The sequence below is a fragment of the Salinicola peritrichatus genome (assembly GCF_003206715.1).
GTDB classification, from domain to species: domain Bacteria; phylum Pseudomonadota; class Gammaproteobacteria; order Pseudomonadales; family Halomonadaceae; genus Salinicola; species Salinicola peritrichatus.
Window position 1 is genome coordinate 1 of sequence record NZ_PZJU01000022.1, and the last position, 50,760, is coordinate 50,760.

Here is a 50,760-nt window from a genome sequence, read left to right on the forward strand (position 1 = left end):
CTGTCGAACTCGGGCGGGCAGCCCGCTTTGGGATACGCCGTGTTCCCGCATTAGATAGCGCAACACGTCGATATCGGAGGCGTCGGGTAGCGGTCGATGCGTTTCATCATGAGCCTCGATGAATTCTCCCAGGCGCACGGCCAGCCCGGCCCCACATCCTGAAATCATCATCAGGCGCCGGCGGCGTAGGCGTACAACAAGGCTTATCGTGATGCTATAGTTGATGCTTAAACGCATCAAATCTTATGCGAAGGTATGAATCATGCGTACGACTGTCACCATTGACGACGCGCTGTACGAGCAAGCGTTGGAATTTGCCGAGCCGGGCATGGACAAGCCATCGGACCTCTTGAGGGAAGCGATGAAGACCTATGTGCGAGTGCAGGCGGCCCGTCGCCTGTCTGCCTTGGGTGGCGCAGCCCCCGACATGCCGGAAATACCGCGCCGGCGCGAGGAGCCCACGGCCCGATGAGTGTGCTTATCGACACCTCGGTATGGGTGGATCATTTCAGGAAGCGAAACGATACGCTGGTCGAGCTGATCGAAATGGACCTGGCGCTGAGCCACCCTATGGTCCTGGCGGAGCTGGCCTGCGGGACACCGCCTGCACCACGGACTCGGACGCTGCACAGCATCGGCCTGCTGCGGCCCTGCAACCAGGCCGGCCTGCGCGAGGTGGTGGATTTTATCGAGCGGGAATCCCTGTATGGCTTGGGGTGCGGTTTGGTCGACATGTGCCTGCTTGCCTCGACGCTCATCACGCCGGGTGCACAGTTATGGACCCTGGATAAGCGTCTTGCGGATATGGCGGGGCGGTTCGGGGTTGCCTATCAGATGCCCGTACATTGATTGGGCGGTCGAGCAGAGGAAGTTAGCCAGGCCATGAAGCACTCTCTGCCCGGTCAACCGATACCCTGAGTAAGGAAAGCTGAGTGGAGCGTGATCTGATTCGATTTGGACTGGCGCTCAAATCCATCAAGTCGACCAGTCTTCCAGGCGCAAGCCCGGAACACGCTCGAATTCACGCGCGTTGTTGGTCACGATGATCAACCCCATGGAGCGGGCATGCCCTGCGATCATTTGATCGTATGGCCCAATGGGTTTTCCCATCTTGGCGAGCTCCGCTCGTATTTGTCCCGTATGGGATGCCGCTGCCGTGTCGTACGGCAAAACTTCGAGACGGGCTGCGAAGCCCTCTATCACATGCAGATTATGTTCCGGATGGCTCGACTTCTCGGCTCCGTAAATCAGCTCCATGAGGGTGATCGTGCTGATGCATAGGCGCTCATGGTGTCGTTTGAAGGCTTCTCGCACTTGTCTTGGTTTGTTCTTGATCGTGAAGATACAAATGTTGGTATCCAGCATGTATTTCAGCATCAGAAGGCTTCTCGCTCTTGCTCTTCCGGCTGTTCACGGTCGGCCATGAAGTCCGCCGTGACACTATCTTCATCGAACCAGCTGTCCCAAGACTCTCCGGCGGGCGTGATGATCCGTGTTCGGCCCATGGCAATGATCTCGACACGTTTTACATCGTCTGGAAAAGCCGCTGCTTTGGGCAATCGAACCGCCTGAGTGCGATTGGATTGAAATACGGAACCCTGTGCCATGATGGTTACCTCGCGGTGTATACTCGCCGTATATGGCATACGGTAGTCATAAGTTGGGGTATACGCAAGGTATATGCCTAGGTGAGTAGGGATGCGCGACTCCGCACGCTCCGGTTCGGCCCCCACGGTCAACTTCCGTTAGAATATCCGCTTTATCCAATGGGAATTCAGTCAAGCCCATGAAGCACTCTCTGCCAGAGCGTCCCCGGCACATCGGTATCCTGCGGCTGTCCGCGCTGGGCGACGTCTGCAACCTGGTACCGACGGTGCGTGCCCTGCAGCGCCAGTGGCCCGAGGCGCGCATCACCTGGATCGTCGGCAAGGCCGAGCACGGCCTGCTGAATGGTCTGTCCGGCGTCGATCTCGTCGTGTACGACAAATCCACCGGCTTCAAGGGTATGCGTGAGCTATGGCGCCAGCTCAAGGACGTGCGCTTCGACGTGCTGTTGCACATGCAGCAGGCGCTGCGGGCCAGCGTGCTGTCGCTGGGCCTCAAGTGCGACGTGCGGGTGGGCTACGACAAGGCACGGGCCAAGGATTGGCAGCACTGGTTCACGCATCGCCAACTCATGCCGCACCCCAAGGCGCACGTGCTGGAATCCTTCATGGACTTCGCACGCCTGCTCGGCGTCGAGGATACCCGGCTCGACTGGTCGCTGCCGATCCCGGCGTCGGCCTACGACGAAGCTCGCCAACTGAGCGGCGACGCGCCTTATCTGGTCATCAGCCCCTGCGCCAACCCGCGTCTGCGCAATTTTCGCAACTGGTCGGCGGAAGGTTATGCCGCAGTGATCGAGCACGCCTGGCAGCGCCATGGCCTGAAAACCGTAATGAGTGGTGGCGGCAGTCGCCAGGAGCGCGACATGGGCGAACAGATCCGGCGCCTGAGCCCGAACGTCGAGATCGTCGATGCCATCGGCCGCACCTCGCTGAAAGGGCTGCTGGCACTTTTGGACAGGGCGCGGGCGGTGATCGCGCCGGATTCCGGCCCGGTACATATGGCCAATGCGCTGGGTACGCCGACGCTCGGCCTGTACGCTACCACCAACCCGGATCGCGCCGCGCCTTATTGCTGGCGCGAATACGTCGTCAATCGCTATCCCGATGCCGTGCGCCGCTACCTGCAGAAAGCGCCCGAGGATGTGACCTGGGGCACTCGCGTGCGTCATGCCGATGCCATGGCGCTGATTACCCTCGATGATGTGGTCGGCCACCTGGACCGGCTGCTGGATGCCACCGCCGACACCGCCCCCGTGATGGAGCCACCGCATGAAGGTTGATCTCTCGCAATTGGAGCGTGCCCGCCTGCTGGTGGTGGGCGACGTGATGCTCGACCGCTACTGGCACGGTGGCACCTCGCGCATTTCCCCGGAGGCGCCGGTGCCGGTGGTCAAGGTGGAGGATGCCGACGACCGCCCGGGCGGTGCCGCCAACGTGGCGCTCAACATCGCCTCGCTGGGCGGCCATGTCAGCCTGGCCGGCGTGGTCGGCGACGATGACAACGCCGATCGCCTCTCGAGCGCGTTGGAAGCGGCCGATGTGAGCGTTCACTTGCAGCGCAGCCCAGACGTTCCCACTATCACCAAACTGCGGGTGATGAGCCGCAACCAGCAGCTGATCCGCCTCGACTTCGAGTCGCCGTTGTGGAACGTCGATACCGCGCCGCTCACGGCCAAGGTCGAGCGTGCGCTGGCGGAGGCCGATGTAGTGATCCTTTCCGACTACGGCAAGGGCAGCCTCAACCGGGTCGAGATCTTGATCGCCGCGGCGCGCCGTGCCGGCAAGCGGGTACTGGTGGACCCCAAGGGGGGCGATTTCAGTCGCTACCGTGGCGCCAGCGTGATCACCCCCAACCTGAGCGAGTTCGAAACGATCGTCGGCCCCTGTGCCGATGATGCCGAGCTGGCCGGGAAGGGCGAGCGTCTGCGCGCGGAGCTCGAGCTGGAAGCGTTGCTGATTACCCGCAGCGAACGCGGCATGACGCTGATTCGCGAAGGCTATGAACCGCTGCATCTGCCCACTCACGCCCGCGAGGTATTCGACGTCACCGGTGCCGGCGACACCGTGATCGGGGTGTTGGGACTGGCACTGGCGGCGGGCCACGGCTATAGCGAGGCGGTGATGCTGGCCAACCTGGCTGCCGGGCTGGTGGTGGCCAAGCCCGGTACCGCCGTGCTCTCGGTGGCGGAGCTCTACACTGCACTGCACGGCGACAAGCTGGCCGAGTTCGGCGTGATCGACGAAACGCCGTTGATCGAGGCGGTACGCGCGGCGCAGGCGCGTGGCGAGAAGGTGGTGATGACCAACGGCTGTTTCGACATCTTGCATGCCGGCCACGTCGCTTATCTGGAGCAGGCCCGGCGGCTCGGCGACCGGCTGGTCGTCGCGGTCAACGACGACGCTTCGGTGGCGCGGCTCAAGGGGCCCAAGCGACCGATCAACACCTTGGCGCGAAGGGCGCAGGTGCTTGCCGGCCTGGCCGCGGTCGACTGGGTGGTGGCGTTCAGCGAGGATACCCCGGCGCGGCTGATCGAGGCGGTGCTGCCGGATTTGCTGGTCAAGGGCGGCGACTACCGTCCCGAGGAGATCGCCGGTGGCAAGGCGGTGATCGCCAACGGCGGCGAGGTCAGGGTGCTGGGCTTCGAGGACGGGGTCTCGACCACCACCATGATCGATACCATTCTCGACCGCGAGCGCTGATTAAGCTTTGTCTGAAAAATCGACGAGCGATGGCCAGACAAGGCAAAAATCGGCGAAAAAGCGGAGTTTACGAGGGTGTAAATGAGCATTTGGAGCCGATTTTTAACGCTGTATGGACGAGCGCAGGCATTTTTCAGACAAAGCGTAGCGATGACGCCATGGCTTGCGCGTCGGCTTTATACGCTGCTGCTTTATCTCTTTTCGCCACTGATCTGGTGGCGGGTGTGGCGTGAGTGGTTACCTACCCACGCCCGCCGCGAACGCCTTGGCTTCATTCCGGCGACCCGCGAGCACCGTTGCCTCTGGCTGCACGCCGCCTCGGTCGGCGAAGTGGTCACGGCGACCCCGCTGATTCGCGCCCTGCTTGCCGACCATCCCGGCCATGCCCTGGTCGTCACCACCATGACCGCCACCGGCGCCGAGCGGGTGCGCCAGACCTTTGGCGATAGCGTGCGCCACCATTTCCTGCCGCTCGACTTTCCCGGCGCCACCCGACGCTTCCTGCGGCGCCTCGATCCGCAACTGGCGATCATCGCCGAGACCGAACTGTGGCCAAACCTGCTGGCCGCCTGCCGGCGTCGCCAGATACCGGTAGTGGTTGCCAACGCCCGCTTGAGTCCGGGGGCCTTCCGCCTCTATCGCCGTTTCGCCACGCTCAGCCGTGGCATGCTCGAAGACGTGACCTGGATCGGTGCCAAGTCGCCGCGGGATGCCGAACGCTTCGTCGAACTCGGTGCACCGCCGTCTCGGGTGGCGGTCACCGGCGCGCTGAAATTCGACTTGAGCCTCGACGACCGGGTGCGCAAAGAGAGTGAGCGCTTACGCGAGCAGTGGGGCCGGCGCCCGGTATGGATCGCTGGCTCTACCCATCCTGGAGAAGACGAGCAGGTGTTGGCGGCGCATGCCCGGCTGCGCCGACGCTTTCACGACGCGCTGTTGATCCTGGTGCCGCGCCATCCGCAGCGCTTCGATGACGTCGACGCTCTGTGCCGGCGGTACGGCGAGCAAGTCACGCGCCTGAGCGCCAACGAATCCGTGACGACCCGGACCACGCTGCTGCTGGGCGACACCATGGGCGACTTGATGAAGCTCTATGGCTGTGCCGACGTCGCCTTCGTCGGCGGGTCTCTGGTGCCGATCGGCGGGCACAACCTGCTCGAACCGGCCGCCCTGGGTGTGGCGGTGGTGAGCGGTCCGTATCTCGACAACCTGCGCGAGATCGCCGATACGCTCGCGGAGAGCGGGGCACGGCTCGAAGTGAACGACGCCGACAGCCTTGGAGAGACATTGATCGCGCTGCTGGGGAACGACGACCGACGCAGCCGGCTGGGTGAGGCGGGCCGCGCCGTGGTGGCCGCCAACCGTGGCGCGCTGGCGCGGACCCGCCAGAAGATCGAAGGGATATTGAGCGAAGCGTCGTTATTGGAAAGATCGCTACCGAAAAGTTAAAAACCTTCCAACACGACCTTACCCCTTGCTCGGCTGCTCTCGAGCAATGCGTGTGCCTGCTTGAGATTTTCCGCGTTGATCGGCCCCATCGTTTCGGTCACGGTGGTCTTGACTCGACCCTCATCGACTAGTTCGGCCACGCGATTCAGTATCGATCCTTGTTCGTTCATGTCGGATGTCTTGAACAGCGAGCGGGTGTACATCAACTCCCAGTGTATCGAGATGGATTTACGCTTGAATTCGTCGATGACGAACTGCTCGGGGTCGTCGATCAGTCCGTATCGCCCTTGTGGGGCTATCAGTTCGATCACTTCCGACTTATGACGCTCGCTATGGGTGGTGGAGAACACGAATCCCGGCGCTCCCAGCCCGAGGCTTTCGACCTGGGCCGCGAGCGGTTGGCTGTGATCGATGACGGCATGAGCGCCGAGCCGTTCGACCCATTCCCGGGTCTCCGGGCGGGATGCGGTGGCGATGACGGTCAAGTCGGTGAGCGCGCGCAGTAGTTGGATGGCGATCGAGCCGACGCCGCCGGCGCCACCGATGATCAGGATCGCGTTCGCGGCACCGGTTACCGGTCGCTCGACTTCCAGGCGCTCGAACAGCATCTCCCAGGCGGTTACCGATGTGAGAGGCAGGGCCGCTGCCTCGGCGAATCCCAGCGACTTTGGCTTGTGACTCACCAGGCGCTCGTCTACCAGATGATATTCGGCGTTGGTGCCGGGGCGTTCGAGTTCGCCGGAGTACCAGACCTCGTCGCCGGGCTTGAAGCCCTCGACGCCATCGCCAACGGCCTTGACGATACCGGCCGCGTCCCAGCCCAGCACTTTCCAGCCATCGGGTTCCGGCGACACGTTCGCTCGCACCTTGGTATCGACCGGATTGACCGATATCGCTTTGACTTCGACCAGCAAGTCGCGCGGCGAGGGCATGGGGACCTCTTGCTCGATATCGACCAGCGAGTCGGCGCGATCGATCGTGCCCGGTGTCTTATAGGCTACGGCCTTCATGACATGTCTCCCGTTGTGAGGTTCTGTTGTGAAGCCTAGTGCAAGAACATAGAGTAAAAATCCAACCGTGTAATACACACAAAAAACGCTACTAGTATCAAAAAGGATACCGCCATGGCCAAGACTCTCCACTCCCGCTTCGATTGCACACCAGGCTGCTCGGTGGAGGCGGCAGTCAGCCTCATCAGTGGTAAGTGGAAGTGCGTCGTGCTTTGGTACCTTCTTGAAGAAGGGACGCTACGCTTCAACGAATTACGGCGAAGAATCGAAAACATAACCCAGCGCATGTTGACCAATCAGCTACGTGAGCTGGAAATCGATGGGTTGATACACCGCGAGGTCTACGCGCAGGTGCCGCCGAAAGTGGAGTACAGCCTCACGCAGCGGGGACGCGAACTCACGCCGATCCTGATGGCCTTGAAGGCATGGGGCGATGCGCATATCGACCTGTTCGGCAAGGACGGGATCGCGGGGAAACCCTATGCGGTGGCCGCCGACGAGGGAGCGTGAGGCGGCAAATACCGTAAGGTGAACGACCGATGAGAGATAGGGTCCGACATGTCAGACGCTTGTCACGGAAGCCTTCGATAATCCTTGGCTTTCAACAGTCGTTGCACCATACGGATCAATCACTCGGTATCGCGTCATGGACCTACGCTTCAAGAGCCGCAAGCTGCGCTTCTATGCGGGCGGCTTGGCCAGCCTCATGCTGCCCGACGGCTTCTATCGTCAACGCCTGGAGCGCGAGCTGAACGCCTTGCCGGTGTCGGAGATCGATGCCCTGCTGCCGCGGGTCGACTATTACAACCGCCTGGCGGTGCCTTTCGAGCCGGGCGAAACGGCGGTGCGCATCGGCGATTTCCGCTACGAGCGGCGCGGCGCCTACTTTCTCGATGCCAAGCAGGTTGCGCGCCATTTCGATCCCGAAATGCGCTTCGCCTACCGTTTCGGTGATGTCACCTGGAACTGCGAACATCCCGCCTTCGTCAAGAGCCGACCGATCTGCCGCGAGGCGCATGACGGTCAACCGAGCAACGCCAACAACCTGCTGCTCAAGCTCAACAGCGTGCGCCACTTTCACTTCGTCGACGACCGCCTGCGCTTTGCCGACAAGAAGCCCGGCGTGGTCTGGCGCGGCAAGTGCTTCCACGAGCATCGCGCGGCAGTGCTGCGCGAATTCTGCGACCATCCGCGCATGGATATCGGCCAGAGTCATGCCGAGCGTCGCCATCAGCGCGATTACCGACCGTTTCTCTCCATCGGGGAGCAGCTGCGCTACAAGTTCGTGCTGAGTCTCGAGGCAAGGACGTCGCCACCAATCTCAAGTGGATCCTCTCCTCGAACTCGCTCTGTTTCATGCCACCGCCGCGATTCGAAACCTGGTTCATGGAGGGCACGCTCGAGCCCTATGTGCACTACGTGCCGCTGGCCGAAGACTGCAGCGACCTCGAGGAGAAGATGGATTACTACCTCGCCCATCCGCAGGAGGCCGAGGCAATCATCCATCATGCCAATGCCCACGTGGCGCAGTTTCGTGATGCCCGGCGTGAACGGTTGATCGGGCTGCTGGTGATGCGCAAGTATTTCGCGCTTTCCGGCCAACTCGCGGCCGAGCCTTCTCCCTTGATCCGCTCGCGCGCGGTGCGAAACAACTGGGCGTGACCCGTGCCGCCTCGTCGGCTGGCGACTTCCGACCGGCAAGCATTGTACGCATGCCGTGGCTGCGACGACGGGTCTCTGGCGGCGATTCGGAGATTCACTACCCTAAGGGAAGATTCCGTCCGCCGCGAGAGTGATGCCATGCGAGTCACCGTCTATAGTACCCAGCCATACGATCGCCAGTTCTTCGATGAGATCCGCGACGCGCATTTCGGCGACGCCGGCCTCGAATGGATCTACCAGGAAACGCGCCTGGATGGGCAGACCGTGGCGTTGGCGGAGGGCAGCGAGGCGGTCTGTGTGTTCGTCAACGACTGCCTCGACGCCGAGGTGATCGAAGCGCTCGCCGCGCTGGGTGTCCGCGCGATCGTGCTGCGCTGCGCCGGTTTCAACAATGTCGATCTCGACGCGGCACATCGCCTGGGGCTGTTCGTGGCCCGGGTGCCGGCCTATTCGCCGGAAGCCGTGGCCGAGCACGCGCTGGCGATGATCATGACGCTGAATCGCAAGACCCACCGTGCCTTCAATCGCGTGCGCGAGGGCAATTTCGCCCTCGATGGCCTGCTGGGCGTGACGCTCCACGGCAAGACCGCCGGCGTCGTCGGTACCGGCCGCATCGGGTTGTGCATGGCGCGGATTCTGCAGGGACTGGGATGCGAGGTACTGGGCTACGATCCTTATCCCAGCGGGGCCTTCAAGGCCTACGGCGAAATGGTGCCACTGGAGGCGCTGCTGGCGAGATCCGATATCGTCACGCTGCACTGCCCGCTGACCGAGCAGACGCACCACCTGATCGATGCCGAGGCGCTGTCGGCGATGAAGCCGGGGGCAATGCTGGTCAATACCTCTCGTGGTGCGTTGATCGACACGGGCGCCGTGATCGCGGCGCTCAAGTCGCGCCAGCTGGGTGCCCTGGCGATCGATGTCTACGAGCAGGAGAGCGAACTGTTCTTCCACGACCACTCCGCGGAGATCATCGACGACGATCTGTTCGCCCGCCTGGCGAGTTTCCCCAACGTACTGATCACCGGCCACCAAGGCTTCTTCACCGTCGAGGCGCTGCGCGAGATCGCCCAGGTGACCTGCGCCAACCTGGTGGCCTTCTCCCGCGGACTGGAATGTCCCAACCGATTGTGAGCCGCGCCAGCGATCGACCGGCCCCCTTCACGCAGGCTCAGCGGGTAAGGCGTTCGACGCCGCTCTCGCTGCCCAGCAGCAGCACGTCGGCCGGGCGCTTGGCGAACAGGCCGTTGGTGACCACGCCGACGATCGCATCCAGTTGCGCTTCCATCGCTTCCGGCTGGTCGAACAGCTTGTCGTAGCCGTCGAGAATGCGGTTGCCGTTGTCGGTCAGCACGCCTTCGCGATAGACCGGGGTGATCCCCAGCTTGACCATCTCGCGAGCCACGTAGGAACGTGCCATCGGGATCACTTCGATCGGCAGCGGAAAACCGCCCAGCACCTCGACCCGCTTGCTGGCATCGGCGATGCAGATGAAGCGTTCGGCGCAGGCGGCGACGATCTTCTCGCGGGTCAGTGCCGCGCCGCCGCCCTTGATCATGCGCAGCTTGGGGTCGATTTCGTCGGCACCGTCGACGTAGACCGGCACCGTGCCGACGTGGTTGAGTTCGAGCACATCGATGCCGTGGGACTTGAGGCGCTCGGCGGTGGCCTGGGAGCTGGCGACGGCGCCGCGGAAATCGTGCCGCCGCTTGGCCAGCAGGTCGATGAAATGGTTGGCGGTGGAGCCGGTGCCGATACCGATCACTGCGTCGGGCGTCAGTAAGTTGTCGATGTCTTCGAGGGCAGCAGCGGCAACGGCGCGCTTGAGGTCATCCTGGGTCATGTCGATTCCGGCAGGCTGAGAGGGAGTTCGAGGCGTTGGCTCGGCGGACAGTATAGGGCAAGCGCCCATCGCTGCCGATGGCGCTGGACGCTCGGGGCCGGCGTCTGTTAACAATACCGGTCCACTATCACCCGTCTTTCCAAGAGTCTCCTTGGGCGGGAGCGCTGCACGCCAGGACACACATCCATGCTACTCGAAGACATCGTCAAGAAGATCCTCCAGGCCCGGGTCTACGAAGCGGCCCGGGAAACGCCGATATCACCGACACCCTCCCTCTCCCGCCGTTTTTCCAATCGCATTCTGATCAAACGCGAGGATCTGCAGCCCGTCTTTTCGTTCAAGATTCGCGGTGCCTACAACAAGATGGCGCAGCTGAGCGACGAGCAGAAAGCCAAGGGCGTGATTGCCGCATCCGCCGGCAATCATGCTCAGGGCCTGGCGATGGCGGCGCGCCAGATGGGCGTCAAGGCGGTGATCGTGATGCCGCGCGTGACCCCGGACATCAAGGTCGCCGCGGTGCGCGGCTGGGGCGCCAGAGTGGTGCTCAAGGGCGATGCCTTCGGCGAGGCGCTGACGCATGCCCGGGAACTGATCGCCGAGCACGGCTACACCTACATTCCGCCCTACGACGACGAAGACGTGATCGCCGGCCAGGGTACGGTGGCGATGGAGATCCTGCGCCAGCATTCCGGTTCGCTCGATGCGGTGTTCGTGCCGGTGGGCGGCGGCGGCCTGCTGGCCGGCGTGGCGGCCTATATCAAGTATCTGCGCCCGGAGATCAAGGTATTCGGTGTCGAGGCCGAGGATTCGGCCTGTCTCAAGGCGGCACTGGACGCCGGCGAGCGGGTGACGCTGGAACAGGTCGGCGTGTTCGCCGAAGGCGTGGCGGTGGCCCAGATCGGCGAGGCGCCGTTCGAGATCCTGCGCCATACGGTGGATGGCGTGATCACGGTCAACACCGACGAAATGTGCGCCGCGGTCAAGGACACCTTCGACGACACCCGAGCGGTGTCGGAGACCTCCGGCGCGCTGTCGCTGGCGGGGCTGAAGAAATACATCCAGCAGACCCAGGTGCGCGACCAGACACTGTTGTGCATCAACTCCGGCGCCAACATCAATTTTGACCGTCTCCAACATGTCGCCGAACGCACCGAACTCGGCGAGCAGCGCGAGGCGATTCTGGCCGTGGAAATCCCAGAACGGCCCGGCAGCTTCAAGCAGTTCTGTCGCGTCATCGGCCGGCGCATGGTGACCGAATTCAACTATCGCTATGCCGACGCCAGCGGTGCCCATATCTTCGTCGGCGTGCAGGTCAAACCCGGCGGCGAGGATCGCGCCGAGGTCATTCGCAAGCTGCGCGAGGCCGATTATCCGGTGGAGGATCTCACCGATAACGAGCTGGCCAAGTTACATATTCGTCATCTCGGCGGCGGGCGTCCCAAGGAGAGCTTCGACGAAGAGGTCTATCGCTTCGAATTCCCCGAACGCCCCGGCGCATTGATGAACTTTCTCACGCACTTGCCGGCGGATTGGAACATCTCGCTATTTCATTACCGGAATCACGGTGCCGCCTATGGGCGGGTACTTGTCGGGTTGCAGATGCCCAACGGCGATCGGGCGCATGCCGAGGAGCATTTCGAGCGTATTGGCTATCGCTACTGGAAGGAAACCGACAATACGGCCTACCGCTTGTTCATGGCCTGAGCCGGCACTCCCCCCATTGCCTAACTACCTTAGCCGCCGGCCTCCTCGAGAGGCCGGTGGTGTTTAAAAGCCAAAAATAGCTGCCAATAAGGTATTAATTCTTCCTTCAATCTTTTTTTGTAAAAGCCGATAATGTTTGGTAACGAAAAAAGACGTCATTCTGGCTAGAAACCGTCTTGTCAAGATTTCAGCCTGACCCTATAGTCGTGCGCGTTGCTGCGGGGGGCAGCGGCCGAACCGAACGTAGTGGAGTCGAGATGAAACGCAAACCCGACCTGGTGATGGCATTGGTACTGATTTTTGGCGTAGGTGTGGTCGCAACGGGTTACGCACAGACAATGCTTGGCGTTTAAATTTGGTTCTCGGAACCTTTTAAGGCCACGCCGTCGATGCCCGCGGCATCGATTCTGACGGCCGGCAGCGCTTTGGCGCTGCCGGCCGTCGTCGTTTCTGGTCGCTCATGGCAGATTCCACTCAAGCTTCCGTGCGTCGTGGACGAATGGTCTGCCGGTCGCTGACGACGGCGTCCAGCGGTACGTCCCAACTGGCGACGGGCAGCGCCGGGACGCGTTGGCAATCGTGGGCCAGGCCAATCAATACGGGGGCTGGGCGCCGCCAGCGGGCAAAGGCAAAGGTGCGATCATAGAAGCCGCCCCCCATGCCGATGCGCTGTCCATCGCCGTCGAATCCTACCAGTGGCATCAACACCGCATCCAGCGCCCAGGCCGGCAGGCGATTGCTACGTCGGGCACCGAAGCGGGTATCCGGTTCGGCGATGCCGAAGCGGTTGCGGGTCATGCGGGTCCCGGCGTGATAGTGAACGAACCACAACCGGTTCTCGACCAGCGGCCGCAGGACGGGCAGGTAGATCCGTGCGCGGCGACGACGCAACCAGTCGATCAATGGGCGCGGGTCGATTTCGCCGTCGTTGGGCAAGTAGAGGGCCACGCGGCGGGCTCGCTGCAATTCGGGAAGGCGTTTGAGGTGTCGGCAGAGTGCCTGCGAAGCCAGGCGCTGCTGGCGCGGACTCAGCGCGCGACGGCGCTGGCGCAGACGGCGACGCAATTCGCGCCGATCGGCGTGATCATCGACGGGTCTATCAGCGGTAGACGCGTCAAACGGCGATGTCGTGATCGACGATGAAGACAAAAGAGTTCCCCAGAGTGCCGCTGTCGTTCTGGCCCTTGAACCCATTGGTTCAAGGTGGGTGGCCGCAGGCAGGCCTTCAGGCTTTCCGTCGCGCGGACATGCACACGGGCCTGCCTAGCTATTGGCCCCCTGGGTACTGCGCATAGGCTCGAGGGACTTGTAACGACTGGCGAACACCCCAGGGAACGGTACTATCGTAGCAGAGGGTGTCCTTTTGCCCAATCAAGGATCCAAATCCAAGAGAGAGAAAGCACGGAATCCCGCTCCGCGCGAAGCGGTTCACGCGGAAGGTTCCTGCTCTCTCGACGGCTCTCCGACCTTGGCCAGCGCGCGTTCCAGGCGTTCGCCGAGCTCGTTGAGCGTTTGTTCACCGGCGCGGTTGGCATCCAACGCCGTGAGCAGTTCATGGGTAATGTTGAGCGCCGCCATGATGGCGATCTTCTCCGCGCCCAGTACCTTGCCGCGGGCGTGAATGCCATGCATGGCGCGATCCAGGTAGCGGGCGGAGCGCTTCAACTGGTCCTGTTCTTCCGGCGGGCAGGCGATCACGTAGGGTTTGCCCAGCAGGATGACTTCGGTGGTGGGGCGAGACGTGTCGCTCATGGTTCGCTCCGGGGGTGGGCCGTGAAGACCGATGCGGTAAGATGGCGGGCGCTAGCGTCGCGTGTCGATCGGCCGCTATCTCGATGTCAACGCCTCGACGACAATGCTTCGATGGCGAAGCCCCGACGCCGGCCGGCGATTTTCCATGCTGGCGACTATGCTGGGGGCTGCGGCCGCTTACCGCCGCGATTGATCAGTCACTATAGAGAGCCGTTCACAGCCGGTCAACGCGGTGCTCGTCGCGATTTTCATGCACGCCTGCCGGTACGCAACGGCCCTCAATTACGGATGCCGACATGTCGATCATCAACGAGCAGCTCGATTTTTCCACCGTCGCCAATGTCTTTCTCGCCCACGGCAGTCTGCAGTCGCCGGCGTTTTTCGATGGCCGGCTCTGCGCCGAGCTGGCGCTGCATGACCTGAGCGCCGAACGCTGGCTGGAGGAAGTCAGCCTGGCGCTCAACGTCGAACAGCCCGACAGCCGCGAGGATGCCGATATCCTGCTCGGCTGGCGGCGCCAGACGCTCGATGCACTGGCCGCCGCCGAGCTCAACTTCGAGCCGCTGCTGCCCGATGAGCTGTTCTCGCTGGCCGAACGCGCGCAGGGGCTCAAGGAGTGGACGCAGGGCTTCACCGAGGTGGTCAACGAAGTCGATGGCGAGACCTATGAGCGATGGTCGCCGCCGCTGCGGGAAGCGCTGGAGGATCTGGGCCAGTTGGCGGCGATCGAGGTCGATATCGCCGACGATGCCGAGAACGAGAACGACCTCTTCGCCCTGACCGAGCACGCCCGCATGGCGGCGATGCTGCTCTACACCGAGCAGCACCCCGGGCAGCCGCAAGTCGAGCAGGTCGAGGGCGGCGGTGACGACGAGACGCCGCCGCAGACCCACTAGGGAAACAGGAAACACCGCTGACAAGGAGAACGCATGCTACCCGAGCCCCTGCCGCGCCCGGCGCCCATCTCGCAGGAGGAGTTCGCCGCCCGGCGCGAGCGCCTGATGGCCGAATTGCCGGAAGATGCCGCCGTACTGCTTCCCGGCGCCACGCTGAAGACGCGCAACCGCGACAGCGACTACCCCTTTCGCCAAAACAGCGATTTCCATTACTTGTGCGGATTTCCCGAGCCCGATGCGTTGCTGGTATTGCTGCCGGGTCGCGAGGCGGGGGAAGCGATCCTCTACTGCCAGGAAAAGGATCCGCAGAAGGAGGCCTGGACCGGTATTCGTATCGGCCCCGAAGGCGCGGTGCGCGACTACGGCATGGACGAGGCCTTCGACAATACCCAGCGGGCCAATCTGACCGAGTTGCTGGATGGGCGCCGGGCGCTCTATCTGCCGCTGGCGGATGCCGCCGCCATGGGGCTGGCCGAGAGCGTGCGCAGCCAGTTGAGCGCTCGGGTCCGCCGTGGTGCGGTCGCCCCCACGCGCTTCGCCGACGTCAGCGAACTGATCCACGAGCTGCGCCTGACCAAGAGCGAGAGCGAGCTGGCGTTGATGCGTCACGCCGGCCATATCACCGCGCTGGCGCATCGTCGCGCCATGCGGGCCAGCCGGCCGGGGCGCTTCGAGTACCAACTGCAGGCGGAGATCGAGCACGAATTCGTCTGGCACGGCGCCCGCGCACCGGCGTACGGCACCATCGTCGGCGGTGGCGCCAATGCCTGCGTGCTGCACTATGTCGAGAACGCCGACTTGCTGGCCGACGGCGACCTGGTACTGATCGACGCCGGTGGAGAGTTCGACCTTTACGCCGGCGACATTACCCGCACCTTCCCGGTCAACGGCCGCTTCAGCGAGCCGCAGCGCGCGCTCTATGATGTCGTGCTGGCGGCCGAGGAGCGCGCCGTGGCGACGGTGAAGCCAGGCGTCACCCTGGAATCCATCCATCAGGGCGTGGTGCGCGACCTCACCGCCGGGCTGATCGAACTGGGCCTGCTGGAGGGCGAACTCGACGAGTGCATCGAATCGCAGCGTTATCGGCGTTTCTATCTGCACTCGACCTCCCACTGGGTGGGGCTGGACGTTCACGATGTCGGCGACTATCGGGTCGATGGTCAATCGCGACCGCTGGAGCCGGGCATGGTGATCACCATCGAACCCGGGCTCTACATCCCGGATGCCGAAGACATTCCTTCGGCCTATCGTGGGATCGGCATCCGCATCGAGGATAATGTTGCGGTCACCGCCGAGGGTGGCGAAGTGCTGACGGCCCAGGTACCCAAGGCGGCCGATGAGATCGAAGCGCTGATGCGGGAGCGGGATTGATCGATTTTTGATCGGCATCGAATACGTCTCGATAATTACGTAACCGGTGTAGGCCGCCTGTAGGCTGCGTATATAGAGACTTTGGAATTCCCAATCGTAATGGAGTGGCTGGCGCAGATGTCCCGAACGCAGCAAGCAACCACGGTGGACGTGGCGATCATCGGTGGCGGCCTAGTCGGCGCCAGCCTGGCCTGTGCCCTAGGCGCGATGGCCGAGCGGGACGGCCTGCGGGTGGCGATCATCGAAGCGCAGCCGCTGCCCGCCGCTGGAATGCAGGCGTATCAGCCGAGTTTCGACGCCCGCGCCAGCGCCATTGCCCATGGCTCGCGGCGACACTTCTCCCGTTTGGGCTTATGGCCGGCGCTGGCGACCGAAGCGGCGCCGATCCGCCATATTCACGTCAGTGAACGCGGCCGCCTGGGCGTGACGCGGCTGCATGCCGATGAACTCGGCGTCGACGCGCTCGGCTACGTCATCCCCAACGCCTGGATGGGTCAGGTACTGCATCGCCGGCTAGAGACCCTGCCGATCGACTGGTACTGCCCGGCGCGAGTCGAGACACTGGAAGCCACCGGCGCGGGTCATCGGCTCGAGCTCGACGACGGCCGCATGCTCGAGGCGGGGCTGACGGTACTGGCGGACGGCGGTCGCTCGGGGCTCAAGGAGCGGCTCGGCATCGCCAGCGACCATCATCCCTACGACCAGACCGCGCTGATCGCCAACGTGGAAATCAGCCGCGCCCACGGCGGCTGGGCCTTCGAGCGCTTCTCCCGCGAGGGGCCGATGGCACTGTTGCCGCTCGGTGGCCGGCGCATGGAACTGGTATGGACCCATGGGCCCGCCACCATCGACGAGACCATGGCGCTCCCGGACGCTCGCTTTCTCGAGCGCCTGCAGCAGGCGTTCGGCGATCGCGCGGGACGCTTTCGGCGCGTCGGCCAGCGCCACGCCTATCCGCTGTCGCTGGTGACCGCCCGCGAGACGATCCGTCCTCATCTGGCGATCCTGGGCAATGCCGCCCACACCCTGCATCCGGTCGCCGGGCAGGGCTTCAACCTGGCGCTGCGCGGCGTCATGGATCTAGTCTCCGCCATCGAGACGGCGGGGCGCGACGGCCGTTCGCCGGGCGACCCGCGCACCCTGGCGGCGTTCGAGGCCCGCCGCGCCGGGGACCATCGCCAGATCGTGCGCTTCAGCGACGGCCTGATCCGGCTGTTCGGCATCGATAACGCGGCGATGAGCCATGCCCGCGCCGCCGGCCTGATCGGACTCAACACACTGGGACCGCTGCGGCGGGCGTTGGCACGCCGTGCCATGGGTATCGAACGTTAGGAAACACTGTCTAAATGGCTGCGCNNGCTCCGTGCGCCTTGCGACGGAGTGCCGCCCACTTCATCCTGCTCGCCGATTTATTCAGCCTTTCCTTAGGGAGCCGGAAGATGGAAAAAAACGATAGCGACGTGCTGATCATCGGTGGCGGCCTGGTCGGTGCCACGCTGGCGATCCTGTTGGGCGATGCCGGCTGGCAAGTGGACGTATTCGATGCCGCGCCGCCATCGCATGCCGACGAGACCCTGGGCAAGGGGCCGCCGGCACTGCGCGTCAGCGCGCTGACCGCCGCTTCGCAGCGGCTGCTGGCCTCGTTGGATGTCTGGCCGTGGCTCGTGTCCCATCGCGTCTCGGCTTATCACGGCATGCAGGTATGGGATGCCGAGGGCAGTGGCGAGATCCGTTTCGATGCCGAAGACGTCGGTGTCGATGCCCTGGGCCACATCGTCGAGAACGACCTGCTGCTGGCGGTACTCAGGCGGCGTGTCGAGGTGTTGCCCAATGTCGTCTGGCATCACGGCGTACGACTGACCGGCTACGCACGCGACGATCAGCGGGCCACAATCAAGCTCGACAACGGCGAACGCCGGCAGGCGCCGCTGATCGTTGGTGCCGACGGCGCCCGCTCGCCGCTGCGTTCGATGGCTGGAATCCCGGTCTGCGAGCGCGATACCGGCCAGGCCGCCGTGGTCACCAGCGTGAGAACCGAACATGGCCACGGCGGTATCGCGCGCCAGGCGTTCCTGCCCACCGGCCCGCTGGCATTCCTGCCCTTGATGATCGACGGGCGGGACGACCACTGTTCGATCGTCTGGTCGACCACGCCGGCCGAGGCCAGCCGCATGACCGCGCTGGGCAAGACCGGACAGAGCCGCGTCACGCTGGGGGATGAACTCGCGAGCGCGCTCGGCGCCCGCCTGGGCCGGGTCGAGGTGATCGATATCGCGCCGCACTTCCCGATAGCCCAGCGCCATGCCGGGCGCTATGTCGACGATGGTCTCGCGCTGGTGGGGGATGCCGCCCACAGCCTGCACCCGCTGGCCGGGCAGGGCGTCAACCTGGGGCTGATGGACGCGGCGGTGCTGGCCGAGGAGTGGGTTCGCGCCCGGCGGCGCGGTGCCGAGCCCGGCGATCCGCGCATCCTGGCCCGCTACGAACGCCGCCGGCGCAGCGAGAACGCGGCCATGCTCGCCGCCATGCAGGGTTTTCAGCGCCTGTTCGGCAGCCACCAGCCGGCGCTGCGGCTGGCGCGCAACTGGGGGCTTTCCGGTGTCGACCGATTGATGCCGCTCAAACGGCTATTGATCCGTCAGGCGCTGGGAGAATACGGCGATTTGGCCGAACGCTGTCGGTGAGTCGCTTGGATGCGATCAATTACCGTCTCGATACTGGTCTCGAATGGCTTCCAGTAGCGATAGCAATTCGGGAATATCATCCCGAATAATGCTCCAAATCGTATCGTTGTCGATGCCCAGGTAGGCGCCACTCCCTATCGCCGACCTTATTGTCGGACATGATGAGCCTCACGTTCGATAAAGGGCCTCAATTCGGGTCTTAGCGCCTTATCGGTTACCAGATCGACGGGCCTTTCCAACAGGTCTTCCAGATAGAACTGTACGCCGAAATAGCGTGCCGAGGTCGCCGGCCCATCGAAGCTGACCAGAATGTCCACGTCGCTATCCGGCCCGGCCTGGTCGTGGGCGAACGAGCCAAACAGTGCCAGCGACTTCACTTGAAAATCGGTGGCCGGGATCGGCAAATGTTCATGCAGCAACTGCAATGTCCGTGCTCGATTCATGACTCTTCCTCTCTTTGACCTCACCATCCTATTCTTGATGGTCTTCATTGGCCGGGCCAATCCAGAAGGCTTACTCGGCCGGCGCCGGCTGAGGTATTGCCCGCTCTCCTTGCGGCCTTTGCACCACGTTGAGTGCCTTGAGCAGGTTGAGCGCTTCGCTCAGTTGGTAGTCGTCGGCGGCGATCGGGGTATCGGCGTTGTCCAGTGCCTCGCTCGGGTTGGCATTGAGCAGGTGCCCACGCAGGTTGGATTCGCGCAGTTGGAACCCGGCATGGTCATCGACTTCGAGACGTCCGCGCACCACGTGCACGTCCGGAGTGATGCCCTCGGCCTGGATCGAGCGGCCGCTGGGCGTGTAGTAGCGCGCGGTGGTCAGCTTGAGACCGTCGCCGTTGCCCAGCGGCAATACCTGCTGGACCGAGCCCTTGCCGAAACTCCGCGTACCCATGAGCACGGCGCGGTGCTGATCCTGCAACGCACCGGCGACGATCTCGGCGGCCGAGGCGCTGCCGCCGTTGATCAGCACCACCAGCGGCACCTCCGGCGCCGTGGTATCGGCGTGGGCGGTGAAGCGCATGTCATCGTCGGCCAGGCGGCCCTTGGTATAGACGACCAAACCGCTGGAGAGGAACTGGTCGGCGACCTCGACGGCGCTGGAGAGCACGCCGCCGGGGTTGTTGCGCAGGTCCAGTACCAGCCCGTTCAACGGCTGCTTGGCGCTCAGCGACTCTAGGGCTTCGCGGGTCTGGGTGCCGGTACGGCTCTGAAACTGGCTGATGCGCAGGTAGCCGTAGCCGGGTTCCAGCAGGCGGCTCGAAACGCTTTCCGACTGGATCGACTCACGCTCGAGGGTCAGTTCGCGGGGCTCCTGTTCGTTGCCGCGCAATAGCGTCAGCTCGATCTCGGTCCCTGGCTCCCCGCGCATCAGATCGACGGCTTCCTGCAACGTCAGGTTGTCGGTCGGCGTGCCGTCGATGGCGACGATGCGATCGCCCGGCTGGATTCCGGCGCGGGCGGCCGGGGTGTCGTCGATCGGGGCGATGACGGTGAGCTGACCGTCGCGCAAGCCGACTTCGATCCCGACGCCGCTGAACTCTCCTTCGGTGGTCTCGCGCAACGCTTCGAAAGCGTCGGCGTCGAGGTATTCCGAATGTGGATCGAGCTGACTGAGCATGCCCCGCATGGCGTTGCGCAGCAGTGTCTTGTCGTCGACCTCTTCGACGTAGGCGCGCTTGATCCGCTCGAATACCTCGGCAAAGGTCTGTACATCTTCGATCGGTAGATCGCTGGCGGCATCCTGCCCAGTAGTCTGACTGGCAGCGTCGCTTTGCGCCTGTACCGCCGGTGCCAGGCCGGCGACTGCGAAGACCAGCAGCAGCGAGCCGGCGAGCGTACGGGGATAGGCGGAACGACGGTGCCTTGCGTTCAGGCTGCTTGGATTCATGCGATCTCCGCGACTCAGGGGGACATTGGCGTGACGGAACGGTGTTTGATAACTCTCAGCATAGCGTTTAGAGATGCCGATGATCCAGCGCGGCGGCCTCGCGATCGCCGCTGACGCGCGTTCAGCGGCGCGCAATCCACCGGTTGGGGTTGATCGGATCGCCGTTCTGGCGTACCTCGAAGTAGAGCGCGGGCTGCGATTGCCCGCCGGTATTGCCGACGGCACCGACGGTCTGGCCATTGGCGACCTGTTGCCCGGGGTCGACGGTGAACTGCTGCAGGTGGGCATAGAGCGTGAGGATGCCATCGCCGTGGTCGAGAATCAGCAGGTTGCCGAAGCCGCGCATCCAGTTGGCGAATACCACTCGCCCGGCATGCACCGCCTTGACCGCGGTACCCGCCGGCGCGCCGATCAGGATGCCGTTGCGATTGACGCCATCGCCGCTGCCGTAGCTCGATAGCATCGAGCCCTGCACCGGCCACGGCAGGTCGCCACGGGTCTTCTGGATGTCGGTCGAGGGCGGCGGCTTTTGCAGATTGGCGAGCTCTTTCTGCATGCGATCGAGTAGCCGCTCGACGTGGGCGCGGTCTTGATTGAGATCCTCGAGGCGCGACTGCTCGCTGTCGTAGCGCGCGTCGAGCTTGGCCACCAGCGCCTTGCGCTCACGCAGGTTCGAAGCCAGCCGCTGGCGCTGCTGTTCCAGGTCGGCGTGCACCTCGTCCAGCCGTGTGCGGCGCTGCTCGATGGCCGCCAGATTCTCGTCCAGCCGCTGGTTGAGCTCTCGCAACTGCTCGAGCCGTTGCTGTCGCGCCGATGAGAGGGCATTGAGATAGTGCTGCAGGCGGTCGACCTCGGCCGGATCGTCCTGGTTGAGCAGCAGCTTGAGTTGCGGCGTGGCGCCCAGCCGATAGAGCGCGTCGAACTGCCTGGCCAGGGCCTGGCGCTGCTGCTCGCGCTCGGCGTCGAGGGTCTCGCGCTGACGGTCGAGCGTTGCGACCTCGTCGTCCAATCGGCGCCGCTCGGCCTGGAGTTCGTCCATCCGCCGGTGGGTGTCGCCGATCGCGGTTTCGACCTGCTTGAGTTCGTCCTGGGCATCGCCGCGCGCTGCCTGGGTGTCCTCCAGCTTGCCTTGCAGCGCCTGGATATCGGTGGCCAGGCTGTCGAGACGCGCGCGGGCTTCCTGCGGATTGGCCTGGCCGAAAACCGGACCGGCCAGCAGCAGGCTGCCGGCCAGTAACAGTACGACCTTCCAGCGCTTTCGCCCGGCCCTTGCCAAGGCGTCCTGATATCCGCGCATCACGCCGGGCGGCGTCCGCGTCCACGGGGCTTGCTGTGCAATCCTGCGACCTCAAGCATCTTCGATCAGCACATTCCCCGTCATCTCTTCGGGAATCGGTTGATGCAGCATGTGCAGAAGCGTCGGTGCCAGATCGCACAGGCGGCCGTCGGCCTTGAGCCTGACCGGCTTGTTCTGGCCAGCCTGGTTTTGGCAAACCTGGTTTTGACAAACATAGACCAGCGGCACCATGAAGGTGGTGTGCGCGGTGTGCGGATTGCCGGTAATGGGATCGACCATCAGCTCGGCGTTGCCGTGGTCGGCGGTGACCAGGCACTCGCCGCCAGCTTTCCGGATCGCTTCGACCACCCGGCCGAGACAGGTGTCGACCGCCTCGATCGCCTTGGTGGCGGCCTGTAGATCGCCGGTATGGCCGACCATATCGCCATTGGCGTAGTTGCAGATGATCAGGTCGTACTTGCCGCTCTCGATCGCCCCGACCAGGGTGTCGGTTAGTTCAAAGGCGCTCATTTCCGGTTTCTCGTCGTAGGTCTTGACGTCCTTCGGCGACGGAATCAGCGCGCGGTCCTCGCCCTTGAACTCCGACTCGCGGCCGCCGGAGAAGAAGAAGGTGACATGGGCGTACTTCTCGGTCTCGGCGATGCGCAATTGGGTCAGGCCATGGCTTTCCGCCACCTCGCCCAGGGTGTTGACCAGATTTCCGGGCGGAAAGGCGACCGGTGCATTGATGTCATCGGCGTACTGGGTCAGCATCACCAGGCCCTCGCCGGCCAGTTTGACCCGCTCGCCGCGGTCGAAGCCGGAGAAATCGGTATCGACGAAGGCGCGGGTCAATTCACGGGCGCGGTCGGCGCGGAAGTTCAGAAACAGCGCTGCGTCGCCGTCGGCCATGACGATCTTCTCGTCGCCTTGAGGGGGCCGCACCGCGGTGGCGGCGACGAACTCGTCGGTCTCGCCGCGCGCGTAGGCGGCGGCCAGGCCCGCTTCGGCGCTTTCGGCCACGTGCTCGCCTTCGCCGAAGCGAATCAGGCGGTAGGCCTTCTCGACCCGATCCCAGCGGTTGTCGCGGTCCATGGCGAAGTAGCGTCCGATCAGCGAGGCGACGAAGCCGTTGTCGGCGCCCACCAGCTCGGCCAGCTTGGCGTTGGCGCGTTCGATCGAAGCACCGGCGCTCTTGGGCGCGGTATCGCGGCCGTCGGTGAAGGCGTGCAGATAGATCCGCCTGGCGCCACGCGACGCGGCCAGCTCGGCGACCGCCAGTAGATGGTCCTCGTGGCTGTGCACGCCACCTGGAGAGAGCAGGCCCATCAGATGCACGGCGCCATCGTTGGCCACGGCGTCGTCGATCGGCGCTGTCAGCGCTTCGATCGTTTTCAGCTCGTCGTCTTCGATCGCCTTGGTGATCCGGGTGAAGTCCTGGTAGACGATGCGTCCGGCGCCGATGTTCATGTGGCCGACTTCGGAGTTGCCCATCTGACCTTCGGGCAGACCGACATAGGGGCCGTCGGTGTGAATCAGGGTATTGGGGTAGTCGCGCTTGAGCCGATCCATGACCGGCGTGTCAGCGTTGGCGACGGCATTGTTGGCGGTGTCGTCGTTCTGGCCGTAACCGTCGAGAATCAGCAGCGCCACCGGGCGCGGGATGGAAGTCTCTGCCATGACAAGCCTCGGAAAGTCGGATGAGCATTGGAAAATCGCAAACGTGGTGCGCTCGTGCACCCGCCGCAGCATGGTTGTGATGACCGTGCCGGCCGTGGATCATGTTCCGAAGGATAGCGCACCGCGTGACTCGGGTCAGCCGCCGGACCGCGAACGTGCGGCCTCGTCTCCAAGTCCGCCTCGTGTATAATGGCCGGCGCTCGGAGACGGGCCAATGCACGAAACAGAGGGCAACGCTCTCCCAGGCCGTTCGTGTCTCGCTGAAAGCCTGTGCCAGCGCTTTTCCGAGATGCGTCGTGACGCAGACGCGCCAGCAAGAGAACCACCGGGTCTCTCTGGCCCCCAGCTTTAGAGTGTCGGCAGATCCATGATCGATCAGTTATTCGAATTCATCGAAAACCACCCGCTGCTGGTCAGCGCCTTTCTGGTCGTGCTGCTCGCGTGGCTGGCTTTCGAGGCCAAGCGCGGCAGCGCTTCCGGCGTGTCCACCGGCGAGGCGACGTCGCTGATCAACCGTGAAGACGGTGTGGTGATCGATATCCGCGATAGCGGCGAATTCAAGGCGGGCCACATCGCCGGCGCCAAGAATATCCCCCAGGCGCGCCTCAAGGAGCGCCTCACCCAGCTCGACAAGTTCAAGGAACAGCCGATCATCGTGGTCTGCAAACAGGGGCAGGCCGCCGGGGCCGCGGTCACCGAGCTGAGCCAGGCCGGCTTCTCCCGTGTCTACAAGCTCAAGGGCGGCATGGCCCAGTGGCAAGCCGACAACCTGCCGGTGGTCAAGCGCTGAAGCGACGCCGGCCGCGCGACATTTCGTACGCTAAGCTCTCAGTAACATAAAGGAAACGCACATGGCGGAAGACAACAATCAGCAGGGGTCTCAGGACAAGCCGCAATTGCAATTCTCCCTGCAGCGCATCTATGTGAAGGACATCTCGTTCGAATCGCCCAATGCACCGAGCGTGTTCCAGCAGCCGTTCAAGCCCAAGGTGGGCCTCGACCTGGACACCGGCAGCCAGTCGGTGGGGCAGGACCTCTACGAAGTCGTGGTCAAGGTCACCGCCCAGGTCTCGAACAACGAAGACGGCGCCACCGCCTTCCTGGTCGAGGTGGAGCAGGCCGGCCTGTTCCGGATTTCCGGGCTCGAAGGCGATCAGCTCGATCACACCCTGGGCGCCTTCTGCCCCAACGTGCTGTTCCCCTATGCGCGCGAGTGCATCGACAGCCTGGTCAGCCGTGGCAGCTTCCCTCCGCTGATGCTGGCGCCGGTCAACTTCGAGGCGATGTACGCGCAGAAGAAACAGCGCGCCGCCCAGGCCCAGACCACCGAAACGGCTCACTAAAGCCAGCGAGCAGCCGACGATGGCCGCACCGCGCATCCATGTCGCCGCCAGCTTCCCGGTTGGCGGCGACGTCGTTCTGCCCGAGAATGCCGCGCGCCACGTCGCGCTGGTACTGCGGCTGCGCGAAGGTGCCCCATTGACACTGTTCGACGGTGCCGGCATCGAAGCGTCGGCGGTACTTTCGGAAGTCGGCCGCAAGCGCGTGGTCGCGCAAATCGAGGCGGTTCGCGAAGGTCGTGGCGAATCACCGCTGTCGGTGCACCTGGGGCAGGCGATCTCCAAGGGCGATCGCATGGATTACGCGATCCAGAAGGCGGTGGAGCTGGGCGTGGCGGCGGTGACGCCGCTCTACGTCGAACATGGCGACGTGCGCCTGAAGGGCGATCGCGAGGCCAGGAAGCTGGCCCACTGGCAGGGCGTGGCGGCGAGCGCCTGCGAGCAGTGCGGACGCGCCGTCGTGCCGCCGGTTCATCCGCCGCAAACGCTGACCGCCTGGCTGGCGGCACGGGACGAAACCCTGCGTCTGGTGCTGCATCCCGCCACCGATGACAATTGGTGCCAGCGCGACACGATCGACACCGCCGCGCTATTGATTGGGCCTGAAGGCGGACTCAGCGACACCGAGATCGAAGCAGCCCGCAGTGCCGGCTTCCAGCCGCTCACCCTCGGCCCGCGCATCCTGCGCACCGAAACCGCTCCGGTGGTGGCGCTGACGCTGCTGCAGCACCATTTCGGCGATTTGTAGGCAGCACCGTCCGGTAACCCGCTGTGCTCGCCCGTGCTGCGTTGCACCGATTCAGCTCAGCCGGATGACATAGTCCGGCATCTCCGGTTCGGGAAACACCGACAGGCTTTTGAGTCGATCGAGCGTGCGCCACTCCGCGCGCTCCAGGTGCGTGGTCAGCGCTTCGGCAGCGGCTTGGGGTTGGCGATCTAGCAATAGCTGCAATACCAGTCGGTGCTCTTTGAGACCGGGTTCATGGATCGGCCGACTAATCTCCTTGAAGAACAGGCGATTGATGGTCAGCGCCGTCTGGGCGTGGCGCAGATTGGAGAGCAGGCGCTGATTGCCGCAGAGTGCCAGGCACTGCTGGTGAAGCGCCTCCTCGGCCCATTCCAACTCGCTCAGCTCGGGTTGTGCTGTCGTTATCAGGCGTTCGGTGCGTGTCAGCATCGATTCCAGATTGGCGGATGCCAGTTGACTGGCCGAATGCTCCAGCGCATGGGGCTCGAGCAGCCGTCTGAGTTCATAGTCCTCACGAATGGCACGGGCGGTGATCGGTCCGGCCCGCCAACTGGAGTACGGCGACTTCTCGACTAGACCACGCTCCCGCAGGCGCAGCAGCACCTCGCGAATGGCGCTGCGATTGACACCGAAGTGTGCGGCGGCGCGCTGCTCGTTGATTTGGTAGTGGCCGAACACGACGCAAGTTGCGACCGCCCGATAGATGTCTCCATAGACGCGCTCGCCCGCCGATCGCGTATCCATGATCTGGGTCTCTTCATCGAGTCCCAACATGCGCGTCGTCAGTGGCTCGCGTCTTGGCGTCTGCGCCGAGGTCGGCCAGGAGACCAAGTAACCGCGGCCGTCGAAACGCGTGATCAATCCCTCTGCGTGGAGCATGCCCAGCGCTTTTCTGACCGGGGCGCGGCTTGTGCCGAATAGTGCTGACAGCGGCTGTTCCAGCAGCACCTGCCCCGGCTCGACGCTACCCCGGCGGATCGCCCGAGCCACCACCCGGTGGATCGTTTCATAGCGCGCGCGTCCATTGAACTTCGCGGTCTGACCTGGATCACTCCTCATGGAATGGATGTTCCTTATCACGGTCTGCGTCGTCGGGTCCGTTCTGGCGAATTATCGCATATTCCCGCCTGTCCTCCCGATAGGGATGTTCGAATAATCGACTTTTTGCATCAAAATCCAATTTATTGAGGGCGCTGCCAGCGCCATCTAGCCATTTTTTGCGCTAAAAAGTGATTTCTTGGCCGGTATAGTTAGTTCTGTAACCACAAAAAAATGACTATTTTTAAAAAAATACGGTTTGTGCTAGCGTTGTCATAGTTTCCCGCATCAGACCCAACAACAACGTCACGGGACAGATTGATGACCGACATTCCCTGCTCCGATGCACTCTCGCTGGCCGATGGATTCCGTCACGGTCACTGGACCCCGAGCGATATCGTGGAGGCTGCACTGAGCTCGGCGACCCGGGCCCCGTATGCTTTCATCGAATATTTGACCGAACGTGCACGACGCGAGGCCGCAGCATCAACCCAACGTTGGCATGCAGGGCAACCATTGAGTCCGCTCGATGGCGTGCCGATGGCATGGAAAGATCTATTCGATGTGGCAGGCCATGTGACTACGGCCGGAGCCGACTTGCGCCGCTCGGCAACGCCGGCATCATCCGATGCCGAACTGGTGCGGCTCGCCGCCAGTGCCGGCATGATCTGTCTGGGCAAGACCAACCTGAGTGAATTCGCCTACTCCGGGCTCGGCTTGAACCCGCATTTCGGTACGCCAGTGTTGCCCGGTACGCATATGCCATCCCGAGTGCCAGGTGGCTCCTCCAGCGGTTCCGGGGTAGCCGTTGCGGCAGGCGTCGTACCGCTCGCCATGGGTACCGACACTGCAGGCTCAGTGCGTATTCCCGCTGCCTTCAATGGGCTGGTGGGTTATCGGCCCAGCCCGGATCGCTACAGCCGTGACGGCATATTTCCGCTCTCCTCGACGCTTGACTGCGCAGGTCCTCTCGCCAGGAGCGTGCGTGATCTGTGTTGTCTGGATACCGTGCTCAGTGATGGCGAGGCGCCGGCACCACCAGCAAGCCTCGATAGCGTACATCTGGTCGTCGATACCCGAGTGCTCGAAGATCCCCAGATCGAATCTGCGGTGGCAGCCAATCTCCGCGAACTGGTGATGCGCCTAGAGTGCGCCGGCGCCCGAGTCGAGTGGCGCGAGTACACAGTGTTCGGCGAGACGCTGGATCACATCGCCCGCGATGGCTGGCTTGGTAGCCTCGAGGCATTCTTACTGCATCAGTTGCTGCTCGACAGCCATGACGCCGAGCGTCTCGACCCCCGGGTGCGTTGTCGGCTCGAAGCATCGCGCCCCGTGGATCGGGCGCATCTGGCCTCGCTGCTGGCACGACGCGACGCATTGCAGCAGGCCCAAGCTGAGACGCTTGGCGACGCCATCCTGGTGACGCCGACCGTCGCTCACGTGGCACCAGAGCTGGCGCCGCTGACCGAGGACGCAGCGCTATTCGCCGAGGTCAACGCAGCGACGCTGCGCCTGACCATGCCTGGCAGCCTGCTCGGCATGGCCGGCATCACGCTGCCCTCCGGCGTCGACCGCGCAGGGCTGGCCACCGCCGCGCTCTTCGCGACCCGCCGCGGCGAGGACACCCGACTACTGGAGACAATGGCCGCGGTCGAGCGAACACTGACAACCGTTTGAAGGGCGGGCAGGCGATGGCCCGGCGCCGCCTGCCTTGATCGATACCGGGAAGCGATCAAGGAGTTGTAGCGATGACAACAACGACGACGACTCACCAAAAAGAGATCCTGGTCTCGATCGGTGTGGATGTGGATGCCGTTGCCGGCTGGCTGGGTTCGTATGGCGGCGAGGACTCTCCGGACGATATCTCGCGGGGACTATTCGCTGGCGAGGTGGGCGTGCCACGACTGCTGAAGCTATTCGAGCGTTTCGGTATCACCACCACCTGGTTTGTACCGGGGCACTCGACGGAAACTTTTCCCGAGCAGATTCGGGCCGTCGCCGGTGCCGGGCATGAATTGGGCGTGCACGGTTACAGCCATGAAAACCCGATTGCGATGACGCCGGAGCAGGAAGAGGCGATCCTCGACCGCGGTATCGAATTATTGACCGAGATCGCTGGTAAGCGTCCGACTGGCTATGTAGCACCGTGGTGGGAATTCAGCCCGATCACCAACGAACTGCTACTGAAGAAGGGTATCAAGTACGACCACAGCCTGATGCACAACGACTTTACACCTTACTACGTCCGTGTTGGCGACCAGTGGACCAAGATCGATTACAGCCAGCATCCAGAGACATGGATGAAGCCACTGATCCGTGGCGAAGAGACCGACTTAGTCGAGATTCCAGCCAATTGGTACCTGGATGACCTGCCGCCGATGATGTTCATCAAGAAGTCGCCCAACAGCCATGGCTTCGTCAATCCCCGCGATATCGAGCAAATGTGGCGTGACCAGTTCGATTGGGTCTACCGCGAGATGGATTACGCCGTGTTCCCGATCACCATTCACCCTGATGTCTCGGGACGTCCCCAGGTCCTGCTGATGCTCGAGCGGCTGATCGAGCATATGCGCGCTCACGCCGGGGTACGTTTCGTCACCATGGACGAGATCGCGGATGACTTTCTCAAGCGTCAACCGCGCGGCTAACCCGACTTTCCGAGGGCAACACAATGCATAACAACACCTCGCTGTCCCCCGGCATCGCGCCGGATTTCTCGTTGAACGTGCCGAGTGCCGGCAGCGTTCGCTATGCGACCTGGATCGCCTTCTTCGCGTGGGTATTCGCAGTCTACGACTTCATTCTCTTTGGCACCCTGCTGCCCGAAATCGGACGTCACTTCGGCTGGAGCGAGGCCGCTCAGGCGGAGCTGGCGACCTGGATCGCGGTCGGCACCGCAGTGGTTGCCATCGGCATGGGGCCGTTCGTCGATCGCTTAGGGCGACGCGCGGGTATTATCTTCACCGTGGGCGGGGCGGCGGTCTGCTCCGCGCTGACCGCCGTCGGTGGTGCCTGGGGCAGGCTGCCGCTGATATTGATTCGCTCGGTCGCCGGGCTCGGCTATGCCGAACAGACCGTCAATGCGACCTACTTGAGCGAGCTCTACGCGGCCAGCGACGATCCCAAGCTGAAGCAGCGGCGTGGCTTCGTCTACAGCCTGGTACAGAGCGGCTGGCCGGTCGGCGCGCTGATCGCGGCGGCGCTGACGGCCATTCTGTTGCCGTTGATTGGCTGGCAGGGCTGCTTCGTGTTCGCCGCGTTGCCATCGCTGGTAATCGCTTTCCTGGCGCGCAAGCTCAAGGAGACGCCACAGTTCGAATTGCATCGCGAGATCGGCCGTCTCAAGCAGCAGGGCGAACAGGAGTCCGCACGTCAGCTGGCGCTTTCCCACGATGTCGATTTCGACTCCCACAGCAACGCTGGCCTCAAGGGTGCTTTTCAGCCCGCCACTCGGCGTGCGTTGTTCGTGCTGGGCGGTGCGATTCTGCTCAACTGGTTTGCGATTCAGGTCTTCAGCGTACTGGGCACCTCAGTGATCGTCAGCGTTCATCACGTCTCGTTTGAAAACTCTCTGGTGATCCTGATCCTGTCCAATTTAGTGGGCTTCTGCGGCTATCTCACTCACGGATGGCTGGGCGATCGCATCGGCCGGCGTAATGCGGTCGGCCTAGGTTGGATCTGCGGCGGCGTCGCCTTCGCCACCATGTTGTTCGCGCCCAGCGCTTTCTGGCCGGTGGTAGCGCTCTACAGCATCGGGTTGTTCTTCTTGATCGGACCCTATGCGGCGGTGCTGTTCTTCATCAGCGAGAGCTTTCCCACCAGCGTTCGGGCCTCCGCAGGGGCGTTGATCAATGCCATGGGGCCGATCGGAGCGGTGCTCTCCGGTGCCGGCGCCACTACCGTGCTCAGCATGGGCGGGGATTGGCAATGGGCGGCACTGCTGTTCGGTGCGCTGCCATGCCTGCTCTCGGGGTTGCTGATCTTCGCTGCCCGCCACGTCGATCCGGCCAGCGTGCGCTGAGCCTCACGCCAACCTCGAGGAGAGCATCATGCATGTAACCACGTCCTCGCCAGTGATGCTGATCACTGGCGCGGCCAGTGGCATCGGCCGCGCGCTGGCACTGCGTGCGGCTGAGAGTGGCTGGCACGTTCTCGGTGGGTATTTCCCCGCCGACCCCCACGATCCGGCGCCGGTACGTCAGGCGCTGAAAGCCCTGGATCCTGACAGCGATCTGCTGGCGTTGGACGTCACCGATGCTGAGTCGGTCGAGGCACTGGCGGAGGTCGCCATGGCACGCTTTGGGCGTCTCGATGCTGGGGTCGCCAATGCTGGCATCCTGCGCCAGTCACCGCTCACCGAAATGACCGATGTGGCCTGGGAGGCGATGCTCGACGTTGACCTCAGCGGGGTGATGCGCACCTTCCGAGCCGCCTCGCGTCATCTGAGAGACTGCGGTGCGCTGGTAGCGATTTCGTCGATCGCCGGAGGCGTCTATGGCTGGCAGGAACACGCCCATTACGCCGCAGCCAAAGCTGCAATTCCAGGGCTGTGCCGTTCGCTAGCAGTGGAATTGGCGCCGCGCGGCATTCGCTGCAATGCGGTGATTCCCGGTCTGATCGAGACACCGCAATCCCTAGATGCCGAGAATTCACTGGGACCGGCAGGGCTCGCGGCCGCCGGGCGCAAGATTCCGCTCGGTCGCGTCGGGCGGCCGGAGGAGATCGCCAGTGTCGTGCTATTTCTGCTCGGACCGGAGGCATCCTATCTCACCGGACAGAGTCTGGTGGTCGATGGTGGGCTCACCGTGCGTTGGCCCGATTAGGAGAGCGAACATGAACGATTCTAAATATCCACGCCGCTGTGTCGTCAGCGGCGCGGCTAGCGGTATTGGACGTGCGATCGCGCTGGCCTTCGCCGCTGAGGGCGACCGCCTGGTGCTGCTCGATCGCGATGGCGAGCGGCTCGCTCAGGCCGTGATCTCCTGTCGTGATCGGGGTGGTGCCGAGGTCTTCGGCGTCGAGGCGGACGTTGCAACTCCAGCGGGGGCCTCTGCCGGGGTCGATGCCGCGCTCCAGTACTGGCAAGGCATCGATATTCTGGTCAACAACGCCGGGTTGCTGACCCAGGCGCCCTGTACCCAACTCAGCCTAGCGCAGTGGGACGAGATGCTCGATGTCGACCTGCGCTCAGCCTTCCTCGCCTCCCAGCGGGCACTACCTGCGATGATCGCTCAGCGCTGGGGGCGGATCATCAACATTGCATCCCAGCTAGGGCTGAAAGGCGGTGCAGAACTCTGTCATTATGCCGCAGCCAAGGCCGGGATGATCGGCTTCACCAAATCGTTGGCGTTGGAAGTCAGTAGCGACAATGTGCTGGTCAACGCTATCGCCCCGGGGCCAATCGAAACACCGCTAGTCGACGGCATCAGCGCAGCGTGGAAAGCCGCCAAGGCGGCCGAATTGCCTCTGGGACGTTTCGGCCGCGCCGAAGAGGTGGCGCCGACGGCGTTGCTGCTGGCTTCCGATCCGGGCGGTAATCTCTACTGCGGTCAGACGCTAGGTCCCAACAGCGGCGATGTCATGCCCTGAGCGGCCATCCGCAAGGAGAGTAATATGTGTGGACTCTGCGGCCTGCTGGAAGGCTCGCCCCACTGGAGCGAAGTCATCAACAGTGAACTACCGCTACGCCAGCAGCGCTATGCGCGTATCGCGGCGATCAATCAGGTGCTGGTGAGTCATCGCCTGCGCCTGGAAGATTTCCAGGGCAGCGGATACGTGTTGGCGTCTCCGACCGGGCATCAAGAGATGATCGCCAACATCGACGAGCTGTGGACACGAGCCGAGGCATTGAGCGGTACTACGCTCGACCCGCTCGACAGCGAGCTGCTTATCCGATTGGAGTATGCCACATGACGCCTCCAGAGCGACCTCGACGCGGCGCCGACTACACGATTCTGCCGGTAGTAGTACTGACAGGCTTTCTCGGTAGTGGTAAGACCTCGCTGCTGACACGCCTGCTGCGTGACGATCCGCCCGGGGAGACAGCGCTACTGATCAACGAGGTTGGTGATGTCGGTATCGACCATCAACTTGTCAGTCCAGTAGCGCCGGAGGCGCGGCTGTTGCCCAGTGGCTGTGTCTGCTGCTCGATCCGTGGTGAACTCAAGGCGGCGTTGCTGACGCTATACGAACAGCGTCAGCGCGGTGAGCTGCCACCGTTCCGGCGCGTGATTCTGGAGACCACCGGATTGGCCGATCCGGCTCCGATTCTGGCGACGTTGAGTCATGACTCCCAATTGCGACATCACTTCCGGCCGGGACGCATTATCACTGTCATCGACGCGTTGAATGCCGAACTGCAGCAGCGTTGTCATCCGGAGTGGCTGGCTCAAGTTGGCGCGGCTGACGAACTGGTCGTCAGCAAGGACGAGCTGCTCGACTCAGAGATCGAGCTGCGCGCGCTGCGGGAATCGCTCGAGCGCTTGAACCCGGCCGCCGAGCACCACCTCGGTCGTGATGCCACGCCGGACTGGCTATCGCGCTTCGTCAAAGGTGTCACTGCGGGACCCATGCCGACGTTGCGTCCGGCGGCTTGGAATGATTCGCTGGCAGCGGCACACGGCGAGATTCGCAACGCTAGCCTGGTGCTGGACAGCCCGATTAATTGGACCCATTTTGGCATCTGGCTGTCGATGCTACTGCGCGCCCACGGCACCCGGCTATTGCGGATCAAGGGGCTGCTGGACGTGGGCGGGGCGGCGCCGGTCGCCATTCATGGCGTGCAGCACGTGCTGCACCCGCCCCAGCACCTGGCGGCCTGGCCGGACGATGATCGCCGTTCGAGGCTGGTGTTCATCACCCGAGGCATAGAGCCGGCAATGATCGAGCGTTCGCTGATGCGCTTTATGGCCGCACTCTCCCACTCGGATATCTGAGGAATGCCGCCCTATGTGTTGCAGCGAGCGGAGGGCAGCCGATCGGTCATTGTCACGCTGAAGTTCACGGCCGGTAAGGGAAAAATGAAATGGCAGTAACCCACACTCGTCCGCGACTCCGGGTACTCGGCACGTCGGTCACACTGCTCGAGCAGATCCGTCGCCGTGCCGAGCGCGATCTCGACATCGAGTTGGAGTTCATCATACGCAATGCAGCCGATGCCCAGCGCATGGCGGTCATGGAGCCTGAGGCCTATGACGTCTATGATCAGTGGTTCCACGATATCGATTTTGTGTGGCCAGCCCGGGCGATCCAGCCGATAGACGTCGCACGAATCGCCCGCTGGGATGAGCTGACACTGCGCGCGCGCGGCCGCACCTCTCAGGGCCTGCTTGACGACGACAGTGTCCCGCTGCAACGTCTCTTCGTACAGCCGGATGGCAATCTAAGCGCCGCACCGAGCGATGCTATCAGTATGCTGCCGCTGACTCACAATGTGGACAGCTTCGTCTACTGTGACGAACCACTGCCGGACGGGCTGACCCCGGAAGAGGCCAGTTGGGGATGGCTGCTGGACGAACGTTTCGCGGGGAGGGTGGCGCTACAGGCCGAGCCCTCGATCGGCGTATTGGATATGGCGCTGGCGGCATCCGCTTGGGGGATGTCGTTTGGCTGCTTGGGCAACCTTCGGATCGAGGAGATCGACGCCCTCACCGCGCTGTTGCAGCGCAAGCGCAAGAGCGGCCATTTCACCGCGTTCTGGGCCAACGAGGCCGAGGCAATGGAGTTGATGGCGAGTCACCGGGTCTGTTTGCAAAGCTTGTGGTCGCCGGCGCTCATGCGGCTACATCGCGGACGCCATCGCTATCGATTGGCACGGCCGCGGGAAGGCTATCGCGCCTGGCTGGGTGGCATGAGCCTGTCTTGCTCGCTGCACGGTCGCGCGCTCGATGCCGCTTACGCCTACCTCAACTGGTGGTTGGATGGCTGGCCCGGCGCGGTAATGGCACGCCAAGGCTACTATCTCTCTACCCCAGAGCGCACGCGCCAGCATCTAACGGCCCAGGAGTGGGACTATTGGTACGTCGGGCTGCCGGCCCGCAGCGGTCTCTGCGATGCCGATGGCGTCGAGTTGATCGCCAAGGGCGCGGTGCGGGAAGGTGGCAGCTACACCTCGCGCATGAGTCATATCGGCGTCTGGAACACGGTGATGGACGAGCACAACTATTTGGTTCGCCAGTGGACCCGTGCGCTGGTCGAGTGAACGGCGCGGGGCACGTCAGCGATAGCCATCGCGTCGATATCGCCTGGTGCGGCATTCGCTCGAGGTGATAGTCCCGTGGTGCCACGCTCATCATCTTCTTGAGCTGTTGCGAGAAGTAGTAATAAGGTCCGTCGCAGCTCAGGTTGGCGGCGATCTAGGTTACGTCGAGCAGGCAGCAGGCGCGGCTGATCTTGAAGTGCTGGAAGTCCTGCATCGGTGTCTGGCCGGTCTGGTGCTTGTATTCGCGGATGAACTGGCTGCGTGACAGCTTGCTGGTGGCATCAACCAAGAGGCCTGTTCGACATGCTGGTCAAGGCGCGCCTGCAGTCAGGCATTGACATGGGAGACTTCCAGCGGCGTGTGGTATTCGTCACGCTGATAGCGCACCAGTGCGATGTAGATCAACAGGACCTTGGGCTGGTTGGCGGCACGGATTAACGGTAGCGTCTGGCGGCGTGTTTACCACCGAGAGCAGTAGCTCCTATTTATCGACGATGCGCGGATGCCAGCCGATGCCGATGCACACTTCATCTTTGCTGTCGGCGATGGCATCGAAATGGTCCGAAGCCGAACTCCCGCTTAGATGAACCCATTAGATCGTCCACGGATCGTGTGGGTTGGCCCGGTAGCAATGCGCCCGCTGTGGAATTACCACGCGGTGCCTGCTCAGTGGCGGCGGCTAGTGTAAGGTTTGGACCAGCGGAGTGGCAGGGTTGGCGCAACATTGGCCATCTCCCCGGCAATCTCCGCCATCTTATGGCCGCGTAAGATATGTTACGTCTTTGTCATTGATCGAAATGGCCCGATCGAACGGTGGTGCAGATGGAGGTTGCGTCATTCGGTGGCGTTCCCTCTGGCGCCGCTCGCGACGTTTCAGGAGTTGACCATGGCGACATGACCTACCTCAACTGGTCGGGGGCGAATTCGTGCCCAGCGAAACCGGTTCCTGGCTCGTGGTCACCGATCTGGTCACGGCAGGTGTTGTGCAAGGTACCGGCGGCGACGCTCGCGGAGATTGGGTGTGCCGCCGTTTCCACCCGGGTGACGTTCGAGCATTGGTGTGAAATGCCGCTCAATCGAGCCTTCGGGTCTGCGCCGTTAGCTCTTGGCCTTGATCATTTTCTCGCGCTCCAGCCGCGCCTGTTCCTCGGGATAGGTGGGGTAATCGATGTAACCGCGTGCATCGCCGCCATAGAAGGTATCTGGATCGAACTCCGCCAATGGCCAGCCATTCTGCATCCGCTCGACCAGATCCGGGTTGGAAATGAACAGGCGTCCGAACACCGGCAGGTCGATGGTGCCTTCGTTGACCAGCTTTTCGGCCTCGGCCTGATCGAGATTGCCCGCCAGCAACAGCGTACCTTCGTAGACATCGCGGAACTGACGCAGGTAGTCGCGGGGCATCGGCGCCATGCCCTGGCCGCCCTGGTCGTGCAGATGCACGTAGGCCAGCCCGCGCTTGTTGAACTCCCGCGCCAGGTGCAGATAGGTTTCGCCGTTGTCGTCGTACTCCGGCATGTCGAACAGCGTGCCGTGGGGAGAAAGGCGAACGCCGACGCGCCGTGCGCCGATCAGCTTGCTGACCTCGTCGACCACTTCCAGCAGCAGGCGGCAGCGATTTTCCCGCGAGCCGCCGTATTCGTCGTCGCGATCGTTGACGCCGGGATTGAGGAACTGCTCGAACAGGTAACCGTTGGCACCATGGATCTCGACGCCGTCGAAACCGACGCTGCGCGCATTGACCGCGGCCTGGGCGAAGTCACGCACGATATCGCGCACCTCGCGGGTTTCGAGCCGGCGTGGCTGGCTCGCCGGGAGCATGTCGGGCTTGCCGTCCTCGTTGTAGCCGAAGGCCATGCCGCCCGGCTTGTCGCTGGGGCCGACGGGCGAGGCGCCGGCGACCTGCACCGAGGTGTGCGAGACGCGTCCGACGTGCCAGATCTGGGCGAAGAAGACGCCGCCGCGCTCATGCACCGCACGGGTCGCCTTGGCCCAACCTGCGAGCTGATCGGGGCTGAAGATGCCGGGGTTGTAAAGATAACCCTGACCCTGGCGCGAAACCGGGGTGCCTTCGGAGATGATCAGTCCGGCACTGGCGCGCTGACGATAGTAGAGCGCGCCCATTTCGTTGGGGATATCCTCCTGCGCGCGGGAGCGGGTCATCGGCGCCATCACGATACGATTGTTCAGGCGTGTGCCGTTCAGGTCGAACGGTTCGAAGAGTGAAGCCATGCCAGGATCTCCTTTTCGGGACAGGCGGTTGGTACCAACGACAACGCGAGCCCTGGCGGACTCGCGTATCTCTGAGGGCAAGCCTAGAAGGTAATTAGCGACTTAACAATTGCCCGCCTCGATCCATGGCATAGGCTTTGATTATCGCTCCCGAGCGGGATCAGGATCACACCACCGAAGTCATGCCGCCGTCGACCAGAATGTTCTGCCCCGAGACGAAGTTGGAGGCGTCCGAGCCGAGATAGATCAATGTGCCGACCAGTTCCTCGAGCTGGCCCCAACGTGCCGCCGGGGTGCGCTTCTCGATCCAGGCGTTGAACTCGGCATCCTGCCATAGCGCCTGATTCATGTCGGTCTGGAAGTAACCCGGCGAGAGGCAGTTGACCTGGATACCATAACGCGCCAGATCCGCCGCCATGCCCTGGGTCAGCAGCGCCACGCCGCCCTTGGAGGCGGCGTAGGGCACGATGGTCTGCCGTGCGAGTTTCGACTGCACCGAGCCGATGTTGACGATCTTGCCGCTGCCGCGCGCCGACATCGCCGGACTCAACGCCCGCGAGACGTAGAAGGCGCTCGACAGGTTGGTGGCCAGCACCGCATCCCAGTCGCTGGGCTCGAACTCGTTGAACGGTGCGCGCTTCTGCAGCCCGGCGTTGTTGACCAGAATATCCGGCACGCCGTGACGCTCGACCAACGCCTCGATAGCCGCCTTGACTGCTTCGGCATCGGTGACATCGAAGGCTACTGCTTCTACCGCCGCGCCGGTCTCCGCGGCAAGCTCGTCGGCGGCCTGCCTGACCGCTTCGAGCCGCCGGCCATGGAGAATCACTCGGGCGCCGTGTTCGGCCAGGCCGCGCGCCAGCGCGCTCCCCAGGCCTCGCGTCGAGCCGGTGACCAACGCCAGACGGTCACGAATATCGAATAGACTGCTCATCGGAAACTCCAGTTCGGAAATCAGCGCTCAGAAGATCAGATAGACCACGCAGGCGAGGACGAAGCCGACCAACGATTCCAGCGCCTGCTGTACCGTCCAGGTCATCAGCGTGGTCTTGACGTCCATGCCCAGCAAGCGGCCCACCAGCCAGAAACCGGAATCGTTGACGTGGCCGGCGAAGACCGAGCCGGCGGCGGTGGCCAGGGTGATCGCGACGACCTGCATGGCGGAAAAGTCGCCGTTGGCCACCGCCGGTGCCATCAACCCCGCGGCGGTAACCAGGGCGACGGTGGCCGACCCTTGGGCCAGGCGCATGACCACGGCAACCACATAGGCGGCGGCGATCACCGGCAAGCCGAGGTCGCTCATCGAATCGGAGAGCGCGTCGCCGATGCCCGAGGCCTGCAGCACGCCGCCGAACATGCCCCCGGCACCGGTGATCAGGATCACCGAACAGATCGGCCCGAGCGAGGAGTCGACGATCTTCTCCAAGGCGCTGCCGCCCTCGCCGCGCCGGCTGCCCAGCACATAGGTGGCGACCAGCACCGAGATCAATAGCGCGATCGGCGTCTCGCCCAGCGAGGAAAGGAACTGGAACCAGGTGGCCTCGCTGTCGGCCACGCCGGCGGCGCGGGCGAAGTCGAGCCCGGTATTGAGGAAGATCAGCGCCAACGGCAGCAACAGCAGCGCGATGACCGTGCCCACCGAGGGCGGGTTTCGGACATCGTCATCGTCTTCGCCGCCGAACAGGCTGACCCGCAGCCGGAAATCGAAGCGCCTGGCGGCGAACAGCCCCCATAGATAGCCGGAGAGATACCACATCGGAAAGGCAATGATGATACCGACCAGCAGCACCAGACCCAGGTTGGCGTCGTAGAGTTCGGTGGCCGTGACCGGGCCGGGATGGGGCGGCACGAACACGTGCATGACCGAGAACGCCGCCGCCGCCGGCAGCGCGTAGAGCAGCACCGGGCCGCCAAGGCGCCGCGCCACCGCGAAGATGATCGGCAGCATCACCACCAGGCCGGCATCGAAGAAGATCGGGAAGCCCATGATCAGCGAGGCGATGCCGAGTGCAAGGGGCGCTCGCGCCTCGCCGAACAGCGATACCATCTTCTCTGCCAGCACCTTGGCGCCGCCGGAATGCTCCACCAGTTTACCCAGCATCGCGCCGAAACCGACCAGCAGCGCCACCGAGCCCAGCGTTTTGGCGAAGCTACCGGTCATGGTATCGACGATGGCGCCGGCCGGGATGCCGGTGGCGAAGGCGGTCAGCAAACTGACCAGCACCAGGGTCGGGAAGGCATGAAGATGAAAGCGGATGATCAGAATCAACAACAACGCGATCGCGACGACGGCGATACCGAGCAACGGGCCGGCCGACAGCGTTTGCGTCCACGTATCCATGTGAACCTCCGAAATGGAAGAGTGCGCCAACCACCTTGGCACGACCCGTGGCGGCTAAAAATGCGACATTGGTTTAGGATGGGTCGGACCTTTGTGTACCAATGTCGGACAAACGGGGATTTAATTTAACCGAGCCTATGCGCCGGCGTGGCCGTGCATGAAACGTCACCAGACCCTAAGCTCAATATAGTGGACCTGCCCTTTGCGAGAATGACCATGCTTCGCTTTCCTTCGTTTCGTTATCAATCTCCCGACATCGATACCAGCGGTAATGGCGATGGGGATCCTTATCGTTGGCTGGAAGCCGTCGACGGCGCCGAGGCGCTGGCATGGGTCGAGGCACGTAACCGCCAGGCCCTCGAGCGTTTCGCGGACGACACCTTCGATGGCCTGGAACGGGGACTGCGCGAGATTTTCGATGCCGACGACCGCATTCCCTTCGTGGTCAAGCGCGGCGAGCATTACTACAACTTCTGGCAGGATGCCGAGCACCCGCGCGGTCTGTGGCGGCGCACCAGCTGGGCCTCCTATCGCCAGCCACATCCCGAGTGGGAAGTGCTGATCGATGTCGACGCGCTCAACGCCGAGGAGGGAGAGAATTGGGTTTGGCATGGTGCGCGCTGCCTCGAACCCGATGATCCCGAAGCGCCCTGGGAGCGGGCACTGATAGCGCTCTCTCGCGGTGGCGCCGATGCCGACGTGACTCGAGAGTTCGATCTGATCGGCAAGCGCTGGATCGGCGGCGGGATCGATAATGAAGGCGAGGATGGTTTCACACGCGACGAAGCCAAAGGGGGGATGAGCTGGATCGATCGTGATAGCGTCTATGTCTATACCGATTTCGGCGATGGATCGCTGACGGCCTCCGGCTATCCGCGCCGGGTCAAGCGCTGGCGGCGGGGTCAACCACTGGAGGCGGCGGAGACGCTGTTCGAGGCATCCGAACAGGATCTGATGGCGGTGGCCTTTCGCGATCGAACCCGCGGCTACGAGCGCGATTTCATCCACCATGCGCTGGCGTTCTACGAGCAGCGCCTGATCGAACTCACCCCCGAAGGCGAGGTCACGCTCGACCTGCCGCTTTCCGCCGAGGCCGGGGTGCACCGCGACTGGCTGCTGGTACATCTGCGCGATGACTGGCAACTCGGCGAGGAGGACGGCGCCGGGAAATATACGAGTGGCTCGCTGCTGGCGATCGACTACGAGGCTTTCAAGCAGGGTGCGCGCGACTTCACGCTACTGTTCGCACCGGACGACCATCGCTCGCTGGAAGGCTTCGAGTGGACGCGCCACTACCTGGTGCTGGATATCCTCGAGGACGTCAAACACCGCTTCCAGGTGCTCACGCCGGGGCAGGGCAGCGGCTGGTCGCCGCGTCCGCTGACCGGCGTGCCGGAAACCGGCGAGATCGGCATTGCGGCGGTCGACGATGAAGAGAGCGACGAAATCTTCATCATTGTCACCGACTACCTGACTCCCACGACCCTGGCTCGCGCCGACCTGGCCAAGCCGGCTAGCCCGGAAATCATCAAGCGTGCGCCCGCGTTCTTCGATGCCGACGGCATGCGGGTCGAACAGCGCTTCGCCACCAGCCGCGACGGTACTCGGATACCTTACTTCCTGGTGCTGCCGGCGGAAGTTTCACGTGGAACGCCACTGCCGACGCTGCTCTACGGCTATGGCGGCTTCGAAATCTCGTTGACCCCCCATTACGCCGCCGGCGTCGGGCGTAGCTGGCTCGCGCGCGGCGGCGCCTACGCGGTCGCCAACATTCGCGGCGGCGGCGAGTACGGACCGCGCTGGCACCGCGCCGCACTCAAGGGCAAGCGTCACAAGGCGTTCGAGGATTTCGCCGCCGTCGCCGAGGATCTGGTCGCTACCGGCATCACCACGCCCGAGCGGCTCGGCATCCAGGGCGGTTCCAATGGCGGGTTGCTGGTCGGCAACATGATCACCCGTTATCCCGACCATTTTGCCGCGGCGGTGTGCGAAGTGCCCTTGCTGGACATGCGCCGCTATCACCAACTGCTGGCGGGGGCCTCGTGGATGGCCGAATATGGCGATCCGGACAGTGACGACTGGGAGGATTTCCTCAAGGATTACTCTCCCTACCACAACCTGCGCGATGACGTGGACTATCCGGCGGTGCTGTTCACCACTTCCACCCGCGACGATCGCGTCCATCCCGGTCATGCACGCAAGATGATGGCGCGCATGGAGGCGATGGGCTGTGACGTGCACTACTACGAGAACACCGAAGGCGGCCACGGCGGCGCGGCGGACAACGCCCAGCGGGCACGCCTGGGTGCGCTGGCGTGGCGTTTCCTGTGGGATCGTCTGGGCGGCGTATGAGTGCCGCCCGGGCTGGGAGAGGCAGGAGGAAAAGAGGGACATGCCTGATGTCAGGTCGGCGTGCCCACGCCGTTGCGCGCCCCCATCCTGAGCCCCATGGCATAGAACGCGTAGGCGCACAGCCCGGTGGCCGGCGCCGAGAAGGCGGCCAGGCCGGGCAACTGCATCACTACCATGCCCACCAGGGTGGCGCCGAACCAGGCGCTCAGGCCGCGTGCGTCGTAGGTGCGGGAGAGGCGCTCCGGCGCCGTCGCGCTATCCTCCACGCCGGGAGGGTGGGCCTGGATGTGGGCCAGCGCCACGCCGACCCAGGCCACCACGAACACGCCCTGATAGGCCAGCGCCTGGAGGATGTAGCCGAACACGTCCGCCATCATCAGCAGGTAGGCCAGCACGCCGATGATGCAGCCGGAGACCGCCTTGGAGAGCTTGGTGCCGGTGAGCTTGTGCACCAGCGCCTCGAAGTTGATCGTCGCCAGATAGTAGTTGGCGGTGTTGATGCGGCTCTGGGTCACCCATACCAGCAGCAGTCCGCCGAAGCCCATCAGTTCGAGCAGCCCGAGCACCACCGAAATTTCCGACAGACCTTCCACCGGAATCATGGCATCGAGCAGGATGCCGACGATGCCGCTGAACAGGAAGGTCATCAGGTAGAACGGTACGCCGAAGGTCACCCGGGCGTGGAAGGCGGCGTCCTTGCGGCGGCCGAAGCGGGCGTAGTCGAAGGTGAACATCATCAGCACCCAGACCCCCATGTAGTAGGCGAAGGTCTGGGCCCAGCCCCACGGCGAGGCGCTGCCTTCGGGCACCCGGGTCAGCCAGCCGTCGGGATAGCCGAACTCGGCGAGCGCCATGCCGACGGCGATCAGCATGCCGATGACGTAGGCCGGCAGCAGTACGCCGTTGAACTTGTCGAGCCAGTGCTGGACGCTGCCGAAGATCAGCGACGCGCCGAGGATCGCGACGATAGCGGTGCAGATGGCCATGCTCAGGCCGCCGCTCCATTCACTCAGCACCAAGGCCATCACGTAGCCCTCGAACACCGCGTAGTAGAGGGCGGTGGCGAAGAAGATCAGGCTTGCCAGCAGCGCGCCCGCCTGGCCGAACAGGCGGCGCGAGAACAGCCCCACGGTGAGCCCGGTGCGAATCGCGTAGCGGCTGATCAGGGCGTTGATCAAGCCGTAGGCGAGTACCGTGAGGACGATCCCGATCAGGGCGTTGACGGTGCCGTAGCTGCGCGCCATCGCCGCCGCCACCACCATGTAGAAGATCGCGCTGCATACCGCCCACCAGGCCATCATCAGATTGGCCCTGGGCATGCGCCCGGCATCGGGCACCGGGCATTCGGAAAAGTCGAGGTCGGCGCCTGTCTGCGCCTGGGGTGCGTTAGCCATGATGAAGATACCTTTTGTTGTGCTTGTCTTCGCAGGGTTTCAAGGGGCACCGGGCGGTGCGAAGTCATGGTGATGGGGCGGGTTTCTCCTTGGCTGGACCCGGCGCGGACGCCGGGCCGGTGGAGGGTCGTGGTGCTTACGGCATTCGCCGCAGTGCCTCCAGGGTGTCGCGATATTCTCGCCTTGCCGCCAGCGCCTGCTCGAGATCGACCGCCTCGAAGCGCACCTGCTGGTGCGGCTGGATCTGGCCGACCCAATCCATGTCGGCGCTGATCACGGTGCCGATCATGGCGTAGCCGCCGCCGGAGACGGCGTCGCGGTGCAGGATGATCGGCTCGCTGCCGCTGGGAACCTGGATCGATCCGATCGGATAGCAGGCATCGACGATGTTCGATGGGTCGTCGCCGGCGCCGAACGGTGGCTCGCGTTCGAGAAACGACAGCGACGAGCCGCCCTTGAGACGATAGCCGATGCGGTCGGCTTCGGAGGCCACCGCCCAGGTCTCGGCATAGAAGCGCTCGCGGCTTGCCGCTTCCAGGCGATGGTCGTAGATGCCGGGCACCACTCGCAGCCGGTAGTGCTTGGCGAAGCGGGGCAGCAGCGCCTCTGGCAGTCGACGGCCCGGACGCGGCGGCGTCACGGCGGGCAGCGTCGCCAGGCGGTCGCCGGCCTTCAACGGGCGGCCTTCCACGCCGCCGAGCCCGCCCAGGGCGTAGGTGCTGCGGCTGGCGAGCTTCTCTGCAACGTCGAAGCCACCCTCCACCGCCAGATAGAGGCGCGCCCCGGCGCGCACGAAATCGAAGCCCAGGGTGGCGCCCGCCGGCACCTCGAATACTTCGTTGAGCGGCTGCGGCTGGCCGTCGACCTTGGGCACCATCTCGGCGCCGCAGGCGGCCACGCAGCGGCGTTCGTCGAAGCGCAGCTCCGGCCCCATCAGCGCGCACTCCAGCACCGCCGCGCCCTCGGGGTTGCCGAGCAGGAGGTTGGCCGCGCGCAGCGAGCGCTGGTCCATGCCGCCGGAGGGTGGAATGCCCAGATGGTAGTAGCCTGTGCGACCCAGGTCCTGGACCGAGGTGGCGAGCCCAGGCTTGATCACGTCGATGGTCATTGCAGCACCTCCTTGACGCGGATGGCGGTGGCGTCGGGATCGCCCTCGAAAGCGTCCAGGTCGAAGGTGAACGGTGCCACCCGGGGGCGGAAACGTCCGGCTTCGGCATCCGCTTGCAGGCGGTCGTGGGTGGCGCGATCGATGGCGCGGTGTTTCACGATGTCGCCGGGACGGAAGAAGATCATCGAGTCGTCGATGTGCGGCTGGCCGCCATCGGGGTCGTAGATCGGCATCGGGGTGATGCCGAACATCTGGTAGCCTCCGGCGCCGCGCACCGAGTAAATGCAACTGAAGCAGCCGCCGTAGCCCACCGTCTGCTTGGGCGTGTCGGTGCGCGGGCGCAGGTACTTGGGTACCTGGAGCTGGCGTTCGCGCGGCACCATCTGGTACATGAACGGCAGTCCGGCGACGAACCCCACCATCGAGACGAACCAGGGGCTGGCGCTGTGGGCCTCGATGAAACCCGCGGGCGTGGAGAAGCCGTTGATCCGCGCGGCGTAATCGAGGTCGCTGCCTGAAGGGTCCTGGTGGCGGTCGCGGAAGCGCATCAGCGTCTCTCGCGTCCACGGGTCGTCGTAGAGCACCGGCACTTCGATCACCCGGGTCTCGAGGGTGCGTTCACGCTGGGCGGCGACCTCGTCATCCAGGCTCTTCAGGATCTCGATCAGGCGCTCGGCGGAGATCAGGTCGGGTTCGTAGCGCACCTGGTAGGAGGCATTGGCGGGGCAGATCTCGATGATCCCGGGCAGGGCCAGCGCACGCAGTCGTTGGGTGATGGAGAGGGCGCGGAAGAAGGCGTCCAGCGCCATCTCCTCGCTCACTTCCACGAACAGATATTCGTCGGCGGCCAGGCTATAGCGCGCCGGGGATGGCGTTTGGGTCGTCATCGCACGGCCTCCTTCGCGGGGGTGGTGGCCGGCCGAGAGGAGAGCCAGCGCTCGAGAAAGCCGGTATCCACCTCGGCACTGCGCAACTGCGGGGTGTCGAGCAGGCGGCGGTGCAGACCGGCGGTAGTGGCGAAGCCCTCCAGCACGAGTTCGTCGAGGGCTCGGGCGGCGCGCGCCAGGGCAGCGTCGCGGCTGTCGTCCCACACGATCAGCTTGGCCACCAGCGAGTCGTAGAAGGGCGGCATGCGATAGCCCTCGTAGAGGCCGCTGTCGACGCGCACGCCGGGGCCGCTCGGCCACGCCAGCCGCTGTACCACGCCGGGAGAGGGGAAGAAGTCGCGCTCGGGGTCCTCGGCGTTGATGCGCATCTCGACCGCCCAGCCGCGTCGCTGGATGTCGGATTGGGTGAAACGCAGCGGTTCGCCGCCGGCCAGGCGCAGCATCTCGCGCACCAGGTCGATCCCGGTCACCGCCTCGGTGATCGGATGCTCGACCTGGATGCGGGTATTCATCTCGATGAAGAAGAATTCGCCGCTGGTTTCGTCGAACAGATATTCCAGCGTGCCGGCGCCGAAGTAGCCGACATGCTCGGTCAGCGCCACCGCCGAGTGGCACAGCGCCTCGCGGGTGGGTTCGTCGAGGGCCGGCGAGGGGCACTCCTCGAAGATCTTCTGGCGGCGGCGCTGCAGCGAGCACTCGCGCTCGAACAGATGCACCGCGCGCCGGCCGTCGCCGAGTACCTGCACCTCGATGTGCCGGGCTCGGGCGATGAAGCGCTCGAGATAGACCCGGTCGTCGCCGAACGCCGCCCGAGCCTCGGCCTGGGCCGCCCGTAGCTGCGCATCGAACGTGCCGGCGTTCTCCACCACACGGATGCCGCGCCCGCCACCGCCGGCGGCGGCCTTGATCAGCAACGGGAAGCCGATGTCTTCGGCCAGCGCCAGCGCTCGGGCGGGATCGCTCACCGCCCCGGGGGAGCCGGGCACCACCGGCACGCCGGCGTCGATCGCCGTCTGGCGAGCCATCGCCTTGTCGCCCATGCGCTCGATGATGGCGGCATCCGGGCCGACGAACACCAGGCCGGCGTCGGCCACGGCTCGCGCGAAGGCGGCGTTCTCGGAGAGGAAGCCGTAGCCCGGATGTAGGGCATCGGCCTCGCAGGTGCGGGCCGCGTGCAGTATCGCCTCCGGGTTCAGGTAGCTTTTGGCGGCCTGGGGCGGTCCGATGCAGATCGCGGCGTCGGCCTGGCGCGCCGCCAGCGAGTCGGCATCGGCCTCGCTGTGGGCGACGATACTGCGGATGCCCAGTTCGCGGGCGGCGCGTACGATGCGCAGGGCGATCTCGCCGCGATTGACGATCAGCAGACGGCGGATCATCACTCGCCCTCCAGCGTGGCGATGGCTTGTCCCGCCTCGACCACGGTCTCGTCCTCGACCTCGAACGTGATCAGCGTGCCGGTGGCTTCGGCGCGCAGTTCGCAGAACTGCTTCATGACCTCTATCAGGCCGATCACGGTGTCCGCTTCGACCCGCTGCCCCGGTTCCACGAACGGCGGCTGGTCGGGGGCGGGACGGCGATAGAAGACCCCAGGGAACGGGGCCTGGATGGGCTGCTGCGGCATGCGGCTGCCTCCTCGTGTGTTGTGGTTGTTGGGAATCGGGCTCGGGGACGCTTACGCCGCCTGTTGTCTCGGCGACCGGATCTCGAAACCTGCCTGCTCCAGCGTCTCACGGGTGGCACGTATCAGCGCCAGTGCGCCGGGGGTATCGCTGTGGAAGCAGACCGACTGGAAACCGACCGCCACCCGGCGGCCGCTGATGCTCTCCACCACGCCGTCGCGACAGGCCGTCAGCACCTTGTGTGCCACCGCTTGGGGGTCGAGGGCGTCGGTCCGGCGCACCAGGATGATGCTGCCTTGATCGTCGTAGTCGCGGTCGGCATAGAATTCGTGCACCCGATTCAGGCCCGCCTCGGCGGCGGCCCGGTCCAGTGCCGAGCCGGCCAGGCAGTAAACCGACAGATCCGGCGCCACTTGGGATAACGCCCCGGCCAGAGCGGTGGCATAGGTCTTGTCCCGGGCCGCATGCATGTAGAGTGCGCCGTGCAGCTTGAAGTGATGCAGCCGTAGGCCTTCGCGACTGGCCAGTTCGCGCAGGGCGCCCAGTTGGTAGAGCGTATCGTCGACCAGTTCGTCGGCACTGGCGTCGATATGGCGTCGGCCGAAGCCGACCAGATCGCGAAAACTGGGGTGAACGCCGACGGCGACGCCGTGGCGGGCTGCCTCGCGCAGCACCCGGCTCATGGTGGTGGGATCGCCGGCATGAAAGCCGGCGGCGACATTGGCCGCGCTGATCAGGGGCAGGATCTGGCTGTCGATACCTTCGCCGATGCACCAGGCACCGAAGCCTTCCCCCATGTCCGCGTTGAGGTCGATTGTTGTCAATTGATGTCTCCTGAATCGCCTCATCCATTTATTACAGTTGTGCCGGGCCTGTGGAATTATCAATTCTTGTTTTGTATTTTCAAAAAATCCGATAGCCGGGGCCTTTCCATGTCACGCGATCTTTCCCTGCGCAAGTTGCGCTACTTCCAGGCCGTGGCCGAAAGCGGCACGGTGACCCAGGCGGCGGTCGATCTCAATGTGTCGCAATCTTCCATTACCACCGGGGTGCGAGAGATCGAGGAGCAACTGGGCGTGAGTCTGTTCCAGCGCACCTCCCAGGGGATGTTGCTGACCCAACAGGGCAGTCGCTTTCTCAACCAGGTTCAGCATGTGTTTCAGGCCGTCGACGAGGCCTTCGATGGCCTGCAGGACAGTTCGGCTTCGGTCACCGGCAGCCTGGACCTGGCGACGAGCTATACCGTGGCCGGCTATTTTCTGCCGCCGCTGCTGGCTCGCTTCCAGCGCCGCTATCCCGGGGTACGACTGCGTGTGAACGAGGCCCCAAGGCCGGAGATTCTCGACGGTCTGCGCAACGGGCGCTTCGACCTCGGCATCGTGCTCACCTCCAACGTCGACCAGACCTCCCAGGTCGAGCGCCAGCCGCTGTTGCACTCGAAACGCCGGCTATGGGTCAACAGCCATCATCCGCTGCTGGAACGCGAGGAGATTCGTCTGCGCGATCTGGTCGACGAGCCCTATATCATGCTGACGGTGGACGAGGCCGAACACACCGCGATGCGCTACTGGAAGCCCGCGGGGCTTTCGCCCAAGGTGCTGTTCAAGACCTTGTCGGTGGAGGCGGTGCGCAGCATGGTGGCCAACGGCACCGGGATCAGCATTCTCTCCGACATGGTCTATCGTCCCTGGTCGCTGGAGGGGCGACGGATCGTCCACATCGACCTGATCGACCCGGTGCCGACCATGGAGATCGGCCTCGCCTGGGGGCGGGGGGCGGAGCTTTCGCCCACCGCGCGGGCATTCCAGGAGATGGCGCTGGCATTCGCGCGCGAGTGATTGTCGGGGGCGCCTTGGTGATGCCGTGCCGGCTCGGGCATACTGCTCGGCATCACTCCTCCTGCGTGGAAGACCGAATCGATGAGCCAGAACGCGGTGAAACTCGGCGTGGTGATGGACCCCATCGCCGACATCAGCTACAAGAAGGACACCACCCTGACGCTGTTGTGGGCGGCGGAAGCGATGGGCTGGTCGCTCTTCTATCTCGAGCAGGAAGACCTCTATCTCTACGAGGGGCGTGCCATGGGAAGCGTGCGCCCGCTCGAGGTGTTCCGCGATCCCGAGCACTGGTTCGAGCTGGGCGAGCGCGAGACGATGGCGCTTTCCGAGCTCGACGTGATCCTGATGCGCAAGGATCCGCCGGTGGACAGCCACTTCCTCAATGCCGTGCACCTGCTCGGTTTCGCCGAACGCGAGGGCACGTTGGTGGTCAACCCGACCCGGACGCTGCTTGAGTGCAACGAGAAACTGTTCGCGCAGCAGTTCGTGCACTGCATTCCGCCGACGGTGGTCTCGTGCAATGCGACGGTGCTGCGCGCCTTCCAGGCAGAGCATGGCGATACCATCTTCAAGCCGCTGGACGGCATGGGTGGCAGCGGCATCTTCCATATAGGGCCGGATGGACGCAACCTTGGCGCGGTGATCGAGGAACTGACCGAACGCGGCCGGCGCCAGATCATGGCCCAGCGCTATCTGCCGGAAATCTCGGCCGGCGATACCCGCATCCTGCTGGTGGATGGCGAGCCGGTCGAGTACGGATTGGCGCGCATTCCCAGCGCCGGCGAGACGCGCGGCAATCTGGCCGCCGGCGGACGCGGCGTGTCGCGCGAACTGACCGACCGCGACTACTGGCTGGTGGAGCAGGTCAAGCCGATGATCCGCGAGAAGGGCCTGCTGTTCGTCGGGCTCGACGTGATCGGCGACTACATCACCGAGATCAACGTCACCAGTCCCACCTGCGTACGCGAGATCGATGACCAGCGCGGCACCGACATCGGCGCGCAACTGATGGCAGCCATCGCCAGACGGCTTGGATGATCACGTTGGCGAGGGGGCGGCGCATTGTCCTCCCCCGACTTATCCCCAGGTGGAGGTGTTACAATGAGGTATTTCCCTGCCGATCCGGTGGTTCGCGACGTCTGTCCGCCGGGACCGCCGCGTGACGTCCGATGGAGTCTCATGCAAAGCCTCAAACACTATTTCCTGATGGCGATGCCGCACTTGGAAGACCCCAACTTCGCGGGTACGCTGACCTATCTCTGCGATCATGACGACGATGGCACCCTGGGAGTGATCGTCAATCGCCCCTCGGAGCTGACGCTTGACGGACTCTTCGAACAGCTCGACATCGAGTCCGAACCCGGCCCCCACAACCAGGTGCCCGTCTACAATGGTGGGCCGACTTACCGCGATCGCGGCTTCATCCTGCATCGCGGCAACGCCAGTGACTGGGATTCCAGCATCCAGGTCGCCGAAGGGTTGGCGCTGACCACCTCGATGGACATGCTGCAGGCGATCGCCCAGCGGCGTGGTCCCGAGCAGTATCTGGTCGCGCTGGGCTGCGCCGGCTGGAAGGCGGGGCAGCTCGAGGACGAGCTCAAGCAGAATACCTGGCTCACCGTCGAGGGTAGCGCCGCCATTCTGTTCGATCTGCCGCCCGAACAGCGCCTGACCGCCGCCGCCGGCAGCCTGGGGGTCGATCTCAATCTGCTCACCCGCGACGCCGGACACGCCTGATGGCGGCGATGGCGGACAAGCACGGCCAGCGCCTGGTGATGGCGTTCGACTACGGCACCCGGCGCATTGGTGTCGCCGTCGGCAACGAGATGCTGCGCTCGGCGAGCGGCCTCGACCCGCTCGCCGCGCGTGACGGCATTCCGGACTGGGTGAGGGTAGAGCGCTTGCTGCACGAGTGGCAGCCCGACCTGCTGGTAGTGGGTCTGCCACTCCACGACGACGGCAGCGAATCCGACATGAGCGTACGCGCGCGCAAGTTCGGCAATCGTCTGCATGGCCGTTTCGGCAAGCCGGTGGCAATGTTCGACGAGCGCGGCACCACCCGCGCCGCCAAGCTCATCGCCCAGGGGCAGGGCCACAAGGGCAACTATCGCGAGCGCGGTATCGACGGCATCGCCGCGCAGC

51 protein-coding genes, 1 other RNA gene and 1 pseudogene are annotated in these 50,760 nt (G+C 64.1%); 29 read left to right on the forward strand and 24 right to left on the reverse strand.

Annotation, left to right across the window (positions count from 1 at the left end):
- Positions 1-237 (reverse strand): annotated as a pseudogene (locus DOM57_RS22030) (hypothetical protein); the annotation flags it as partial.
- Between the two features lie 25 nt (positions 238-262).
- On the opposite strand from DOM57_RS22030, the gene DOM57_RS09595 reads away from it, so the two are divergent.
- Positions 263-472 carry a type II toxin-antitoxin system VapB family antitoxin gene (locus tag DOM57_RS09595; RefSeq protein WP_110648991.1) on the forward strand — a complete coding sequence of 70 codons (210 nt, stop codon included), beginning with the start codon at positions 263-265 and terminating at the stop codon, positions 470-472.
- Positions 469-849: a type II toxin-antitoxin system VapC family toxin gene (locus tag DOM57_RS09600; protein ID WP_110648992.1), complete on the forward strand. Its 381-nt coding sequence runs from the start codon at positions 469-471 to the stop codon at positions 847-849. The genes DOM57_RS09595 and DOM57_RS09600 overlap by 4 nt, the downstream gene beginning before the upstream one ends.
- 126 nt (positions 850-975) lie before the next feature.
- On the opposite strand, the gene vapC is transcribed toward DOM57_RS09600, so the two are convergent.
- Complete coding sequence (gene vapC / locus DOM57_RS09605; RefSeq protein WP_110648993.1) at positions 976-1,377, reverse strand: type II toxin-antitoxin system tRNA(fMet)-specific endonuclease VapC; 402 nt, start codon at positions 1,375-1,377, stop codon at positions 976-978.
- Positions 1,377-1,607: a type II toxin-antitoxin system VapB family antitoxin gene (gene vapB, locus DOM57_RS09610; protein WP_110649048.1), complete on the reverse strand. Its 231-nt coding sequence runs from the start codon at positions 1,605-1,607 to the stop codon at positions 1,377-1,379. Before vapB ends, vapC begins: the two co-directional genes overlap by 1 nt.
- A 179-nt stretch (positions 1,608-1,786) precedes the next feature.
- Between vapB and DOM57_RS09615 the strand changes: the two genes are divergently transcribed.
- The 3 genes from DOM57_RS09615 (at position 1,787) to waaA (ending at position 5,756) form a co-directional block, all read left to right on the forward strand.
- Positions 1,787-2,887 carry a glycosyltransferase family 9 protein gene (locus DOM57_RS09615; RefSeq protein WP_110648994.1) on the forward strand — a complete coding sequence of 367 codons (1,101 nt, stop codon included), beginning with the start codon at positions 1,787-1,789 and terminating at the stop codon, positions 2,885-2,887.
- On the forward strand, positions 2,877-4,307 hold the full coding sequence (hldE, locus tag DOM57_RS09620) for a bifunctional D-glycero-beta-D-manno-heptose-7-phosphate kinase/D-glycero-beta-D-manno-heptose 1-phosphate adenylyltransferase HldE (protein WP_110648995.1): 1,431 nt from the start codon (positions 2,877-2,879) through the stop codon (positions 4,305-4,307). The genes DOM57_RS09615 and hldE overlap by 11 nt, the downstream gene beginning before the upstream one ends.
- Positions 4,308-4,457: 150 nt before the next feature.
- Positions 4,458-5,756 (forward strand): lipid IV(A) 3-deoxy-D-manno-octulosonic acid transferase, encoded by a 1,299-nt coding sequence (gene waaA / locus DOM57_RS09625; RefSeq protein WP_110648996.1) that lies wholly within the window; start codon positions 4,458-4,460, stop codon positions 5,754-5,756.
- Here waaA and DOM57_RS09630 read toward each other — a convergent pair.
- The gene (locus tag DOM57_RS09630; RefSeq protein ID WP_110648997.1) at positions 5,753-6,766 is read right to left on the reverse strand and encodes a zinc-binding alcohol dehydrogenase family protein; all 1,014 of its coding nucleotides are present in this window, start codon (positions 6,764-6,766) and stop codon (positions 5,753-5,755) included. The genes waaA and DOM57_RS09630 overlap by 4 nt on opposite strands.
- A gap of 114 nt (positions 6,767-6,880) precedes the next feature.
- On the opposite strand from DOM57_RS09630, the gene DOM57_RS09635 reads away from it, so the two are divergent.
- Positions 6,881-7,276, forward strand: coding sequence for a winged helix-turn-helix transcriptional regulator (locus DOM57_RS09635; protein ID WP_110648998.1), 396 nt, complete (start codon positions 6,881-6,883; stop codon positions 7,274-7,276).
- A gap of 142 nt (positions 7,277-7,418) precedes the next feature.
- On the opposite strand, the gene DOM57_RS22035 is transcribed toward DOM57_RS09635, so the two are convergent.
- A complete protein-coding gene (locus DOM57_RS22035; protein WP_204352919.1) occupies positions 7,419-7,997 on the reverse strand; it encodes a hypothetical protein in 579 nt (192 codons plus the stop codon).
- Between the two features lie 125 nt (positions 7,998-8,122).
- On the opposite strand from DOM57_RS22035, the gene DOM57_RS22270 reads away from it, so the two are divergent.
- Both DOM57_RS22270 and DOM57_RS09645 read left to right on the forward strand, forming a co-directional pair.
- Positions 8,123-8,428: a glycosyl transferase family 90 gene (locus DOM57_RS22270; RefSeq protein ID WP_239496169.1), complete on the forward strand. Its 306-nt coding sequence runs from the start codon at positions 8,123-8,125 to the stop codon at positions 8,426-8,428.
- A gap of 138 nt (positions 8,429-8,566) precedes the next feature.
- The gene (locus DOM57_RS09645; RefSeq protein WP_110648999.1) at positions 8,567-9,562 is read left to right on the forward strand and encodes a 2-hydroxyacid dehydrogenase; all 996 of its coding nucleotides are present in this window, start codon (positions 8,567-8,569) and stop codon (positions 9,560-9,562) included.
- Between the two features lie 37 nt (positions 9,563-9,599).
- On the opposite strand, the gene rpiA is transcribed toward DOM57_RS09645, so the two are convergent.
- Positions 9,600-10,271 carry a ribose-5-phosphate isomerase RpiA gene (gene rpiA / locus DOM57_RS09650; protein ID WP_110649000.1) on the reverse strand — a complete coding sequence of 224 codons (672 nt, stop codon included), beginning with the start codon at positions 10,269-10,271 and terminating at the stop codon, positions 9,600-9,602.
- A gap of 186 nt (positions 10,272-10,457) precedes the next feature.
- Between rpiA and ilvA the strand changes: the two genes are divergently transcribed.
- Positions 10,458-11,975, forward strand: coding sequence for a threonine ammonia-lyase, biosynthetic (ilvA, locus tag DOM57_RS09655; RefSeq protein ID WP_110649001.1), 1,518 nt, complete (start codon positions 10,458-10,460; stop codon positions 11,973-11,975).
- A gap of 474 nt (positions 11,976-12,449) precedes the next feature.
- Here ilvA and DOM57_RS09660 read toward each other — a convergent pair whose 3' ends face one another.
- From DOM57_RS09660 to DOM57_RS09670, 3 genes are all read right to left on the reverse strand, one after another.
- Positions 12,450-13,040 (reverse strand): 5-formyltetrahydrofolate cyclo-ligase, encoded by a 591-nt coding sequence (locus DOM57_RS09660; protein ID WP_239496170.1) that lies wholly within the window; start codon positions 13,038-13,040, stop codon positions 12,450-12,452.
- A gap of 86 nt (positions 13,041-13,126) precedes the next feature.
- A non-coding RNA gene (ssrS, locus tag DOM57_RS09665) (6S RNA) lies at positions 13,127-13,312 on the reverse strand.
- Positions 13,313-13,403: 91 nt separating this feature from the next.
- The gene (locus DOM57_RS09670) at positions 13,404-13,727 is read right to left on the reverse strand and encodes a cell division protein ZapA (RefSeq protein WP_110649002.1); all 324 of its coding nucleotides are present in this window, start codon (positions 13,725-13,727) and stop codon (positions 13,404-13,406) included.
- A gap of 296 nt (positions 13,728-14,023) precedes the next feature.
- On the opposite strand from DOM57_RS09670, the gene DOM57_RS09675 reads away from it, so the two are divergent.
- The 4 genes from DOM57_RS09675 to DOM57_RS09690 all read left to right on the forward strand — a co-directional run bounded on the left by DOM57_RS09675 (position 14,024) and on the right by DOM57_RS09690 (position 18,678).
- The gene (locus DOM57_RS09675; RefSeq protein ID WP_110649003.1) at positions 14,024-14,623 is read left to right on the forward strand and encodes a UPF0149 family protein; all 600 of its coding nucleotides are present in this window, start codon (positions 14,024-14,026) and stop codon (positions 14,621-14,623) included.
- Between the two features lie 33 nt (positions 14,624-14,656).
- Entirely contained in the window at positions 14,657-15,994 is a 1,338-nt protein-coding gene (gene pepP, locus DOM57_RS09680) for a Xaa-Pro aminopeptidase (RefSeq protein WP_110649004.1), read from the forward strand.
- Between the two features lie 117 nt (positions 15,995-16,111).
- Positions 16,112-17,326 carry a 2-octaprenyl-6-methoxyphenyl hydroxylase gene (gene ubiH, locus DOM57_RS09685; protein ID WP_110649050.1) on the forward strand — a complete coding sequence of 405 codons (1,215 nt, stop codon included), beginning with the start codon at positions 16,112-16,114 and terminating at the stop codon, positions 17,324-17,326.
- A 107-nt stretch (positions 17,327-17,433) separates the two neighbouring features.
- Positions 17,434-18,678 (forward strand): UbiH/UbiF/VisC/COQ6 family ubiquinone biosynthesis hydroxylase, encoded by a 1,245-nt coding sequence (locus DOM57_RS09690; protein ID WP_110649005.1) that lies wholly within the window; start codon positions 17,434-17,436, stop codon positions 18,676-18,678.
- Between the two features lie 146 nt (positions 18,679-18,824).
- Here DOM57_RS09690 and DOM57_RS09700 read toward each other — a convergent pair whose 3' ends face one another.
- From DOM57_RS09700 to gpmI, 4 genes are all read right to left on the reverse strand, one after another.
- The gene (locus DOM57_RS09700; protein WP_110649006.1) at positions 18,825-19,121 is read right to left on the reverse strand and encodes a nucleotidyltransferase family protein; all 297 of its coding nucleotides are present in this window, start codon (positions 19,119-19,121) and stop codon (positions 18,825-18,827) included.
- Positions 19,122-19,191: 70 nt separating this feature from the next.
- Positions 19,192-20,565, reverse strand: a complete 1,374-nt coding sequence (locus tag DOM57_RS09705; RefSeq protein WP_110649007.1) for a S41 family peptidase — start codon at positions 20,563-20,565, stop codon at positions 19,192-19,194.
- Positions 20,566-20,686: 121 nt separating this feature from the next.
- Entirely contained in the window at positions 20,687-21,862 is a 1,176-nt protein-coding gene (locus tag DOM57_RS09710) for a murein hydrolase activator EnvC family protein (RefSeq protein WP_110649008.1), read from the reverse strand.
- 51 nt (positions 21,863-21,913) lie between these two features.
- Positions 21,914-23,521 carry a 2,3-bisphosphoglycerate-independent phosphoglycerate mutase gene (gene gpmI, locus DOM57_RS09715; RefSeq protein ID WP_110649009.1) on the reverse strand — a complete coding sequence of 536 codons (1,608 nt, stop codon included), beginning with the start codon at positions 23,519-23,521 and terminating at the stop codon, positions 21,914-21,916.
- 367 nt (positions 23,522-23,888) lie between these two features.
- On the opposite strand from gpmI, the gene DOM57_RS09720 reads away from it, so the two are divergent.
- From DOM57_RS09720 to DOM57_RS09730, 3 genes are all read left to right on the forward strand, one after another.
- On the forward strand, positions 23,889-24,311 hold the full coding sequence (locus tag DOM57_RS09720) for a rhodanese-like domain-containing protein (protein ID WP_110649010.1): 423 nt from the start codon (positions 23,889-23,891) through the stop codon (positions 24,309-24,311).
- A gap of 61 nt (positions 24,312-24,372) precedes the next feature.
- The gene (gene secB, locus DOM57_RS09725; RefSeq protein ID WP_110649011.1) at positions 24,373-24,864 is read left to right on the forward strand and encodes a protein-export chaperone SecB; all 492 of its coding nucleotides are present in this window, start codon (positions 24,373-24,375) and stop codon (positions 24,862-24,864) included.
- A gap of 19 nt (positions 24,865-24,883) precedes the next feature.
- The gene (locus tag DOM57_RS09730; protein ID WP_110649012.1) at positions 24,884-25,609 is read left to right on the forward strand and encodes a 16S rRNA (uracil(1498)-N(3))-methyltransferase; all 726 of its coding nucleotides are present in this window, start codon (positions 24,884-24,886) and stop codon (positions 25,607-25,609) included.
- A gap of 51 nt (positions 25,610-25,660) precedes the next feature.
- Here DOM57_RS09730 and DOM57_RS09735 read toward each other — a convergent pair whose 3' ends face one another.
- Positions 25,661-26,668: a GntR family transcriptional regulator gene (locus DOM57_RS09735; RefSeq protein ID WP_110649013.1), complete on the reverse strand. Its 1,008-nt coding sequence runs from the start codon at positions 26,666-26,668 to the stop codon at positions 25,661-25,663.
- Between the two features lie 300 nt (positions 26,669-26,968).
- Here DOM57_RS09735 and DOM57_RS09740 point away from each other — a divergent pair, with 300 nt between their 5' ends.
- From DOM57_RS09740 to DOM57_RS09775, 8 genes are all read left to right on the forward strand, one after another.
- Positions 26,969-28,324 carry an amidase gene (locus DOM57_RS09740; protein ID WP_110649014.1) on the forward strand — a complete coding sequence of 452 codons (1,356 nt, stop codon included), beginning with the start codon at positions 26,969-26,971 and terminating at the stop codon, positions 28,322-28,324.
- Between the two features lie 71 nt (positions 28,325-28,395).
- Entirely contained in the window at positions 28,396-29,295 is a 900-nt protein-coding gene (locus DOM57_RS09745; protein ID WP_110649015.1) for a polysaccharide deacetylase family protein, read from the forward strand.
- A 23-nt stretch (positions 29,296-29,318) separates the two neighbouring features.
- A complete protein-coding gene (locus DOM57_RS09750) occupies positions 29,319-30,668 on the forward strand; it encodes an MFS transporter (RefSeq protein ID WP_110649016.1) in 1,350 nt (449 codons plus the stop codon).
- A 28-nt stretch (positions 30,669-30,696) separates the two neighbouring features.
- Complete coding sequence (locus DOM57_RS09755; RefSeq protein ID WP_110649017.1) at positions 30,697-31,470, forward strand: SDR family NAD(P)-dependent oxidoreductase; 774 nt, start codon at positions 30,697-30,699, stop codon at positions 31,468-31,470.
- Between the two features lie 10 nt (positions 31,471-31,480).
- On the forward strand, positions 31,481-32,236 hold the full coding sequence (locus DOM57_RS09760; protein ID WP_110649018.1) for an SDR family NAD(P)-dependent oxidoreductase: 756 nt from the start codon (positions 31,481-31,483) through the stop codon (positions 32,234-32,236).
- Between the two features lie 24 nt (positions 32,237-32,260).
- A complete protein-coding gene (locus DOM57_RS09765) occupies positions 32,261-32,560 on the forward strand; it encodes a hypothetical protein (protein ID WP_110649019.1) in 300 nt (99 codons plus the stop codon).
- Entirely contained in the window at positions 32,557-33,582 is a 1,026-nt protein-coding gene (locus DOM57_RS09770; protein ID WP_110649020.1) for a CobW family GTP-binding protein, read from the forward strand. Before DOM57_RS09765 ends, DOM57_RS09770 begins: the two co-directional genes overlap by 4 nt.
- 89 nt (positions 33,583-33,671) lie before the next feature.
- On the forward strand, positions 33,672-34,847 hold the full coding sequence (locus DOM57_RS09775) for an ABC transporter substrate-binding protein (protein ID WP_110649021.1): 1,176 nt from the start codon (positions 33,672-33,674) through the stop codon (positions 34,845-34,847).
- Positions 34,848-35,001: 154 nt separating this feature from the next.
- Here the strand turns inward: DOM57_RS09775 and DOM57_RS22555 are convergent, their stop codons facing one another.
- The 4 genes from DOM57_RS22555 to DOM57_RS09790 form a co-directional block, all read right to left on the reverse strand.
- A complete protein-coding gene (locus DOM57_RS22555) occupies positions 35,002-35,136 on the reverse strand; it encodes a hypothetical protein (RefSeq protein WP_275425969.1) in 135 nt (44 codons plus the stop codon).
- Positions 35,137-35,945: 809 nt separating this feature from the next.
- Positions 35,946-37,079 carry an alkene reductase gene (locus DOM57_RS09780; protein WP_110649022.1) on the reverse strand — a complete coding sequence of 378 codons (1,134 nt, stop codon included), beginning with the start codon at positions 37,077-37,079 and terminating at the stop codon, positions 35,946-35,948.
- A 166-nt stretch (positions 37,080-37,245) separates the two neighbouring features.
- Entirely contained in the window at positions 37,246-38,013 is a 768-nt protein-coding gene (locus DOM57_RS09785; protein WP_110649023.1) for a glucose 1-dehydrogenase, read from the reverse strand.
- 27 nt (positions 38,014-38,040) lie between these two features.
- On the reverse strand, positions 38,041-39,420 hold the full coding sequence (locus DOM57_RS09790) for a GntP family permease (RefSeq protein WP_110649024.1): 1,380 nt from the start codon (positions 39,418-39,420) through the stop codon (positions 38,041-38,043).
- Positions 39,421-39,636: 216 nt separating this feature from the next.
- On the opposite strand from DOM57_RS09790, the gene DOM57_RS09795 reads away from it, so the two are divergent.
- On the forward strand, positions 39,637-41,772 hold the full coding sequence (locus DOM57_RS09795; RefSeq protein ID WP_110649025.1) for a prolyl oligopeptidase family serine peptidase: 2,136 nt from the start codon (positions 39,637-39,639) through the stop codon (positions 41,770-41,772).
- A 50-nt stretch (positions 41,773-41,822) separates the two neighbouring features.
- Here the strand turns inward: DOM57_RS09795 and DOM57_RS09800 are convergent, their stop codons facing one another.
- The 6 genes from DOM57_RS09800 to DOM57_RS09825 form a co-directional block, all read right to left on the reverse strand.
- Positions 41,823-43,166 (reverse strand): purine-cytosine permease family protein, encoded by a 1,344-nt coding sequence (locus tag DOM57_RS09800; protein WP_110649026.1) that lies wholly within the window; start codon positions 43,164-43,166, stop codon positions 41,823-41,825.
- Between the two features lie 136 nt (positions 43,167-43,302).
- On the reverse strand, positions 43,303-44,274 hold the full coding sequence (locus DOM57_RS09805) for a 5-oxoprolinase subunit C family protein (RefSeq protein WP_110649027.1): 972 nt from the start codon (positions 44,272-44,274) through the stop codon (positions 43,303-43,305).
- The gene (locus DOM57_RS09810; RefSeq protein ID WP_110649028.1) at positions 44,271-45,161 is read right to left on the reverse strand and encodes a 5-oxoprolinase subunit B family protein; all 891 of its coding nucleotides are present in this window, start codon (positions 45,159-45,161) and stop codon (positions 44,271-44,273) included. The genes DOM57_RS09805 and DOM57_RS09810 overlap by 4 nt, the downstream gene beginning before the upstream one ends.
- Positions 45,158-46,537 carry an acetyl-CoA carboxylase biotin carboxylase subunit gene (locus tag DOM57_RS09815; protein ID WP_110649029.1) on the reverse strand — a complete coding sequence of 460 codons (1,380 nt, stop codon included), beginning with the start codon at positions 46,535-46,537 and terminating at the stop codon, positions 45,158-45,160. Before DOM57_RS09815 ends, DOM57_RS09810 begins: the two co-directional genes overlap by 4 nt.
- Entirely contained in the window at positions 46,537-46,782 is a 246-nt protein-coding gene (locus DOM57_RS09820; protein ID WP_110649030.1) for an acetyl-CoA carboxylase, read from the reverse strand. Before DOM57_RS09820 ends, DOM57_RS09815 begins: the two co-directional genes overlap by 1 nt.
- Positions 46,783-46,833: 51 nt before the next feature.
- A complete protein-coding gene (locus DOM57_RS09825) occupies positions 46,834-47,604 on the reverse strand; it encodes a 5-oxoprolinase subunit PxpA (RefSeq protein ID WP_110649031.1) in 771 nt (256 codons plus the stop codon).
- Positions 47,605-47,712: 108 nt separating this feature from the next.
- On the opposite strand from DOM57_RS09825, the gene DOM57_RS09830 reads away from it, so the two are divergent.
- From DOM57_RS09830 to ruvX, 4 genes are all read left to right on the forward strand, one after another.
- On the forward strand, positions 47,713-48,618 hold the full coding sequence (locus DOM57_RS09830) for a LysR substrate-binding domain-containing protein (RefSeq protein ID WP_110649032.1): 906 nt from the start codon (positions 47,713-47,715) through the stop codon (positions 48,616-48,618).
- A gap of 81 nt (positions 48,619-48,699) precedes the next feature.
- Positions 48,700-49,656 carry a glutathione synthase gene (gene gshB / locus DOM57_RS09835; RefSeq protein ID WP_110649033.1) on the forward strand — a complete coding sequence of 319 codons (957 nt, stop codon included), beginning with the start codon at positions 48,700-48,702 and terminating at the stop codon, positions 49,654-49,656.
- A 141-nt stretch (positions 49,657-49,797) separates the two neighbouring features.
- The gene (locus tag DOM57_RS09840) at positions 49,798-50,355 is read left to right on the forward strand and encodes a YqgE/AlgH family protein (protein ID WP_110649034.1); all 558 of its coding nucleotides are present in this window, start codon (positions 49,798-49,800) and stop codon (positions 50,353-50,355) included.
- 8 nt (positions 50,356-50,363) lie between these two features.
- A partial coding sequence (gene ruvX, locus DOM57_RS09845) for a Holliday junction resolvase RuvX (RefSeq protein WP_110649052.1) occupies positions 50,364-50,760 on the forward strand: 397 nt, incomplete at its 3' end.

Excerpts from the sequence above, each read along its gene's own strand:
- DOM57_RS09735 (WP_110649013.1), bottom strand. The coding sequence starts at position 26,668 with ATGAGGAGTGATCCAGGTCAGACCGCGAAGTTCAATGGACGCGCGCGC.
- pepP (WP_110649004.1), top strand. The coding sequence starts at position 14,657 with ATGCTACCCGAGCCCCTGCCGCGCCCGGCGCCCATCTCGCAGGAGGAG.
- gpmI (WP_110649009.1), bottom strand. The coding sequence starts at position 23,521 with ATGGCAGAGACTTCCATCCCGCGCCCGGTGGCGCTGCTGATTCTCGAC.
- DOM57_RS09770 (WP_110649020.1), top strand. The coding sequence starts at position 32,557 with ATGACGCCTCCAGAGCGACCTCGACGCGGCGCCGACTACACGATTCTG.
- DOM57_RS09755 (WP_110649017.1), top strand. The coding sequence starts at position 30,697 with ATGCATGTAACCACGTCCTCGCCAGTGATGCTGATCACTGGCGCGGCC.
- DOM57_RS09705 (WP_110649007.1), bottom strand. The coding sequence starts at position 20,565 with ATGAATCCAAGCAGCCTGAACGCAAGGCACCGTCGTTCCGCCTATCCC.
- DOM57_RS09700 (WP_110649006.1), bottom strand. The coding sequence starts at position 19,121 with ATGAATCGAGCACGGACATTGCAGTTGCTGCATGAACATTTGCCGATC.
- vapC (WP_110648993.1), bottom strand. The coding sequence starts at position 1,377 with ATGCTGAAATACATGCTGGATACCAACATTTGTATCTTCACGATCAAG.
- vapB (WP_110649048.1), bottom strand. The coding sequence starts at position 1,607 with ATGGCACAGGGTTCCGTATTTCAATCCAATCGCACTCAGGCGGTTCGA.
- DOM57_RS09710 (WP_110649008.1), bottom strand. The coding sequence starts at position 21,862 with ATGCGCGGATATCAGGACGCCTTGGCAAGGGCCGGGCGAAAGCGCTGG.
- ilvA (WP_110649001.1), top strand. The coding sequence starts at position 10,458 with ATGCTACTCGAAGACATCGTCAAGAAGATCCTCCAGGCCCGGGTCTAC.
- DOM57_RS09745 (WP_110649015.1), top strand. The coding sequence starts at position 28,396 with ATGACAACAACGACGACGACTCACCAAAAAGAGATCCTGGTCTCGATC.
- DOM57_RS09840 (WP_110649034.1), top strand. The coding sequence starts at position 49,798 with ATGCAAAGCCTCAAACACTATTTCCTGATGGCGATGCCGCACTTGGAA.
- DOM57_RS09775 (WP_110649021.1), top strand. The coding sequence starts at position 33,672 with ATGGCAGTAACCCACACTCGTCCGCGACTCCGGGTACTCGGCACGTCG.
- DOM57_RS09630 (WP_110648997.1), bottom strand. The coding sequence starts at position 6,766 with ATGAAGGCCGTAGCCTATAAGACACCGGGCACGATCGATCGCGCCGAC.
- hldE (WP_110648995.1), top strand. The coding sequence starts at position 2,877 with ATGAAGGTTGATCTCTCGCAATTGGAGCGTGCCCGCCTGCTGGTGGTG.
- DOM57_RS09800 (WP_110649026.1), bottom strand. The coding sequence starts at position 43,166 with ATGGCTAACGCACCCCAGGCGCAGACAGGCGCCGACCTCGACTTTTCC.
- DOM57_RS09730 (WP_110649012.1), top strand. The coding sequence starts at position 24,884 with ATGGCCGCACCGCGCATCCATGTCGCCGCCAGCTTCCCGGTTGGCGGC.
- DOM57_RS22270 (WP_239496169.1), top strand. The coding sequence starts at position 8,123 with ATGCCACCGCCGCGATTCGAAACCTGGTTCATGGAGGGCACGCTCGAG.
- DOM57_RS09765 (WP_110649019.1), top strand. The coding sequence starts at position 32,261 with ATGTGTGGACTCTGCGGCCTGCTGGAAGGCTCGCCCCACTGGAGCGAA.
- DOM57_RS09760 (WP_110649018.1), top strand. The coding sequence starts at position 31,481 with ATGAACGATTCTAAATATCCACGCCGCTGTGTCGTCAGCGGCGCGGCT.
- DOM57_RS09675 (WP_110649003.1), top strand. The coding sequence starts at position 14,024 with ATGTCGATCATCAACGAGCAGCTCGATTTTTCCACCGTCGCCAATGTC.
- waaA (WP_110648996.1), top strand. The coding sequence starts at position 4,458 with ATGACGCCATGGCTTGCGCGTCGGCTTTATACGCTGCTGCTTTATCTC.
- DOM57_RS09600 (WP_110648992.1), top strand. The coding sequence starts at position 469 with ATGAGTGTGCTTATCGACACCTCGGTATGGGTGGATCATTTCAGGAAG.
- DOM57_RS09820 (WP_110649030.1), bottom strand. The coding sequence starts at position 46,782 with ATGCCGCAGCAGCCCATCCAGGCCCCGTTCCCTGGGGTCTTCTATCGC.
- DOM57_RS09780 (WP_110649022.1), bottom strand. The coding sequence starts at position 37,079 with ATGGCTTCACTCTTCGAACCGTTCGACCTGAACGGCACACGCCTGAAC.
- DOM57_RS09740 (WP_110649014.1), top strand. The coding sequence starts at position 26,969 with ATGACCGACATTCCCTGCTCCGATGCACTCTCGCTGGCCGATGGATTC.
- DOM57_RS09595 (WP_110648991.1), top strand. The coding sequence starts at position 263 with ATGCGTACGACTGTCACCATTGACGACGCGCTGTACGAGCAAGCGTTG.
- DOM57_RS22035 (WP_204352919.1), bottom strand. The coding sequence starts at position 7,997 with ATGGCGACGCTCGGCATGACTCTGGCCGATATCCATGCGCGGATGGTC.
- DOM57_RS09795 (WP_110649025.1), top strand. The coding sequence starts at position 39,637 with ATGCTTCGCTTTCCTTCGTTTCGTTATCAATCTCCCGACATCGATACC.
- DOM57_RS09635 (WP_110648998.1), top strand. The coding sequence starts at position 6,881 with ATGGCCAAGACTCTCCACTCCCGCTTCGATTGCACACCAGGCTGCTCG.
- DOM57_RS09805 (WP_110649027.1), bottom strand. The coding sequence starts at position 44,274 with ATGACCATCGACGTGATCAAGCCTGGGCTCGCCACCTCGGTCCAGGAC.
- DOM57_RS09720 (WP_110649010.1), top strand. The coding sequence starts at position 23,889 with ATGATCGATCAGTTATTCGAATTCATCGAAAACCACCCGCTGCTGGTC.
- DOM57_RS09645 (WP_110648999.1), top strand. The coding sequence starts at position 8,567 with ATGCGAGTCACCGTCTATAGTACCCAGCCATACGATCGCCAGTTCTTC.
- ubiH (WP_110649050.1), top strand. The coding sequence starts at position 16,112 with ATGTCCCGAACGCAGCAAGCAACCACGGTGGACGTGGCGATCATCGGT.
- DOM57_RS09690 (WP_110649005.1), top strand. The coding sequence starts at position 17,434 with ATGGAAAAAAACGATAGCGACGTGCTGATCATCGGTGGCGGCCTGGTC.
- DOM57_RS09670 (WP_110649002.1), bottom strand. The coding sequence starts at position 13,727 with ATGAGCGACACGTCTCGCCCCACCACCGAAGTCATCCTGCTGGGCAAA.
- secB (WP_110649011.1), top strand. The coding sequence starts at position 24,373 with ATGGCGGAAGACAACAATCAGCAGGGGTCTCAGGACAAGCCGCAATTG.
- rpiA (WP_110649000.1), bottom strand. The coding sequence starts at position 10,271 with ATGACCCAGGATGACCTCAAGCGCGCCGTTGCCGCTGCTGCCCTCGAA.
- DOM57_RS09750 (WP_110649016.1), top strand. The coding sequence starts at position 29,319 with ATGCATAACAACACCTCGCTGTCCCCCGGCATCGCGCCGGATTTCTCG.
- DOM57_RS09810 (WP_110649028.1), bottom strand. The coding sequence starts at position 45,161 with ATGACGACCCAAACGCCATCCCCGGCGCGCTATAGCCTGGCCGCCGAC.
- DOM57_RS09790 (WP_110649024.1), bottom strand. The coding sequence starts at position 39,420 with ATGGATACGTGGACGCAAACGCTGTCGGCCGGCCCGTTGCTCGGTATC.
- DOM57_RS09785 (WP_110649023.1), bottom strand. The coding sequence starts at position 38,013 with ATGAGCAGTCTATTCGATATTCGTGACCGTCTGGCGTTGGTCACCGGC.
- DOM57_RS09615 (WP_110648994.1), top strand. The coding sequence starts at position 1,787 with ATGAAGCACTCTCTGCCAGAGCGTCCCCGGCACATCGGTATCCTGCGG.
- gshB (WP_110649033.1), top strand. The coding sequence starts at position 48,700 with ATGAGCCAGAACGCGGTGAAACTCGGCGTGGTGATGGACCCCATCGCC.
- DOM57_RS09815 (WP_110649029.1), bottom strand. The coding sequence starts at position 46,537 with ATGATCCGCCGTCTGCTGATCGTCAATCGCGGCGAGATCGCCCTGCGC.
- DOM57_RS09830 (WP_110649032.1), top strand. The coding sequence starts at position 47,713 with ATGTCACGCGATCTTTCCCTGCGCAAGTTGCGCTACTTCCAGGCCGTG.